This is a genomic window from Mesorhizobium sp. WSM4307 (assembly GCF_007003945.1).
Lineage (GTDB): Bacteria > Pseudomonadota > Alphaproteobacteria > Rhizobiales > Rhizobiaceae > Mesorhizobium.
On the sequence record NZ_VFTB01000019.1, the window covers coordinates 1 to 57671 of the forward strand.

Below are 57671 nucleotides of genomic sequence, written 5' to 3' on the forward strand. Positions count from 1 at the left end.
AAAAACAGGCCGCATGAGGCCAGAAATGAAGCCCCGGACTCTCCATTGAGCTGGAGGGAACAAGGGTCTCAGGTCAACAAGTCAGAAATTTGCCAAGGGTGTCCATTTGCAGGATTTGGCAGACTACCTTGATAAGCGCAGACAGGCGGCCCAGAGGGAGATGAGCGGTTGGAACTGAGTGCACTCGTTACCCATCAGGCACTCATGCAGGGCGGAAGCCTGGCAGTTCATGGATGGCGACAAGATCGTTGCGATTCAGCCGCAGGGCAGGTTCAAGGCCGATAACGCTACGGCGCTTGCCGCTGCCGCGGCGGCAGGACTCGGCATCGCTTGACTCGCCGATTGCATCACGTATGGCTATGTGACCTCCGGAGCGCTCTCGTTCCGATTGTAGCGGAGCCAGACTAACTCTGCGTCGCGAGCAGACGTGCAGCTGACTTCAGATCAGCAGTATCCAAACCCTCAACGAAGCGCTCGAACCGCGGCTGGAGATGCGCCCGGGCGGTTTCGTGTTGTCTGCGATCGATCAGAAGGGTAGCCAGGTCGATCGCGGCGCGCAGCTCCCATCCCCATGCGCCCCAACCCTGGCTCATTTCGAGTGACCGCGTGAAGCAGGTTTCAGCCTCGTCGGTGCCAGACTGCACTGACGCCAAAACAAGGCAGCCCTTCACGCGCAGTAACTCCGGCATATAGCAGAGATCTCCGTTTGCCTCGACCGACAGAATCGTGTCGTTGAGCAGTGGGAGGGCCTCCGCTAGCCGGCCCGTGGCGGCAAGGCCTTGAACGAGCGCGACGTTGAGCGGAGTGGTGAGCAGTTCGTAGGGCGCTGCGTGGAGCTCCGCGAGACTGCGTTGCAGGCTCTCGATTCCCTTCTCCGCATCGCCTCGACGAATGGCCAGTTCTCCCTTGAAGCCTCGTCCTAGCGCCAGATACGGTCCGAGCGAGTGGGGTTCCGCACGCAAGAAGAGACGGTCTATATGCTCGTCCGCGCGATCGAGATCGCCGACCCAAATGAACACGGAAACGGCCCAAACAAGAGCGATCGAAAGCGTCAGCGGATGGTTCAGGATCTCGGCGTCCTTGATCGTCAGCAGCGCACGTTCCACCGCCCGATCCGGATGGCCTTGCAGCCAAAGCGTCCTTGCCAGGATCGCGCCGGCGAGGATTCTTCCGTCGAAACCGAGATAGTTGGTCGTGGTCCGGCCGGAATTCGGCCCGTATCGCAATGCTGCCGCAAGCGAGGTCTGTGCGCGGCCTAGTTCTCCTTTGAGGTGAAGCGATATTCCCATCAACGAATGCGCCAATGTCGTGGAGACGGAGTCTTCCAGCGCGCCGGCAATAACGGCGCAACGCTCCGCGTAGCGGAGCGCGGTCTTGAAATCTCCCGTACGCAAATGGAACATCTGCAGTGGCCCGAGAACCTGAATCTGATCCAGCGCATCGCCGCGCTGCTCGGCAATGGAGAAGCTTCTGTTCAGCGCCACGCGTGCTGCATCCCTTCCCCCGTGCGTGAACATCAGGGAGATCCCGAGGGCCGCCTGAAGGTGCATCTCCTCGCGTCCGCTGCGCATGGAGTCGTGGAGAGCGAAAATTGCGAGGGAGGTCCAGCGATGGCACTCGGTGAGCAAGGACATCGATAGGAAAAGCGGAGCAGCGGCGGCGGCAAGACGAATGCCGAGCCTGGCATCCCCGTTGGATCCGAAACACCGATCCAGAGCACCACGCACATTGGCAAGGCCGGCGAGGTGCTGTGATCGTTGCGACGCGCTCGACAACGTAGGCCATTCATTCCCCGTATCCTCCAGCCATCGCAGACAGTAGGTCGCGTGCCGGGCGACCAGTTCCGTGAGTTCCGCATCCTGGACCTCGAACTGAAGGGCATAAGCCCGCGTCGTATCGAGCAGCCGGTAGCGCATCGTTGCACCGGCTGGCCTCGCCGCGACCATCGACTTCGCCACGAGGCTGTCGATGGCGCTGAATACGAGCGCATCGTCCACGGTCGGGCTTGTTACTATTGTCAGCGCGGCATCGATCGAAAAATGACCAACGAAAACGGCAAGCCGGCGAAGCACCAGGCGCTCGAATTCGGACAGAAGCCCGAAGCTCCAGTCCAAAGTGGCCTGAAGTGTCTTCTGGCGCGGCGGTGCGCTGCGCTGCCCCGGCCACACGAGGGCCAGGCGTTCGTCGAGAAGCATTGCGGTCTTCTGCAGGCCGTAGCTCGCAACCCGTCCTGCTGCCAGTTCGATGGCAAGCGGTACGCCATCAAGCTTCCGGCAGATGTGCGCCACGACCCCTGCTTCCGAATCGTCGAGGTCAAGACGAGCACCGCTCGCTGCTGCGCGCTCCAAGAACAGCTCGGTCGCAGGGAACGCTTGCGCGACTGCCGCGGTGGGTTCCAGATCGTCTGGCGGGTAAGCAAGCGGCGCGAGCTTATAGACATGCTCGCCTTCGACCTGGAGAGCCTCCCGGCTCGTCGCCAGGATGTGGGCCTGCGGCGCGGAAGCGAAGATACGGGCGGCCAGGTCCGCCGCCGCGACTATGACATGCTCGCAGGTGTCCAGGACCAGGAGGATTCTCTTGTCAGCCAGGTATGTGATGAGAGCGGACGCGGCGTCGTCAGACTGAAGCGACAGCCCCAGCATCGAGGCTACAGTCGGCGCAACCAGGTTGGGATCATTCAGCGCCCCAAGATCGACGAAATGCACGGCGCCCGCGAACGCATCGACCACGTGATGCCCGGTCGCCACCGCAACGGTGGTCTTGCCGACCCCACCCGTGCCGACGATCGTGACGAAGCGCGCGGCCGCCAGCTCCGCGGAAAGCGCGGCCGTGTCTTCGGTTCGCCCAACCATGCGGGCCAGTCGGCTCGGGAGGTTGGCCTGCGGGTAGCTGGCGGCGGCCTCGCTTCGCGCATCGTCGCGACCACCCGATCGCGAGATCGGTGCCACGAAGCAATAGCCCCGGCCCTTCAAGGTAGCGATGTAGCGCGCGCCGTCCTTGCCATCGCCCAACGCCTTTCTGAGATTAGCCATGTGAAACCGCAGACTACCCTCCTCGACGGTCACGTCGGGCCAGACGTTCGCCAATAAATCCTTCTTGCTGATCACCTCGTTGGAGCGGGCAGCCAAAGTAGCCAGGATATCGAACGCGCGCCCGCCCAGATCGACGGTGGTGCCTTGCCGCAAGAGCAGCCGTTCGCGGACGGCAAGCGTAAAGGGACCAAATGATATCGTGTCGCTTGCAGGTCCTATCATGACACTCCCTTGGCGGCCTGCTCATGCAGGCGACCACCTATGAGAAGAACAAAAGTGGGGGCTTCGCTGCAAGCCTGCATTCGCCGACGAGCGCTAACGTTGCATCATAATGCATAACGGGCGCTTCGGGCGATCTCCTTCTATGTGTCGAAAACAGCAAGAACCTCTCTGCCGACGGACCCAAGGAGAACGACCATGCCCGCATCATCGTCATCGCTCACGCGGCGAAGCCTGCTTGCCGCATCAGCGGTGGCAGGCGCCTTGAGCCTGCTTCCCGCGAGGGCGCGCGCGAGTGCCGACATCGAAGCCGTCCATCCCTTTCGCGCCGACATTCCGGAAGAGGCAATCGTCGATCTTCGTCGACGTCTGGCAACGACGCGCTGGCCCCTGCGGGAAACCGTCACGGATCAGTCGCAGGGCGTGCAACTCGCAAAGCTCCAGAATCTCCTTCGCTATTGGATGACCGATTACAACTGGCGGAAGGTCGAAGCGAAGCTCAACGCTCTGCCTATGTTCGTCACCGAAATCGATGGCGTTGCCATCCACTTCATCCACGTCCGGTCCCGCCATGAGAATGCTATGCCGATGATCATGACGCATGGTTGGCCCGGTTCGATCCTGGAATTCATGAAGGTCATCGGTCCCCTGACAGATCCCACCGCTCATGGCGGTGCTGCCGGAGACGCCTTCCATCTCGTGGTACCGTCAATCCCCGGCTTCGGCTTTTCCGGGAAGCCGACGGAGACCGGCTGGGGCTCAGACCATATCGGCCGTGCCTGGGGCGTGCTGATGGGGCGGCTGGGTTACGACCGCTATGTCTCACAGGGCGGCGACTGCGGTTCGGTCATCTCTCATCGCATGGCGCTGCAGAAGGTGCCTGGGCTCATTGGCATACACGTCAACATGCCAGGTACCGTTCCGAAAGAGATCGCGGCGATCCTCACTGCCGGCGGACCAGCGCCAAGTGATCTGACCGAGAAGGAAAGCGCGGCGTTCGATGCGCTCGACACCTTCTACAAGGACAGTTCCGGCTATGCCGCCATGATGGTCACACGGCCGCAGACCATCGGCTACTCCCTAGTGGATTCGCCGGTCGGCCTAGCCGCATGGATCTACGAGAAGCTCGCGCAGTGGACCTACAGCGGCGGGGAGCCCGAGCGGGTTCTGAGCAAGGACGAGATGCTCGATGACATCTCGCTCTACTGGCTCACTGAATCCGGAGCGTCGGCGGCGCAGATCTACTGGGAAGACCACTCCAACAATTTCAATGCCGTGGACATTGCCGATCTCCCCGTCGCCGTGACGGTGTTTCCAGGCGAAATCTACTGCGCGCCGCGAAGCTGGGCCGAGCGCTGCTACCACAACCTTATCTACTTCCAGGAAGCCGACAATGGAGGCCACTTTGCGGCATGGGAGCAGCCCCGGCTCTTCACGGAGGAAGTCCGCGCGGCCTTCAGATCATTGCGCTGATCGAACATCCGATTTCATAACGGGAATGCATACCATGACGACTCAAGCGAAACGACTCTACACGGGGAAAGTGCGTACCACAGGAGGTCGGGACGGTGCTTCACGCAGCTCCGACGGCCGCTTGGACATCAGGCTCTCGACGCCTGGCGGTGCGGGCAGCGGCACCAATCCCGAGCAGCTTTTTGCTGCAGGTTGGTCGGCATGCTTCGAAGGCGCGATGGCGATCGCCGCGCGCAAGATGAACATCGTGTTGCCTGCGGATCTTGCGATCGATGCGGAGGTCGATCTCAACAGCAACGACGGCGCCTTCTTTCTCAGCGCCCGGCTCAATGTGAGCCTGCCAGGGATGGATCCCAATGACGCCAGGGCGGTCGTCGATGCAGCGCATCAGTCATGTCCCTATTCAAAGGCCACGCGTGGCAACATCGAAGTCGAAATCAACCTGATCTAGTCCCTCGGTCTTGGCAATCGCGCTGCCGCGACTGCCCCGTAAGCAAAGGCAATACTCCCATGAACGCAATCAAGATTCCGGAAGTCATAGACCATCACCGCCGGCGCCTGTTCGGCATCGCTGCGGCTACCGTCGCCCTAGCTCAGCTAGGGGCGGTCCGAAGCTCGAATGCTCAGGACGGAGAGCAGACCGCTGTGGTCAGCGCAACAGGATCGCGCACCGCGTTCGCGGCGCTAAAGCAGATCGATGCTGGTCTGCTGAACGTCGGATATGCCGAGGATGGCCCAGCGGATGGGCCTCCCGTCATACTGCTGCATGGCTGGCCATACGACATCCACAGTTATGTCGATGTCGCGCCACTGCTTGCGGGAGCCGGCTATCGGGTAATCATCCCTTATCTGCGCGGCCACGGCACGACGCGGTTCCTGTCGGATGCCACGCTTCGCAACGGGCAGCAGGCCGCGCTGGCGGTCGATATCATCGACCTGATGGATGCCCTGGGCGTCGAAAAGGCGATCGTCGCCGGCTACGACTGGGGCGCACGGACGGCAAATATCCTTGCCGCGCTCTGGCCCGAGCGCTGCAAGGCCATGGTGTCAGTCAGCGGCTATCTGATCGGCAGCCAGGCGGCCAACAAGGCGCCGTTGCCGCCGCAGGCCGAACTGCAATGGTGGTATCAATTCTACTTCTCGACAGACCGCGGCCGCGCCGGCTATGCGAAATACACGGATGACTTCGCCAGGCTGATCTGGAAACTCGCCTCGCCGCACTGGAACTTCGACGACGCGACTTTCGCCAGAAGCGCCGCCGCGTTCCGGAATCCCGACCACGTCGATATCGTTATCCACAACTACCGTTGGCGGCTCGGCCTTGCAGAAGGCGAGCGCCGCTATGACGAGCTAGAGGAAAAGCTCGCCAAGGGCCCGGTGATCAATGTGCCAACGGTCACGCTCGAGGGCGACGCGAACGGCGCCCCACATCCCGTTCCCACGGCCTATGCGAAGAAATTCTCTGGCAAATACGAGCATCGGCTGATCACTGGCGGCATCGGGCACGACCTGCCGCAGGAAGCGCCCGAGGCGTTCGCAAAGGCCGTCATCGACGTCGACAAGTTCTGAGTGCGGACGGAGCGAGCGCATGAGACGCAATCTTGTAATTGCAGCCGTCATCACCGTGTCGATCGCTCTCGCTATCGGCTGCGTGGAGATCGACATCGTTCGAGCTCAGAACAACACGGAAGCCTCGCCGATCTATGGCGTGACGATCCCGGACGGTTACCGCAGGTGGGAGCTCATCGCGCCAGCCCTGGAAGGCGACCCGCTGAACGAGCTTCGCGCTGTCGTGGGAAATACAGTCGCAATGGATGCCTATCGAAATAGCACGCTGCCGTTCCCGGACGGTACCGTGCTGGTCAAGCTCGCTTGGAAGCGCATGCAGTCGGCCGAGTTCGAACCCGCTTCGGTTCCTGGCGCCGCCACAACGGTGCAGGTCATGGTCAAGGATTCGAAGAAATACGCGTCGAGCGGCGGCTGGGGTTTTGGGCGGTTCATTAATGGCAAGCCCGTCGACGAAGCGCAGCACGAAACATGCTTCGCCTGCCACGAGGCGCGCGTCCAGGGACACGACTACGTCTTTACCCGCGACGCGCCGTAACTCGGTTCCCACGCAGAGAAACGCAGAGCGAACACGAGGGCGAGTTTGCGGCATCCCCGCCCCTCACCTGCGCTCGACGCGGTGAAGACCGCACCCCACAACGAAAGGATGTTCCAATGAAAATCTTGCTCGCAGGCCTCGTAATTATCGCGGCCACGTTCGGTAACGCACAAGCGCAGCCCGACAAACCCACCATCGTCCTGGTTCACGGCGCCTTCGCCGACTCTTCGAGTTGGAACGGTGTCGTTGAGATTCTTGAAAAGGACGGCTTTTCCGTCGTGGCGGCAGCCAATCCGCTACGGGGCGTCAGAAGCGACGGAAACTATGTCGCCAGCGTGCTTTCCTCGATAAAAAGCCCGGTCGTTCTCGTCGGCCATTCCTATGGAGGGTCGGTGATCAGCGACGCTGCCGATGGTCATGCCAATGTGAAGGCGCTGGTCTATGTCGCCGCATTTGCGCCGGAGGCGGGTGAAACCGCTGCGCAACTTGCAGGAAAGTTTCCAGGCAGCACGCTGGGTCCGACACTCGCTCCTCCTGTCGCGCTGTCAGGCGGTGGAAAGGATCTCTACATTCAGCAGGACAAGTTCCACGATCAGTTTGCCGCCGACGCTCCCGAAGCGCAAGCCAGACTGATGGCCGCAACGCAGCGGCCGATCGCGGAAGCCGCCCTCAACGAAGCTCAGGCCAAGGCTGCTTGGAAGAGCATTCCAAGCTGGTTCATCTACGGCGACGCGGACAAGAACATCCCGCCGCGAGCATCTGCCTACATGGCTGAACGGGCTCACGCCCGCGAAACGATCGCGATTAAGGGTGCTTCGCATGTGGTGATGGTGTCGAATCCTGGGCCTGTAGCGCGGCTGATCGAGAATGCCGCCAGGGAGATATCGCGATGAAAGCCGTCGTCATGAACCGCACCGGGGGACCTGATGCGCTCGAAATCGTCGAGCGCCCCGAAACTGCTCCCGCGAGCGCACAAGTTCTGGTCGAGGTCGCCGCGGCGGGCGTGAACTTCATGGACATCGGCGTCCGCCAGGGCATGGCCTGGACGGAAACGCCCAATCCCAAGGTTCTGGGCGTAGAGGGTGCCGGGCGGGTACTCGCCGTGGGCGATGGAGTCGAACATTTCCGGCCCGGACAACGGGTTGCCTGGGTGTACGCGCCTGGAAGCTACACAGATCGAGCGATGGTACCGGCGGACGCGCTCGTGCCGATTCCGGACGGGATCGATGATCGTACGGCGGCGTCCGTGATGATGCAGGGGCTGACTGCCAGCCACTTCGCCACCGACTTCTATCCCGTTCAACCCGGCGACGTGGCGCTGGTCCATGCGGCGGCGGGCGGCGTCGGATTGCTGCTCACCCAGATCATAAAGCTGAGGGGCGGGCACGTGATCGGCCGCGTCTCGTCCGCAAACAAAACCGCCGTGGCAAGAGAGGCCGGAGCAGACCATGTGATCGTGGACACCGAGGGGCGATTCGCCGAGGAAGTCGTTCGCCTGTCCGGTGAAGGCGTGCACGTCGTCTACGACGGTTCCGGTCCGAAGACCTTTCAGGCTTCGCTCGACTCCTTGCGCCGCTCCGGCACCTTCTGCTGGTACGGCCCGGTGCTGGGCGGTCCCGGACCGCTCGACATCATGAGCCTGCCGAAAAGCATCAAGATCGGCTACGCAAGGTTCTTCGATCATATCCACACGCCGGCACTGCTTCGCGCCCGCACCGGACAACTATTCGACTGGATCGCCAGCGGCGACCTGAAGATCCGGATCGGCGGCGTTTACCCGCTCGCCGAAGCAGCATGCGCACATGCCGATTTGGAAAGCCGTGGCACGACGGGAAAGCTTCTGCTCATCCCCTGAGCCATCCGGTCTTCCTCACGATACGATATTCGCGAGGCGTCAATAGGCAAAGTTTCCGGGATCACTCCGCCGGTTGGCGCGCCGACATTCACAAGCAAACGTCTCGTCGTGGCTGACCAGCGATCAGCGCGTCATAGGCCGCGCCATGAACGATCCGAGCGCGGGAGAGCCCGCCTACGACCCGCAGCAGCTGGAGCCCATGCTGGTAGCGAGACAGCATGCGGGCGACATCGATGGCATGGTCGCGCTTTTCGAGGCGGATGCCGTGATCGACTGCGGCGGCGGACGTTCTCTGAGCGGTCATGAAGCCATTCGTGACTACTATGCGGAGATCGTTGCGTCTGGACGAAAGTTTGCGGTCGGAGGACAGCGGCCGGCGCTTATTTGCGGCGACCTTGCCCTCACCTCGACCCGACTTGCCGACGGCGACGTCACCAGCGAGGTTGCCCGGCGGCAGGCCGACGGCTCCTGGCTTTGGGTGATCGATCGCTATTCGGTCGCTTGGGATTAGGCCTTCCGGGAAACCGGCCGGCCACGTCGCCCCGGGCACGTCAACACACTGCGGCCGTCATGGCCGCAGTCCTTGCGTTCGGCAATCCGGGTGCGGCTAGCGCCGCAGCGCGTACACGCCCGCCATGGGTTCGCCGGGGACGGGCAGCGCCGTGTCGTCGTCCAGGAGTCGCGTGATCCGGGCAAAGCCGGTGAATGCCTTCCTGGCCTCCTCCGCCGACATCTGCCCCGCCAAAGCTGCCGCGCAGCAATTCAGCGCGCACTGATACACTGGCCCACGTCGTCCCGTCGGCCATTTACGCAAGAAAACCATCGCCTCGGCGACACTATCCACTTCTTCTACAGGGTACCCCTGCCCGCGCGATATCCGCACGGGCGCAAAGAAATGCAGGTAGTCCATCGTTTCCTCCCGGTCGATCGCGATGCCGCCCGATCGAACCTTATGAAACGCACAGTCTTGCGGTTGGTTCCATACAGAAAGCGGAACCTTTAAAAAATCTTTTGGTCGATGGTCGCCAGCTAAACCGTGGGGAAGTGGCAGGCCACTTTGCGGCCGGGTCGATACTCCCTCAGCTCCGGCCGCTCGGTGCGGCATCGCTCGACCGCGATCGGGCATCTTGGGTGGAAACGGCAGCCTGATGGCGGCTTGAGCGGGCTCGGCACGTCGCCGGTGAGGATGATGCGCTTGCGCGTCCCGCTGGGCATGGTCTCGACGACTGGAACCGCCGAGATCAGCGCCTGGCTGTAGGGATGGGCGGGCGTCGCGAACACGTCCTCCGCCGGCCCTTCCTCGATGATCGAGCCGAGATACATGACGGCGATGCGGGTCGACACCTGGCGTACCACGGACAGGTCATGCGCGATGAAGATGTAGGTGAGGTTCAGCTTCTCCTGCAGGTCGGCCAGCAGGTTGACGATCTGCGCCTGCACCGAGACGTCGAGCGCGGAGACCGGTTCATCCAGCACGACCAGATCGGGATTGAGCGCGATGGCCCGCGCGATGCCGACCCGCTGGCGCTGGCCGCCGGAGAATTCGTGTGGATAGCGGATGGCATGGTCCGGCAGCAGGCCGACGAGCTCGAACAATTCCGCGACGCGTGCGGTGATCTCGCGCGACGAAAGCTTGCCATGGATGCGCAGCGGCTCGGCCACCAGATCACCGACGCGCCGGCGCGGATTGAGCGAGGCCGACGGGTCCTGGAAGACCATTTGCAGGCGGCGGCGCAGCGGCCTCAACTCGGACAGCGATTTCGAGGTGATGTCCTCGCCTTCGAACAGCAGCTCTCCGTCGGATATGTCGTAGAGCCTCACCAGGCAGCGCGCCAGCGTCGACTTGCCGCAGCCGGATTCGCCGACCAGGCCGATCGTCTCGCCGCGCCGCACGGTCAGCGAAACATTGTCGACCGCATGGACGGTTCGCTTGCCGTCGGCGGAGAAACGGGTGCCGATCGAGAAGCGCTTGCCGAGTGAACGCGTTTCGAGGATAGGGCTGTCGATCATAGGTCCGCTCATGCCCGCGCCACCCGGAAGCACGCCGTGGCGTGGGTGCCGATGCCAAGCTCTGGCTTGCCGGCCACGCAGGGCTCGTAGTGCACCGGGCATCGCGGGCCGAAGGCGCAACCCTGCGGCAATCGCAGCAGCGATGGCGGCGAACCGGGAATGGCCGGCAGGCGGCGCGGCTTTTCGCCGGTCAGCGGCGGGATCGAACCCAGCAGCGCCCGCGTATAGGGATGCCGCGGGTCGGAAAACAGATCCGTGCGGCTGCCACGTTCCACCACGCGGCCGGCATACATGACCATCACCCGGTCAGCGAGTTCGGAGACCACGCCCATATCGTGCGTGATGAACACGACCGCCGACTTGTGCGTCGCGCGCAGTTTTCTCACGAGGTCGAGTATGCCGGCCTGCACCGTGACGTCGAGCGCGGTGGTCGGCTCGTCCGCCACCAGCAGCGCCGGATTGCAGGACAATGCCATCGCGATCACCGCGCGCTGCCGCATGCCGCCCGAAAGCTGATGCGGGTAGCGCGACATCGCCTCGTGCGGATTGGGAAAATTCACCTCGGCCAGCAGTTCTTCAACGCGCACCATCGCCTTGGCCTTGCTGATATTCTGGTGCGCGCGGATCTGTTCGGCGATCTGCCAGCCGATCGTGTAGACCGGCGTCAGCGCCGTCATCGGATCCTGGAAGATCATCGAGATCTCGTTGCCGCGTAAACGACGAAGCTCCCGCGCGGGCAGCCCGACCAATTCGCGGCCCTTGTAGCGGATCGAGCCTTCGATGCTGGCGTTCGGATCGGTGATGAGGCCCATCACCGCCAGCAGCGACACCGTCTTGCCGGACCCGGATTCGCCGACGACGCCGAGAATCTCGCTTTCATCGAGGTCGAACGAAACACCATCGATGGCCCGGACCAGACCGTCATTGGTGCGGAAGGATACTTTGAGGTCGCGCACCGACAGTATCATGATGTCCTCAGGCGCGGATCGAGAAGGATGTAGACGAAATCGACGACCGCATTGGCGATGACCACGAACATGGACGCATACATCACCGTTGCCATGATCATCGGCAGGTCGAGATTCTGCAGCGCGTCATAGGTGAGCTTGCCGATGCCGTGCAGCCCGAACACCACCTCGGTCAAAAGGGCCGAGCCGCCCACCAGCGCGCCGAAGTCCAGGCCGAACAAGGTGACGAACGCGATGAGCGATGTGCGCAAGGCGTGGCGCAGCAGGATGCGCGTCTCCGACAGGCCCTTGGCCCTGGCCGTGCGGATAAAGTCCTCCTGCAAGGATTCTATGATGGCGGCGCGCAGCACGCGCCCATAAATGCCGATGTAGAGAATGGCCAACGTGATCCACGGTATGATCAGCGTCAGGAACCAGCCTTTGGGATCGTCGGAGAAATTCTTGTAGCCAAGCGGCGGGACCCATGAGAATGCCCAGCTGTCGTGGTAGCGGCTCTGGGTGATCAGGTTCATCACCTCGCCCAGCCAGTAGACCGGCATGGAGATGCCGAGCAGGCCCAAAGCCATCAGCAGCTTGTCCAGCCAGCTGTCGCGAGTGGCGGCGGCAACGATGCCGATGATGATGGAGACAACCACCCAAAGGATCGCCGCCCCGAACACCAGTGAGAGCGTGACCGGGATCGAATCCATGACCGCCGGCACCACCTTCCAGCCGCGATTGACGAAGGAGGTCAGGTCGCCGGTGACGAAGATCTTCTCCATCATCTTCACATATTGCACGTAGAGTGGCCGGTCGAAGCCGAAATTGTGGCGCACCGCGTCCAGCACTTCGGGCGTTGCATTGCGCCCGGCGATGCGCGCCGCCGGGTCGGCGCCCGGCGTCGCGAAGAAGATCAGGAAGACGATGACCGAGATACCGAACATCACGAACAGCATCTGACCGAAACGGCGCAGGATGGCGTAGATCATCAGTCGCGCCCCAACCGAACCTTGGAGCGCGGGTCGAGCGCGTCGCGCAGGCCGTCGCCGAAGACATTGAGCGCCATGACGGACACCGCGATGGCCAGGCCCGGCACCAGCGCCACCAGCGGCCTGGTGTAGAGCAGCGCCTGCCCGTCCTGGATGATGGTGCCCCAGCTGGCGGCGGGCGGCTGCACGCCGATCGACAGGAAGGAAAGTGCGGATTCCGTCAGCATGTTCAGCGCCATCATCAACGGTACGAAGACGATGAGCGTGGTGGTGATGTTGGGCAGGATATCGCGCCACAGGATGCGCCATCCCGGCACGCCGAGATTGATCGCGGCCAGCACGAATTCGCTGTGGCGCAGCGACAGCACCTGCCCGCGTATCGGGCGCGCCACATAAGGCACATAGACGATTCCGATGATGATGACCGGCAACCATAGGCTGCCGGACTCGATATCGATCGGCCCGATCCTGATGCCTTGCGCGATGGTGACGATGGAAAGCGAAATCGCCAGCAGATAGATCGGGAACGCCCACAGGACATCCAGCAGGCGCGACAGCACCGTATCGGTGATGCCGCCGAAATAGCCTGCGATCAATCCCGCCGCCGTGCCGATAATCAGGGTGAAGATGGTGGCCGCCCCGGAGATCAGCAGGGAGCTCAGCCCGCCATAGAGCATTCGGGCCATGACGTCGCGCCCCTGGCTGTCGGCGCCGAGGAAATAATTGCCGAGCCGCCAGGTCGGACCGAGCGGCGTGTAGCCGAGCCCCAGCCCCTCGGTCGATTGTTCCATCACCGGAACGTCGGCGCCGTCGATCTGGATGACGGCGTCGAGCGTCGAGGCGAAGGGGTCCACGCCGGCCCACTTCGCATAGAGAGGCGCGCTGAGGCAGGCCAGCACGATGAGGAGGAACACGGTCAGGGATGCCATGGCAGCCCTGTCCCTTGCCAGCTTCGCAAACGCGACGGCCCAGGGCCCTCGCGTCTTGCGTGGCATGGCGACGGCTTGGTTCGACACGGACGTGCCCCTCCGCAGTTCGTTACTGCACCCAGGACTGGGTGATCATCCAGTTGAACTGCCGGTTGAACTTGAAATTGCCAACCCGTTTGCTGACGAAGTCAAGCCGCTTCGGCGTGAAGAGGCCGACTGCCGGTGCCTTGTCGGTGACCTGCTTGTCGATTTCGGCCCACATTTTGTCCGCGGCCTTCTGGTCGGTCACGCCGAGGTCCAGCGCCCTTTGCATCTTGGCGTCGATGTCCTTGTCGCAGAAGCCGGCGATGTTGATCGAGGCATCCGAACCCTCACGGAAGGAGGCGCAGCTGAACAGGATGTTCAGGAAGTCGGAAGCCGCAGGATAGTCCTTGTACCATTGGGTGACCGACATCTGCACCTTGTTGTTGGTGTTCTGGATGTAGGTGAACTGGATGTTGGACGAGATCGGCTTGACGTCGGCGACATAGCCGATGGTGGTCAGCACGCTCTGCAGGTAGACGCCGATCGACCGCGAAATGGCGGTGTCCTCGACGATAATGGTCACCTTCTGGCCCTTGGTGCCCGATTCCTCGACGAGTTGCTTTGCCTTGTCGATATCTGGCGCCGACCATTTGGCACCGGGGTTCTTGGTGAAGGGGCAATAGTCCTCATGGCCGGGGAAGTCCGGCGGCAGGACCTGACAGACCGGCGAGGCCAGCACCTTGCCGCCGAACAGCTTGACCAGCGTGTTGCGGTCGATCGCATAGGCAACGGCCTGGCGCGCCTTTTCGTTGTCGAATGGCGCGAGACGGTTGTTGAGGGGTGCATACCACCACGCCGAAAGCGGCGAGATGTGCAGCTGGTCCATGGACTTGCTGCCAAGTTCGCCCAGGCGGTCGCTCGGCAGCGCGTCGAACATCCAGTCCGCTTCGCCGTTCTGGATCGCCGTCACGGCCGCTTCCTCGGAGAGGCCGAAATCATACTGGACGACATCCGGGTAGCCGTCCGGTTGCGCTTCCTCGCTCCACTGCTTGAAGTTCGGGTTGCGCGACACCGTCATGCCCTTGTTGGGGTCGAAGGCGGAGATCATGTAGGCGCCGGTGCTGGGAATCGGCTTGGAGCCCATGTCTTCGGCGGGCGTATCCGCCGGCAGCACCACGGCATGCGGCAAGGCAAGCTTGTAGAGGATCTCTGCGTCCGGCTTGGTGAGATTGAGGGTGATGGTACCGGCCGCTTCATCACCGACGACGCCGCCTTCCAGCGTGCAGTTCTTGGTATCGGCCAGGCATTTGTCGGCGCCGACAATGCCGGCATAGAAGGTGCCGGAAGTCGGCCCGGAAACCTTGAAGATGCGCTGGAAGGAGGCGACGACGTCCTTGACGCCCATATCCTGGCCGTTGGAGAACTTGATGCCCTTGCGCAGCTTGAAGGTGAAGGTCTTGCCGTCATCGCTGACCTGCGGCAGCGCCTCGGCCAGATCGGGGACGATGGTGAAGCCGTCCATGCCCTCGGCCTTGCGGAAGGCCACCAGGCCGTCATAGATCGGCTGGTACATCTGCCAGCCCTGGTCGGTATAGTTGATGTGCGGATCGAGCGTTCCCGCCGCGGAGCGGGCCAGAAGGCGGATGGTGCCACCTCGGTGCTCCTTGAGATATTCAGCCTGTGCCGGAGCGAGCCACGTGCCGGCCAGCAGTGCCGCGGCTGATGCGGCCAAAAGCAGTTCCTTCATGTCTTGGTTCCCCTTTTCTCAGTTGTCGTTGTCGTCCAGGAAGTCGCCCACCACCCGCATGCACGCGTCCTGCTCTTCGACATGCGGCATGTGGCTGGAATGCTCGAATATCTCCCAGCGCGATCCCTTGATGCCGTCCTTGAAGGGCTGCACGGTCGCGGGCGTGGCCTCGTCGTAGCGTCCGGAGATGATCAGCGTGGGAACATCGACAGCCTGCAGGCGATCGACGATGCTCCAGTTCTTCAGCGTTCCGATGACATGGAACTCGTTCGGCCCGTTCATCAGATGATAGACAGTCGGGTTGCGCACGACCTGGTCGAAGGTCTCCGTCACCTCCGGTGGGAAAGGCACGACCCGGCAGACATGCCGCTCGTAGAACACCATCGTCGCAGCCTGGTAGGCCGGATCTTCCGTCGTGCCGGCCTGCTCGTGCCGGGTCAGTGTCTCCTGCACGTCCCCAGGCAGGTCGGCGCGCAACCGGTTGGCCTCTTCGACCCAAAGCCTCATGGAAGCCGGCGAGTTGGCGATGGTCAGCGACTTCAGGCCTTTCGGCCGCGTCACCCCATACTCGGCGCCCAGCATGCCGCCCCAGCTCTGACCCAGCACATGGAAACCCGCGCGGATGCCGAGATGATCGATCAGGTTTTCAAGCTCGTCGATGAAAAGCCGTGGCGTCCAGAAATCGGCGCCTTTCTCCGGCAGCAAGGTGGAATTGCCGCAGCCCAACTGGTCGTAGTGGATGACGGCGCGGTCCCGTCGGGCGAGATGCTTGTAGGCATCGACGTAGTTGTGGGCGGCGCCCGGCCCGCCATGCAGGATCACCACCGGGGCCTTGTCGGCATCGAGATCGCCAGAAATACGATACCAGGTCTCGTAACTGCCGAACGCGGCTCGTCCCTCTTTGCTGGCGACTTCTGACGACATCCCGGTTCCCACCACGTTTGAACGCATTTCGTTTCCGTCCCCGACAGCAGGCGCCTAGTTCAGCCTGGTCTGCACCCACTCTTCCAGCATCTGCACGCCGAACGCCGTCGCGCCTTCGCGGCCGAGCGGACGATCCGCGTCGGCCATTTCCTTGCCGGCGATGTCGAGATGCACCCAGGGACGATCCTCGGTGAAATGGCGCAGGAACGCCGCCGCGTAAGGCGCGTCACCGTCTTCCATGTCCTTGGCGTGGTGCCGGATGTCAGCGAAGGGCGATTGCAGGCCCTCGTCATAGGCCTTGTCGAGCGGCAGTTGCCAGAACCGCTCGCCAACCGTTTCTCCGGCAGCGATCATCTGCGACGCCATGGCATCGTCGGTGCTGAAAAGACCGGCAAAGACCGATCCCAGGCCGCGCATCACCGAATAGGTCAGCGTCGCCAGATCGACGATCACCGACGGGTTGAAGCGCGAGGCGGCATAATAGAGGCAATCGGCCAGGATTAGGCGCCCTTCCGCGTCCGTGTCGAACACCTCGACCGTTTGTCCTGACGCCGTGGTGATGATGTCGCGCGGCTTGAGCGCGGTGCCGGACGGCATGTTCTCGGCAATGCCCAGAACACCGACGGCATGCACAGGGCTGCCTTGCCGGGCAAGCGCGATCAGCAGGCCGACCACGGCAGCCGCGCCGCCCATATCGGCCTTCATGTCGAACATCTGCTCGCCGCGCTTGATGCAGATGCCGCCGGAGTCAAAGCACACGCCCTTGCCGACGAAAGCCATCGGTTGGGAAGGAGCCCCCTTGCCGCGATAGCGCAGCACCGCGACGCGCGGCGGCCGCACCGACCCTGAGCCTACGGCCAGGATCGCGTTCATGCCGAGTTCCTTCAGCCGCGCCGGATCGAGTATCTCAACATCGATGCCGGCTTCGCGCAGCGGCTCCAGATGATCGTGGAAATTGTCGGGATGGAGATGGTTCGGTGGCAGGTTGACCAGCGTGCGCGCATATTCGACACCGTCCGCTATGGCATTGATCCGCGCCAGTGCCGGGGTCAGCTCCGCGCTGCTTGGTCCGACCAGCTGTACCCGCAAGGTCCGGTCCGCTCCCGCCCCCTGGCGCCGGTTGCGCATGTCGAAACGATAGCGCCGCAGCCGCATGCCCAGCGCGACGCGCGCCATGATCTCGGCTGCGGGCAGGTCGATGCCATCAATGGGGTCGAGGACAAGCGTCGCGGCGCACTCGCACTTGCCTTCCAGATGCGCGGCAAGCAAACCGCCGGCGCGCGCCAGTGACAGGGCGGTTACGGCCTCGGCCTTGCCAAGAGCCAGGACGATCACCCGCCGGGCCGATAGGCCCTGGGGGGCGATGAGATCGATACAGGCGCCGGATTCGGCCAGGGTGGCCGGATCGGAGCAGGCACGCGACAGGATCCCGCTCATCTCGGCGTCCAGTGCCGCTGCCCGCGGGCCAAAGCCTGCCTGGGCAGTTCGCAAGATCACGACGACTGCGGTTTCCGCGGAAATCCCGTCCGCCGTTTCAAAGACCGGCACTGGCGATTGAGGCATAGACTGGCATTCTCCCATTCGCTGACGACTCCGGCCTCGGCTCAGCGTGCATCGCTTCGCCCGCCAATGGCGAAAACCTGTTGCCAGTCTCTGCCGTTGGTGAATGGTGCCGGAGGCCCCAAAAAATCGTTTTCCGATGGCGACTTAGCCGCTCTTGCCTTTTGGGTAGCGCCGAACAGGCCAGGCGATCAAACGCCAATTTTGCCCAAGTCGATTGACAAAAACTCAACTGACAATTCATGATCGGCCAATGGCCCTACCTTCACTCAATGGCATGCGCGCTTTCGAAGCCGCCGCACGTCTCGGCAGCATCAAGGATGCAGCGGAAGAGTTGCACCTGACACCCTCGGCCATCAGCCGCCATATCCGTGCGCTCGAAAGAAATCTCGGCCAGGATCTGTTCGAACGCGGCTTCCGCCAGATAACGCCGACCATCAGGGGCTCCTACTATGCACGCGGCCTCTCCGAAGCGTTCGAGGCCATCTGGCGCGCCACCGACGACGTCAGCCTCGCCGATGGCCCAAGCCACGGCAGGACCCAGCGCGTCCGGGTCTTGTGCGTCCCGGCGGTCCTGAACCTTTGGCTGGCGGACCGTTTGCCGAATTTTCGCCGGCTGCATCCGGCCGTGGAGCTGGAGATCTCGACATCAGGCAAGCGCGCCAACTTCGATTTGGCCATTGTCGACGAGTTCGTCTACAAGGCCGGCCCGGCCTTGACGCTCTTGATCCCGCTGGTTCTGACGCCGGTCTGTGCACCCTCATTGCTCGATGGGCCTGTGCCGCTGCGATCGCCCGCCGATCTGGTCAACCATCATCTTATCCACGAATGCGAGAGCATGAGATGGAAGCGTTGGCTGGAGCAGGAAGGCGTCCTGGACACGACGCCGAAATCCAGCACGACGCTGGATGACTGCACGCTGATCATGCGCGAGGCGATCAATGGCGCCGGAATTGCGCTCGCCGATACGATGATGGCGCAGGATCTTCTGCAGCAAGGCAAACTTGTCGCGCCGTTTCAGGCCCGCCATACCTATCCGGCCGGCATCTACCTGCATCAGCGCCGCAGCATCGGCAACAAGCCCGGCACCGGCCTGTTTCAGGACTGGTTGTTGTCCGAAGTCGAGGACCACAAGCGGGTCATGGCCATCGCCTAGGCGGAGAAGCGGCACCCGAATTCGAATCACCAGAACTGTTGGTATTCAACTGCGGCCCACCATTGCGCCCCCTCGATAATCGCGGTTCGCATTGAATATCTTTAAGGCCAAAGCCGGCAAATGGATCGGTTGCCGGTTCCCCAACGTCAGGCTTAACCTGCACGGCTATCGCGTGGAGGCGCGTGGCCAATCAAGGGGAGGACATTGCAGTGACCATACAAGGCGCATCGCCTGACCTGTACAACGAGGATCTCGCTCCGGCCAAAGTTCGAAACTGGGGACCATTCTCGATCTTCAACGTCTGGACATCGGACGTCCACAGCCTGTGGGGCTACTATCTCGCCGCCAGCCTGTTCCTGTTCTGCGGCGGCTTCGTCAATTTCATCATCGCCATCGGCATCGGCTCGCTGATCATCTACGCGCTGATGAACATGGTCGGTTATGCCGGCGTCAAGACCGGCGTGCCCTACCCCGTGCTTGCTCGCGCGTCCTTCGGCATCTGGGGCGCCAACATCCCGGCATTGGTGCGCGCCATCGTCGCCTGCTTCTGGTACGGCGCGCAAACGGCCGCCGCCTCCGGCGCCATCGTGGCATTGTTGACCCGCCTGCAATGGTTCGACGAATTCAACAAGACCTCGCATCTTCTCGGCCATTCCACCCTGGAGGTGATCTGCTTCGTCATCATCTGGGCGCTGCAGCTGCTGATCATCCAGAAAGGCATGGAGACAGTGCGCCGCTTCCAGGATTGGGCGGGGCCTGCCGTCTGGGTGATGATGCTGCTCCTGGCCATCTATCTCTGCGTCAAATCGGGGAGCTTCGCCTTTACCAGCGATATTCCGATGGACGTGCTGCGCGAAAAGACCGCCGATGCCGGCATTCCGGGCGATCCCGGATCGTGGACGGCGCTCTTCGGGGTCGCGGCGATCTGGGTGACCTATTTCTCGGCGCTCTATCTCAATTTCTGCGACTTCGCCCGCTACGCGCCGGACAAGGCCGCACTGCGCAAAGGCAACATCTGGGGGCTGCCGGTCAATCTGATCCTGTTCTCACTGGTCGCCGGCGTCACCACCATTGCCGCCTACGACGTCTACCACGAAGTGCTGCTGCATCCCGACCAGATCTCGGCCAAATTCGACAGCTGGTTCCTGGCGGCGCTCGCCGCCCTGACCTTCGCGGTTGCCACGCTCGGCATCAACGTCGTCGCCAATTTCGTCTCGCCAGCCTTCGACTTCTCCAACGTCTTCCCGCGTCAGATCGACTTCAAGAAGGGCGGCTACATTGCGGCACTTATCGCACTTGTGCTCTATCCCTTCGCGCCGTGGGAAGGCAGTGCCGCGCATTTCGTCGGCATCATCGGAGCGACGATGGGGCCGATCTTCGGCGTCATGATGGTCGACTATTACCTGATCCGCAAAGGCGAGGTCGAGGTCGAGGCGCTGTATCGCGAGGACGGCGAGTTCCGCTTCCAGGGCGGCTGGCACGTCAATGCCTTCATCGCCGCCGGCATCGGTGCTGTCTTCTCGTCGATATTGCCGAACTTCACCAACTGGCTGCCGTCCTGGTGGGGCGTCTATGGCTGGTTCTTCGGCGTCGCGATTGCCGGCATCATCTACTACGTGCTGCGCACCGCCGCCGTGGGTGCGGGCGCCAAGATAGCGAAGGCCTAAACAAGGGAATAAGGCAATAGGGCAGTAGGTGAGTAGGGAAATACTGCCCTACTGCCCTACCATCTCAGCCAATTTGCGCACCGTGTTCCAGTTGCGCGACGTGCCTTTGCCAAGGCGCTTGTGATTGGCGGCCGCAAGCAGCCGCGAGCTTGGCCGTTCGCGCGAAAACACAAGCCATATGTCGCCGCCGATCAGGAGCACCTTCTCGTCCTCGGCGGCATAGGCCTGAAGCCCCGACAGGACATCTTCGGCCACAGGCTTGCGCATCACACGCACCGCGACCTGATCGCCGGCTTCCTCCGATTCGGTTGGGAACGGATTGCGCGAAGCGAGTTTTCGCCAATCTCCAGCGCCACGGACAATGATGTCGACGTGGCGGCCAAAGGCCGTTTCGAAGGCGGCCTCCAGCCGCTTCTCAAGCGCAGCAGTCGCGGTCCTCTCAGCCTCGAAGACCAGGTTGCCCGTCGCCACCAGCGTGCGAACATTCCTCAAGCCGAGGCCTTCCGCCATCGCCTTGAGGTCTGCCATGACGACCCGGCGCCCCTCGCCCAGGATGATGCTGTAGAGGAGCGCGACATAGGTCTGCATGACAGGCTCCGCCCTGGCGGGCGCCTACACCAGGCGAGACTGTTCCACAGCCGCCTCGATGAAGCTGGCGAACAGCGGATGCGGATCGAGCGGCCGGCTCTTAAGCTCGGGGTGATACTGCACGCCGATGAACCAGGGATGGTCGGGATATTCGACCGTCTCCGGCAGCACGCCGTCCGGTGACATGCCGGCAAACACCAGGCCGCAATCCTCCAGCCGCTCCTTGTAGTCGATATTGACCTCGTAGCGGTGGCGGTGGCGTTCGGAAATCTGCGTGTCGCCATAGATCTCTGCGATCTTGGAGCCCTTGGCGAGGTCGGCCTGATAGGCGCCCAGACGCATTGTGCCACCGAGATCGCCGGTTTCCCGCCGCTTCTCCAGCATGTTGCCCTTCAGCCATTCGGTCATCAGGCCGACGACGGGCTCGTTGGTCGGACCGAACTCGGTCGAGGAGGCATGCTCGACACCCGCCAGCGACCGCGCCGCCTCGATGCAAGCCATCTGCATACCGAAGCAGATGCCGAAATACGGCACCTTGCGCTCACGCGCGAATTTCGCCGCAAGGATCTTGCCTTCGGAGCCGCGTTCGCCAAAGCCGCCGGGAACCAATATGCCATGCACCTTTTCCAGCCACGGCGCTGGATCCTCCTTTTCGAAGATCTCCGATTCGATCCAGTCGAATTTGACCTTGACGTGGTTGGCCAGGCCGCCATGCGAAAGCGCTTCGATCAGCGATTTGTAGGCATCCTTGAGGCCGGTGTATTTGCCGACGATGGCGATGGTCACCTCGCCTTCGGGGCTGTGGATGCGGTCCGACACCTTCTGCCAGGGCTCCATGCGCGGCTTAGGCGCCGGGTCGATGCCAAAGGCGGCCAGGACTTCCGAATCGAGCCCTTCCTTGTGGTAGGCCATCGGCACGTCGTAGATGTGCGGCACGTCGAGCGCCTGGATGACGGCACTTTCCCGGACATTGCAGAACAGCGACAGCTTTCTGCGCTCTTCCTTGGGAATGGCGCGGTCGGCGCGGACCAGCAGGATGTCGGGCGCTATGCCGATGCCGCGCAGTTCCTTGACCGAATGCTGGGTCGGCTTGGTCTTCAGCTCACCCGCCGTCGGGATGTAGGGCATCAAGGTCAGATGCACGTAGACGGCATTGTTGCGCGGCAGGTCGTTGCCGAGTTGCCGGATCGCCTCGAGGAACGGCATCGCCTCGATGTCGCCGACCGTGCCGCCGATCTCGCACAGCACGAAATCATAGTCGTCATTGCCGTTGAGGACGAAATTCTTGATCTCGTCGGTGACGTGCGGAATGACCTGCACAGTGGCACCGAGATAGTCGCCGCGCCGCTCGCGCTCGATGATGTTCTTGTAGATGCGGCCGGTGGTGATGTTGTCCTGCTGATTGGCCGAGCGGCCGGTGAAGCGCTCGTAGTGGCCAAGGTCAAGATCGGTCTCCGCACCGTCATCGGTGACGAACACCTCGCCATGCTGGTACGGCGACATCGTGCCGGGATCGACATTGAGGTAGGGGTCAAGTTTTTTGATGCGTGCGCGATAGCCTCGCGCCTGCAGGAGAGCCCCAAGGGCCGCTGCGGCTATGCCTTTTCCAAGTGAGGAAACCACGCCGCCTGTGATGAATACATATCGCGCCATGGGAGTCATCGCTTAACGCGGCTGGATTGATTCCGCCAGAGAAAAAACCACCGCGAAGGTTTTTTCCCAAGAAGGCGTCGGACCATGATCCCGAAGAGTGGAACCCGGTTTCTCGGACAAACGGTTTCCGTTTGTCCAGGGATCACGACCGGACAGGCTTGGTCGTGAACGAGGCAAAACAAAAGGGCCGGCTGAGCCGGCCCTTTCGGCAGGATGATGGAACCGTCAGATGATGACGACTTTGGTGCCGACCCGGACGCGGCTGTAGAGATCCATGACGTGCTCGTTGATCATGCGGAAGCAGCCATTGGAAGCGCTGGTTCCGATCGACTGCGGCGCGATGGTGCCGTGGATGCGCAGATGCGTGTCCTTCTTACCGTCATAGAGGTAGATGGCGCGGGCGCCGAGCGGGTTCTGGCCGCCGCCGGGCATGCCGTCCTTGTACTGCCCGTAATGCTTGGGTTCGCGCTTCTGCATGTCGAGCGTCGGGATCCAGCGCGGCCATTCCTGCTTGTCGCCGACCGCGACCGTGCCCTTGAACTGCAGGCCTTCACGGCCGACCGCGATCGCGTAGCGACGCGCGGTCGAAAACGATTCGACGAGATAGAGCCGGCGCGCGCTGGTGTCGATGACGATGGTGCCCGGCTCATAGCCGGTGAATTCCACATCCTGCGGCACGAATTCCGGCTTCACCTTGAACGGCTTCTTGGCGTCCTTCTGGGCGAGAGCCTGGTCGAGAGCCCGCGTCTCGGGCAGATAGCTGATCGACGAGCCGGACGAGGTGCCGCCGAACAGGCCGGCGAACAGGCCGCGGCTCGGCTGCTTTTGGCCGATGACCTCGCTTCGAAGCTCACCATTGTTGCCGCTCAGAGCGACATTCATCGCCTCTGCCGGAAGCGGCTCGGCTGACTGGATTGGTGTGATCGGTTCGATCGGCTCGATGACCTTTGTGGTCTTCTTGGCCGGCTTGGCGTCAGTCACTTCGGCGGTTGCAGAAGCGCTCTTCCCCCTCTTAGCAAGGAAGGCCTGCCGTTCGGCGTCGGCCTTGGCCTTGGCAGCCTCGCGCATCGCCAGCTTCCTGGCTTCGAGCGCCTTGGCCTTGGCGTCTTCCTTGTCGGCGGCGATCTTGGCCTCGATTTTCTTGATCTGGGCGAGATCGTCCGGTGTCGGGCTTTTCTTCTTCTTGAGAGCCTTCAACTGCGCCGCATCGCTCTTGACTGCGACGTTGATTGCGTCGGTTTTGTCGACCGACTGATTGGCGGCCAAATTGGCCGGTACGCCGGCGAAAGCCGGGGAACTCAAGCCGAGTACGGCGCAAAGTCCCAGGAAAATGAAGCTGCGAAGCTGCATGGCGAAGATCCGATCGTTCAATGCTTGTTGCCCACGGCGTCGCCCGGCGTCCCCCAAGGACACCGAAAATGCCGCGCGCAATCTATAGTCGAATAAGCGCGGATGCCTCAAGCACGAGACCACGCTGCTGCCCGTTGAATCTTCGTGATCGCGCAGCATTTGCCGCGACTGTGTTCAAACGATCACAGGTCGCGGTTTGGACCAGATGGAGGTTACTGGTTCGGGACCTGCGGTGCCGCGGGCGCCGTGTTGTTGGTGCCGTTGTTTGCCGGCGGCGTCGCACCAGAGGCGGGCGCGGTGGCCGGAGCTGCCGGCGCAGGCGTCGTCGCCGCGCCATTGCCCGGCGGCGGCGTCGGGGTCGTGCTGCCGGCCGGTGCCGGGGTCGTCGTGCCAGGCAACTGGTTGAGCACGCCCTTGCCGGCGGGGACGCGATCGAGAATGTCGGTCGGCTTTTCGCCGTAGCGGGCAATGATCGACAAGGTCAGCGACGTGACGAAGAAAGCCGCCGCCAGGATCGCCGTTGCCCGGGTCAACGCGTTGGCGGCGCCGCGCGCCGTCATGAAGCCCGATCCGCCACCAATGCCAAGGCCGCCGCCTTCGGAGCGTTGCAGCAGCACCACGCCGACCAGGGCGAGCACGACCATGAGATGGATGACGATCAGTACGGTTTGCATAGTTTATCCTGGCAAGGCCTTGCCCGGCCGCGGACACGACCGGTGAATTGGAGGCGGCTCAATACAATGCTTTCACGGCATTTCCAAGCCCGTGGCCGGAATATGGGAAGCAACGCGCCCTTTGCAACGAATTTGGACGGGATCAGCCCCGTCCTTCGTCGTGAATCTTAGCCTGAAATGCTGCGATAGGCCTCGGCGATACCGAGGAAATCGGCTGCTTTCAGGCTGGCGCCGCCGACCAGGGCGCCATCGACATTCCTGACGCCCAGCAGTTCAACCGCGTTGGACGGCTTGACCGAGCCGCCGTAGAGTATGCGCATCTTGGCGGCAGCGGCACCAAGTTTCTCCGAGAGCTTTTCGCGGATATGCGCATGCGCTTCGGTCACATCGGCCGCGGTCGGCGTCAGGCCGGTGCCGATCGCCCATACCGGCTCATAGGCAATGACGGTGTTGGATGGCGTGGCACTCGGCGGCACCGAGCCGGCGACCTGGCGCGACAGCACGTCGAGCGTGGCGCCCGCTTCACGCTGTTGCTGCGTCTCGCCGATGCAAATGATGGCCACGAGCCCGGCGCGCCATGCGGCGGCGGCCTTGGCCTGGACCGTCGCATCGTCCTCGGCGCGTTGTTCGCGGCATTCGGAATGGCCGACAATGACATGGCTCGCGCCGGCATCCTTCAGCATCTCCGCCGAGATGCAGCCGGTGTAGGCGCCGCTTTCCTTGGCGTGGCAATCCTCGCCGCCGGCATGGACCGGCGTGCGCGACAGAATCTCCGCTGCATGAGAGAGCAGCGTCGCGGGAACGCAGACCAGGGCCTCGGTCTCCGCGTCGAGCCCGCTCATGAACCCGTTGCCGATAATCCTGAGTTCGTTCAGCGAAGCGCTGGTGCCGTTCATTTTCCAGTTGCCGGCGACAAGCGGGCGAATTCCTGGCGTCATGGTCTGCTTCTCCGGGCAATATCAGGCTCTGGCCCTCACTACCAAAATCAGGCCACAAAGCAATCGACAGTGGGCCGGAAGGGCGCTATTGCGCTTGTTTCAGACTCGGCGCATGCGAAAATGCGCATAAATCGGAAGTAACGATGCTTGGTATATTGAGAAGCGCGGCGGGTACATGGGTCGCGAAGACATTGCTTTCGCTGCTGGTGGTCAGTTTCGCCGCCTGGGGCATCTCCGGGCGGCTGATGGGCGGCTTTGCCGGCCACGATTCGGTGATAACAGCGGGTGGCACCAAGGTATCGATCAACGAATACCGCCTCGCCTATGATCGCCAGCTCGCCGTCATGTCGCAGCAGTTCGGTCAGCGCCTCACCCACGAACAGGCAAAGGCGCTCGGCATCGATAACCAGGTCCTGGCTCAGCTTGTCTCCGGCGCCGTTCTCGACGAACAGGCCCGCAAGCTTGGCCTCGGCCTGTCCAAGGACCGGTTGGCCGAACTGACGCGCGAGGACCCGGCGTTCAAGGGCCCAAGCGGCGAGTTCGACAGGAGAACATTCGAGTACATGCTGCGCCAGGTCGGCATGCGGCCCGAGGATTACCTGAAGAACCGCGCCCAAGTGGCGGTGCGCCAGCAGATCGTCGAGGCGGTCTCGGACGGCCTCAAGGCGCCGGACGCTTTCTTCAAGGCGGTCGCGCTCTATCGCGGCGAGGACCGCACCGTTGACTATCTGGTGTTGCCGAAGAAGCTCGTCGAGCCGATCGAGGCACCGAGCGACAGCGTGCTTAAGGCCTATTTCGAGGCCAACAAGAAGAGCTACGCCGCACCCGAGTACCGCAAATTCTCCTATGTCCGCCTCGAGCCGGTGGACATCATGGATCCGAATGCCGTCACCGATCAACAGGTCAATGACGATTACAACAAGAACAAGGCGCGCTACACGACGCCCGAAATGCGCACGATCGAGCAGCTTGTGTTCAAGACACCGGATGCGGCCAAGGCCGCGCTCGATTCGCTCAAGGCCGGCGCCACTTTCGAAAAGCTGGTGACAGCCGAAGGCAAGACCCCGGCCGACACGCTGCTTGGCACGCTGGCCAAGGACAAGATCGCCGACAAGGCGGTTGCCGATGCCGCCTTTGCGCTCAACGCCAATGAAGTCAGCCAGGTCGTTCAGGGGGCCTTCGGTCCGGTGCTGCTGCGCGTTACCGAGATCAAGCCCGAGGTGGTGAAGCCGCTCGCCGAAGTGTCCGACCAGATCCGCAAGGACCTGGCGCTGGGCGAGGCAAGCCGTATCCTTTTGGATGTGCACGACAATTACGAAGACACCCGCGCCTCCGGCAGTTCGCTGGCCGAGGCGGCCGCCAAGCTGAAGCTGAAGGACGTCACCATCGACGCCATCGATCGCAGCGGCCTCAGGCCGGACGGCTCCATCGTCAAGGACCTGCCGGAATCGCCGGCGCTGATCAAGGCGGTCTTTGACGCCGAACCCAAAACCGAAAACGAAGCGCTGACCACGGCCGACAACGGCTTTATCTTCTATGAGGTCGCTTCGATCACGCCGGCTCGCGACCGCACACTTGACGAGGTCCGCCAGAAAGTCATTGCCGACTGGACGGCGGCTGAGACCACCAAGCGGCTTGCCGCCAAGGCGAGCGAGCTCGACAAGCGGCTCAAGGCGGGCGCCACGCTCGACGTCATCGCCGGCGATCTCAAGCTGGAGAAGCAGACCAAGCGCGGCCTGAAGCGCGAAGCCGACGATGCCGATTTCGGCAAGGAAGGCGCTGCCGTGATGTTCGGCGTCGGCGAAGGCGGCACCGGCTTGATCCCCTCGCCCACCGGCGACGGGCAGATCCTGTTCAAGGTCGCCGAAGTGTTCGAGCCCGCCGGAGCCGATGCCAGCTCGGTGCCGGAGGATGCGCAAAAATCCTTCACTTCCGGCATGTCGGACGATCTGCTCGACCAATTGGTGGCGCAGTTGCAGACGCAGTATGACGTCCGCATCGACCAGGCCGCCGTTGCCCAAGCCTCGACAAGATGAGCGCGCTGAAAACCCATATCGCCAAGGTGGCGGCCGGCACCGCGCTTTCCTTCGAGGAAGCGCGCGAGGCCTTCGACATCATCATGTCGGGCGACGCGACCCCCGGGCAGATCGGCGGCTTCCTGATGGCGCTGCGCGTACGCGGTGAGACGGTCAGCGAGATTTCGGGCGCTGTCGCCACGATGCGGGCCAAGATGCTGCGCGTCGAGGCGCCCGCGGGCGCCATTGATATCGTCGGCACGGGCGGCGACAATTCCCATAGCGTCAATATTTCGACGGGCTCGGCCTTCGTCATCGCCGCCGCCGGCGTGCCGGTCGCCAAGCACGGCAATCGCGGCCTGTCCTCGCTGACCGGCGCTGCCGATGTCCTGATCGCGCTTGGGGTCAAGATAGACATTCCGCCGGAGACGATCGGCCGTTGCATCCATGAAGCCGGCGTCGGCTTCATGTTCGCGCCGGCGCACCATCCGGCCATGAAACATGTCGGCCCGACCCGCGTTGAGCTCGGAACCCGCACCATCTTCAATCTGCTCGGGCCTCTCTCCAATCCGGCTGGCGTCGTCAGGCAGATGGTCGGTGTGTTTCTGCCGGAATGGATCATGCCGGTGGCCGAGACATTGAAGGCGCTGGGCACCGAGCATGCCTGGGTCGTTCATGGCGACGGCTATGACGAAATCACCACCACCGGCGAGACGCAGGTGGCGGAACTGATCGGCGGTGAGATCCGCAGCTTCACACTGACCCCGGAAGAGGTTGGATTGAAGCGCCACACCAAGGACGAGCTGCGCGGCGGTGACGCCGCCTACAATGCCAAGGCCTTGCGCGACATGCTGGGTGGTGCTGCCGGCGCCTATCGCGACACCGTGCTGATGAATGCCGGCGCCGGGCTGGTGATCGCGGGCAAGGCGACGACGCTCGGCGATGGCATCGCGCTCGCAGCGCAAGCCATAGACAGCGGCCGGGCGCTGCAGGTGCTCGACCGGCTGGTCGAAATTTCGAACGGGTGAACCGTGTCTGACATTTTGCGCAAGATCGAGGCCTACAAGCGCGACGAGATCGCCGCCGCCAAGGCACGCGTGCCGCTGGCCGAGATCAAGGCGCGGGCGAAGGACGCCGACGCACCACGCGGCTTTCTTGCAGCCCTCGTGGCGAAGCGCAGATCGGGTCGCTTCGCCCTCATCGCGGAAATCAAGAAGGCAAGTCCTTCCAAGGGGCTGATCCGTGCCGATTTCGATCCGCCGGCACTGGCGCAGGCCTATGAGAAGGGCGGCGCCGCCTGTCTTTCGGTGTTGACCGATGCACCGTCCTTCCAGGGCGCGCCGGAATTCCTCACCAGGGCCCGCGCAGCCGTCGCCTTGCCCGCGCTGCGCAAGGATTTCCTGTTCGACCCCTACCAGGTCTACGAGGCGCGCGCCTGGGGCGCGGATGCCATCCTGATCATCATGGCCAGCGTCGACGATGCCTTGGCGAGCGAATTGGAAGCGACCGCATTCGAACTCGGCATGGATGCGCTGATCGAGGTGCATGATGAGGCCGAGACGATGCGCGCGCTAAAACTGTCGTCGCGGCTGATCGGCATCAACAACCGCAATCTGAGAACGTTCGAGACCAGCCTCGAAACCTCCGAGCGGCTGGCAACGATGGTGCCGGCCGACCGCTTGCTGGTCAGTGAGAGCGGCATCTTCACACATGACGATTGCCTCAGGCTGCAGAAGAAGGATATCGGCACCTTCCTTGTCGGCGAGAGCCTGATGCGGCAACACGATGTCACCGCGGCGACCCGCATTCTGCTGACCGGCAAGGCGTTGGCCGAGGCCGTCTGACGATGAAGGCCGCCCTCACCCATCTCGGCGCGCAGGGCGAGGCCAATATGGTCGATGTCGGCGACAAGCAAGAGACGACCCGCACCGCGATCGCCGAAGGGTTCGTCTCTATGCAGCCCGAGACGCTGAAGACCATCCTCGCCGGAAACGCCAAGAAGGGCGATGTGCTCGGCACTGCCCGCATCGCCGGCATCATGGCGGCGAAGAAGACGCATGAGCTGATCCCGCTCTGCCATCCCCTGCTCTTGACCAAGGTTTCCGTCGACATCGAGCCCGACCATGCGCTGCCGGGCCTGAAAGTCACCGCGCTGGCGCGCGTCACCGGCAAGACGGGCGTCGAGATGGAAGCGCTGACCGCTGCCTCCGTTGCCTGCCTGACCATTTACGACATGGCAAAGGCGGTCGACCGCGCCATGGTCATTTCCGGTGTCCGCCTGGTGGAAAAGACCGGCGGCAAGTCCGGCGACTACAAGGCTGGCGCCTGATGGCGCTGGTTCCGGTGGCCGAGGCGCTTGAGCGCCTGCTGGATGGCGCAGCCCCCCTGGCCGGCGAAAGCGTGCCTCTGTTCGAGGCAGTCGATCGGGTGCTGGCGGAACCGCTCGTCGCACTTCGCACACAACCGCCCTTCAACGCTTCGGCCATGGATGGTTACGCGGTCCGCGCTGCCGATGTGGCGTCCGTGCCGTCGAAACTCTCGGTGATCGGCATGGCGCCGGCCGGACGTGGCTTTGACGGCCCCGTCGGCGAGCGCCAGGCGGTGCGCATCTTCACCGGCGCGCCGCTGCCCGAGGGCGCCGACACCATCGTCATCCAGGAAAACGTCCGCGACCTCGGCGGCGGGCGCATCGAAGTGATCGAACCAACGGCGGAGTGGCGCAACATCCGCCGCATCGGCCTCGATTTTTCGAAAGGCGATGTCCTGCTTGAAAGAGGTCGGCTACTCGATGCGGCGGCGCTCTCGCTGACGGCATCGGCCAACCATCCCAGAGTGAACGTGGTCAAACGGCCGCTGGTCGCCATCATCGCTACGGGCGACGAGCTGCTGCCGCCCGGCAGCGAACTCGGACCGGACCAGATCATCTCGTCCAACGCCTATGGCGTCGTCGCTGCCGCGCAATCGGTCGGCGCCCGCGCGCTCGATCTTGGCATTGCCGCCGACCGTAAGGAAGCCATCGCAGCGCTGGTCAAAAAGGCGGTCGCGGCCGGTGCGGATGTCATCGTCACGCTTGGAGGCGCCTCGGTCGGCGACCATGACCTGATCCATGACGTGCTGACCGGCGAAGGCATGACGCTCGGCTTCTGGAAGATCGCGATGCGCCCCGGCAAGCCGCTGATGTTCGGACGCCTCGGCGCTATCAGATGTATCGGCCTGCCCGGCAACCCGGTGGCCAGCCTGGTCTGCTCGCAATTGTTCCTGAAGCCACTTCTGGCGAGGCTCGGCGGCCGCAATCATCGCCAGGACATCCGTCCGGCGCGGCTGGGCGCCGCAATGCTGGCCAATGATCTGCGCCAGGACTATGTGCGCGCGGTGGTCAGGGAAGACGAAGGCGAACTGGTGGCGACGCCGTTCAGCATCCAGGACTCGTCCATGCTGAGGATGCTGGCCGACGCCAATGGGCTGATCGTACGGGCGCCATTTGCCCCCGCATCCGCCGCCGGGGATTCGTGCAGTGTTCTAATGCTGCGCTGAAGAATTATCCCATAACTGACTGATAACAGGAAAAAAACGATCTCACCTATTCCGAGATCAAGGTTCGCGTCAGCGCATGCGCCGGATCGGCAAGGCCATCGACAATGTCGTAATGATGCCGGTCGGGCTCGACCACGCAGCTGGTGGCGGCGCCAAGGCCGGTCCAGATATTGGCCAGCAGCGCATTCTGCCGCCGGAACTCCGAGCGCTCGCCGCCGCCGGCCCAGCAGGTGATGCGAGCACCATCGAGGGGCCGCAGCAGCGCGGGGCTCTCGGCCTGGGCTTCGGCCTCGTCGATTGCCAAAGCGGTGTTCATAGCGGTGCGCATGAGCGGCCGCAGGTCGTGCAGGCCCGAGATCGAAACGACATGACGTATTCGCTTTGCCACATCCGCCGCTAGCGGCGTTAATGTGGTCACCATGCGGCTGGCGAGATGTCCGCCGGCCGAATGTCCGGTCAAAATCAGCGGTCCGTCGACCAGCGCCGCCACTTTCTCGATCGCTGCGCCGATTTCGCGGACGATGCCGGCGATACGTATGTCCGGGCACTGCGTGTAGGACGGCATCGCCACGGCAAAGCCACTGCCGACAGCGCCCTTGGCCAGATGCGACCAGTCGCTCTTGTCGGACTCCAGCCAGTAACCGCCATGGACGAACACGACGAGCCCCTTGGGCGCGGCCTCGGGAAGGAAAAGATCGAAGCGATTGCGCGGTCGCTGGCCATAGGCGATGTCCAGCCGTGCCCGTCCCGCCGCCGAAAGCGCGTCGCGAAACGCTTGCGCCGGCTCCGCCCAGGCGGCCGGCCAGCGGTCGCTGCCGGCGATATTCGCGCCATTGGCGTAGGCGTTGTTCCAATCGGCAATGCGATGTTCGAGCATCCGTACCCTCCCCCAAAAGCGCATCCGTTTGGCGCTAGCAATGGCCGCCACCGTGCCATGCGTCAATGCTCCAGGGCAAAAACATTTTAGGCTTGAAACAAATTTCGACTGGTGCGATCCTGCCCGAAGAACAGCCGACAATGGGAGGTCTGCTGTGCTGTCCAAACCTGCGGATCCCACCCTTCCGGTGGCGTCGACAAACAGGTGTAGTTGGCTGCACGAAGCCTCTCGCGAACGATGGGAACTTCATATCCACCACCTCGGCCAGATGCCTCGCGCGCTGGCCAGGCAGCAAATGGGATGGCGGCGACATGCTTGGGCCTTCAGCGCATATCGACACGTTCACGCGCGATCATCTGCCGCCGCCGGATCAATGGCCGGATTTCCTGCTCGACGGCTTCGATTACCCTGAGCATCTCAACGCCGGCGTCGAATTGACCGACAGGTTGGTCGAGAAGGGCCTCGGCGACCACACCGCCTTGATCGGCAATGGCCGCCGCCGCACCTACAAGGAACTGTCGGACTGGACCAACAGGCTGGCGCACGCGCTGGTCGAGAATTACGGCGTGAAGCCGGGCAACCGGGTCCTGATCCGCTCCGCCAACAATCCCGCAATGGTCGCCTGCTGGCTGGCCGCCACCAAGGTCGGCGCCGTCATCGTCAACACCATGCCGATGCTGCGCGCCGGCGAACTCACCAAGATCGTCGACAAGGCGGAGATCACGACCGCGCTCTGCGACACCAGGCTGATGGACGAGATGACCGCCTGCGCCAAGGACAGCGCCTTCCTGAAGCAGGTGATCGGCTTCGACGGCACCGCCAACCATGATGCCGAACTCGACCGCGCCGCCCTCGACAAGCCGGTCACCTTCACCGCCGTCAACACCGGCCGCGACGATGTCGCGCTGCTCGGCTTCACCTCGGGCACGACGGGCGTGCCGAAGGCGACGATGCATTTCCACCGCGATCTCCTGATCATCGCCGATGCCTATGCCCGCGAGATTCTCCAGGTGACGCCGGACGACATCTTCGTCGGCTCGCCGCCGCTCGCCTTCACCTTCGGCCTTGGTGGCCTCGCGATTTTCCCCTTGCGCTTCGGTGCCGCGGCGACGTTGCTGGAACAGGCGACGCCACCCAACATGGTCCACATCATCGAGACCTACAAAGCGACCATTTCCTTCACGGCGCCGACCGCGTACCGCGCCATGCTGAAAGCCATGGATGAAGGCGCCGATTTGTCGTCGCTGCGCGTCGCCGTATCGGCCGGCGAGACCTTGCCGGCTCCGGTCTTCGAAGAATGGACCGAGAAGACCGGCAAGCCGATCCTCGACGGCATCGGCGCCACCGAAATGCTGCACATCTTCATCTCCAACCGTTTTGGCGACATGAAGCCTGCATCGACCGGCAAGCCGGTGGGCGGCTATGAGGCGCGCATCGTCGACGACACGATGCGCGAGGTGCCGCGCGGCGAGACCGGGCGGCTGGCGGTGCGCGGCCCGACCGGCTGCCGCTACATGGCCGACGACAGGCAGAAGGATTATGTGCGCGACGGCTGGAACCTCACCGGCGACACTTTTACCCAGGACGAGGACGGTTTCTTCCATTTCGCCGCGCGTTCCGACGACATGATCGTCAGCGCCGGCTACAACATTGCCGGGCCCGAGGTCGAGGCGGCACTTCTGTCGCATCCCGATGTCGCCGAATGCGCCGTGATAGGCGCCGAGGATGGCGAACGCGGCCAGATCGTCGAGGCGCATGTCGTGCTGGTGCAAGGCGTGGCGGCGGACGCGCTAACCGTCAAGCGCCTGCAGGACCACGTCAAGGCAACGATCGCGCCCTACAAATACCCGCGCTCGGTCAAATTCATCGCCGCCCTGCCCAAGACCCAGACCGGCAAGATCCAGCGCTTCCGGCTGCGCACGGAGAAAATCAATTGAGCGAGCCCTACGATCCGGCGTCCGAAGGCGCACAGATGTCGTTCAAGGAGCGCATGTCCTACAGCGACTATCTGCATCTGGAAAAAGTGCTGGACGCACAGACGCCGCTGTCGTCGGCGCATGACGAGATGCTGTTCATCATCCAGCACCAGACCTCGGAACTCTGGATGAAGCTCGCTCTGCATGAGATCGGCGCCGCCATCCGCTCCATTCGCGCCGACCGGCTCGAGCCGAGCTTCAAGATGCTGTCGCGCGTCGCCCGGATTTTCGAGCAGTTGAACAATGCCTGGGACGTGCTGCGCACGATGACGCCCAGCGAATACACCGAATTCCGCGATGCGCTCGGCCAGTCCTCGGGCTTCCAGTCCTGGCAGTACCGCGCCATCGAATTCATGGCGGGCAACCGCAACCTCGCAATGCTCGGACCCCACAAGCACCGGCCGGACCTCGCCGGCAAGCTGGAGGCAATCCTGGCCGAGCCGTCGCTCTATGATGAAGCATTGCTGCTTCTGGCGCGCAATGGGTTCGACATCGGCGCCGACGCCAGACGCACGGACTGGCGCGAGACGCGCAGCGAAAACGAAGAAGTCCTGGTCGCCTGGCAGACCGTTTACCGCGATCCGCAGCGCTACTGGATGTTCTATGAGCTGGCCGAGAAACTGGTCGACTTCGAGGACTATTTCCGCCGCTGGCGCTTCAACCATGTCACCACGGTCGAGCGCATCATCGGCCTGAAGCGCGGCACCGGCGGCACCTCAGGCGCTTCCTACCTGAAGAAGATGCTCGAGGTTGTGCTGTTTCCCGAACTGTGGACGGTTCGCACCCGACTTTGACTTTTTGCTTTGGCGCATTTCCTGTGGGAAAACCGCCAACACTTTTCCTGGAATGCGCTGACCTCTCAGGTCACCGCTGTCTTGACCGCGAAACGCGCTTCCTGCCATGCGCCGGTGCGCAGGATGTCCTCCAGCACCTCGACCGCCCGCCAGACGTCCTTGTAGCTGACATAGAGCGGCGTGAAGCCGAAGCGGATGGTCGACGGCGCACGGAAATCGCCGATCACGCCGCGCTCGATCAAGGCCCGCATCACCTGGTAGCCGTGCGGGTGGAGGAACGACACCTGGCTGCCGCGCGCATTGCCGTTGCGCGGGCCTTCGAGTTCGAGGCCGTAGGCGCCGCATCTGGCTTCGACGAGCTGGATGAACAGGTCGGTGAGCGCGATGCTCTTCTTGCGCACCGCCGCCATGTCGACATCATCCCAGATATCGAGTGCCCCTTTCAGCGCCCGCATCGACAGCACCGGCTGCGTGCCGCACAGGAACCGGCGGATACCGCTGCCGGCCGTGTAGCCTTGTTCAAAAGCGAAGGGCCGCGCATGGCCCCACCAGCCGCTCAGCGGCTGGTGGACATCATCATGATGGCGTTTCGCGGCATAGATGAAGGCGGGCGCACCCGGACCGCCATTGAGATATTTGTAGGTGCAGCCGATGGCGAAATCGGCGTTCGCGGCATCGAGCTCGACCGGCAAGGCGCCGGCCGTGTGGCAGAGATCCCAGACGATCAGCGCGCCGACCTGATGGGCCTTGCATGTCAGGGCGGCCATGTCGCGCAATTGTCCGGTTTTGTAGTTGACGTGGTTGACCAGGATGACGGCGACGCGCTCGTCGATCAGTTCCTCGATGGTGGGCGCATCGACGCCTTCGAGCCGCAGCACCGTGCCCGGCCGCGTCGAGGCCACGCCTTCGGCCATGTAGAGGTCGGTTGGAAAACTGTCGCCCTCGGCGACGATGACCGAGCGATTCGGCCGCATGCCGAGTGCCGCATGCAGCACCTTGTAGATGTTGATCGAGGTCGTGTCGCAGACCACCGTCTGGCCGGAAGCGGCGCCGATCAGCCGTCCGAGCTGGTCGCCGAGCGCGACCGGCATGTCGAACCAGCCGGCGGTGTTCCAGGCGCGGATGAGGTCTTGCGCCCATTCCTGCGTCGCCGCCTTCTGCAGCTCGTTGAAGACGGCGGGCGCCGCCGCACCCAGCGAGTTGCCGTCGAGGTAGATCACGCCTTCCGGCAAAATGAAGCGGTCGCGCATGGCGCGCAGCGGATCGGCCGCATCCATGGCTTCGACTGCTGCGAGATCGAGCGGTGCGCGCATGATTTGTGACATTCCCTGGTTGTTTAGGTCCTGATTATTCACGGATGGCTTCGCGGGCCGGCGCGGATCCCCGGCCGCGCTTGAGGCTCGGCAGGGCAAGCATGGCGAGCACGAACAGGCCCGTGGCAAGCTTCAGGTCGGGAGGCGGCATGCCGGCGGCGAGGCAGAACGACACCAGCTGGTAATAGATGATCGCGCCGGCAAAGGGCGCCAGCAGCTGGCGCCAGACCGTCTGCTTGCCGACGACCGCCTCGCCGATCATCAGCGCGGCCAGGCCGTTGATGAGGATACCCAGCCCCATATTGACGTCGGCAAATCCCTGCGACTGCACCATCAGTGCGCCGCTCGACGCCGAAAACGCGCTCGCCAGCCCGACACCGCCGATGGTCGCCGCCCAGACATTGATGCCTTGCGCCTCGGCCATGTCGGGATTGGCGCCGACGGCGCGCACGGCAGTCCCCTTCTCGGTCCTGAAGAACATGTAGAGCGCCGCGAAGACGATGAGCGCGAGAAGGCCGGCGACAACGATCTTGCTGGCCGGAAAACCCGGCCGTGCGAACGGGACCCAGTCGAACACGGTCGGCGAGCCGAAAACCGAGAGGTTGGACTTGCCCATGATGCGCAGGTTGATGCTGTAAAGCATCGTCATCATCAGGATGCCCGCCAGCAGCGTGTGGATGCGGAAGCGCAGATGGATGAAGGCGGTGCAGCAGCCCGCCGCGAAGCCCGCCGCGAATGCGACGACGATGCAGGTCAGCGGCGATACGCCGGCGGCAAGAAGCACGCCGCAGACGCAGCCGCCCAGCGGAAAGGCGCCTTCGCTGGTCAGATCGGGAAAATTCAGCATGCGGAACGGGATCATGATGCCGAGCACGACAAAGGCCAGGATCAGGCTCTGCGCCAGGGTCACCGGCATGATCGCGACAAAGCTGGTGAGAACGTCCTGAATAAAGCCCATGGTGATCAGCTCGCCAGCAACATGCGGTCGGTCTTGATGGAAAAATGGCCGATCAGATCGATAACCGTGACCCTGGCCTTCTCCTCGCCAGTGACCTCCAGCAGGACCCGGCCCGCATCGAGCATGATCACCCGGCTGCCATAGTCGACGGCGTGCTGCATGTTGTGGGTCACCATCAGCGTGGTCAGTTTCAGCGCGTTGACGGCGCGCACCGTCGCCTGCATGACGATCTCGGCCGTGCGCGGGTCGAGTGCCGCGGTATGCTCGTCGAGCAGCAGCAGGTCCGGCGATCCGCCGACAGCCATGATCAGCGACAGCGACTGACGCTGCCCGCCCGAGAGTAGGTCGACACGGGTGTCGAGACGATTTTCAAGGCCGAGGCCCAATATCGACAGGCGCTCCTTGTAGGACGCGAGCCTCGCGGCGTTCAGCCCTTGTCGCAGCGTGCGTTTTCGGCTGCGCAGATCGGCCAGCAGCATGTTCTCCGCCACGGTCATGCTGGCGGCGGTGCCGCGCATCGGATCCTGGAAGACGCGCGCCAATCGCGTGGCGCGCTTGTGCACCGGCATGGCCGTCACGTCCGCGCCGTTGATCAGGATCTTGCCGGAATCCAGGACAAGAGCTCCGGAAATGGCGTTGAGCATGCTGCTCTTGCCGGCCCCGTTGGAGCCGATGACGATGCCGAAATCGCCGGTGGCCAATGACAGGCTGAGGCCGTCCAGCGCGACCTTCTCGTCGGCCTGCCCCTTGTAGAATACTTTGCGCGCGGATCGGATATCGAGCATCGTTCCTCCCTGGCCTGATGGGCGACGGCGACGGCGCCGTCGCCCGTCCAGCCCGATATCAGTCGACGATGCAGCCGCAATCGGCCATCGAAGCCGGTATCTCGATGCCGAACGCGGCCATCGCCTTGCGGGAAATCGTTGCCATATGGTCCTTATAGGCCGGGCGCGACGGCGCGATCGTCTTGGGATCCTTGCCCTTGAGGATCTCGGCCGCGATGTTGCCGGCGTTCATGCCGACCTGCGTGTAATTGACCGCGAAGCTTGCCGGCACGGTACCGTTGCGGACCGCGCTGTCATCGGAGTTGACGACCGGGATTCCCGCCTGGCGCGCGGCTGCAGAGACGGCGGCGATCGCCGGCTGGATCAGGTTCGAGGCCGGACCGTAGATCACGTCGGCCTTGCCTGCGAGCGAAGCGATGCGTTGCTGGATGTCATTGACGTTGTCGATGCCGACTTCGACGACTTCAAAGCCGGCGGCGGGTGCCGCCGCCTTGATCTTTTCGATCAGGGCAACGTCATTGGCCTCGCCCGGATTGTAGGGCACGCCGAAGCGCTTGGCGTTCGGCAGCAGCTTCTTGGTGAAGGCCATTACCGCGGCGACATCCTGCAGATCGCTGGCGCCGGTCATGCCTTCGTCTCCGGCGTCCCACGACGGCACCAGCTTGGCCGCCACCGGATCGGTGACCGCGGCAAAGACGATCGGAATCCCGGAACCGGCGAGCGCCTTCTTGGCGATCTGCGAGACCGGCGTGGTGATGGTATAGATCAGCTTGGGCTGCTCCGCCTGCAGCTTGGCGATCATCTGCGGCACCAGAGATGCATCGAAATTGGTGTGGCTTTCGGTGTAGACGACGTCCTTGCCCTCGACAAAGCCTTTGTCCGTCAGTGCCTTCTTGAAGCCCGCTATGGCGGCATTGAGCTGCGGATGCTCACCGAAATTGGCGATGCCGATGCGTATCTGATCGGCCGCGGCGCTGCCGGCGCTGACCATCAATGCGGCTGCCAGGGCCAATCCCGACAGCCAAGCGGATTTCGACTTCAACATCATTTCCTCCCAGATTTGATCAGCGCCGCTCTCAAGGACGGCAACTGCGGCGATCATGGTCAGTCCCTCGCCGCGTGTCAAACATTATATATAATTCTTGCCATACTCCCCCTTCATATATAATTTTCATAAGCCGATGATGGACGGATCGCGATGCAGGATCAGAACAATTCCACGAAGACCGAGGCGGCCTATCAGCTGCTGCGGCGCGATATCCTGACCACTCGCCTCATGCCGGGGGCGCCGCTCAAGCTGAGCGCGCTGCGCGGCACATACGGCGTCGGCTGGACGCCGCTGCGTGAAGCCTTGTCTCGACTTGAAGCCGAACGCCTGGTCACCGCCATCAGCAATCGCGGCTTTGCCGTCGCTCCCGTGTCACGCGCCGAGCTCGAGGACCTGGCGCGCGCCAGGATGGTTGTCGAAATGCCGCTGTTCCTGGAATCGATCGCGAACGGCGGCAGGGAATGGGAGGACGCGGTCGTTACCGCTCATTACCGGCTCTCCCGCTGCAAGACCGCGGTCGATGACCCTTCCGATGCCGCCGTCGACAAATGGGACGAGAGCCACGAGGCCTTCCATGCGGCGCTGCTGAGCGCGGCGACGTCAAACTGGCTGTTGCGCTTCCGCTCGACGATCGCCGATCAGCTGCGCCGGCATCATCGGTTTCTCGGCCTGGCGCCGACTTTGCGAGCGGCGGCCGGCCTGAAGGACGGCTATGGCGAGGCAATGGACGCGCTGCGCGAGGCGATCGCCATCGAGCATCACACCGCGATCATGGAAGCGGCGCTCGATCGGGATGTAGAGCGGGCAAAGGCGCTGATGACGGCGCATATCGGCTACACGCTGCATGTCTATGTCCACAGCGAAGACAACGGCGCCAACACTTACACCGCGCGCGCCGGCAGCCTGAAAGCGGTTTCCGGATGATGCTTCCGCGGCGTCCGGATCCACGTGGCCGTGCCGGCCTGAACTCACGATCGTTGGCGTTTTGGTTTCGTTTCGTTCTGCCGGAATGGATCGATACGCCGCTCAAATCCGCCCCGCAGACGCCTCCCAAACACCTGATGCCAAACCGCGTTCAGGGCTAGGCCACAGACCATTAACCGAAACGATTTCAATGCGCGTACCGGCAGGGAAATCATTGATCGCGACCCTCTGCCCCGGTCAAAAAATTTCAGACGCGTTAACAAATTCATTAAACTTTAAACAGTTGCGGAACACAACTGGAACAGATAGTGTTTGTTCTGGGTTTGTTTTTCGATTCTGATTCAAATCCGTCGTTCAACGCCTCGGGGGCCGCCATGCTGACACGCAAGCAACATGAACTGCTGATGTTCATTCATGAACGGCTCAAGGAAAGCGGCATTCCGCCGTCCTTCGACGAAATGAAGGAAGCGCTCGATCTCGCCTCCAAGTCGGGCATCCATCGCCTGATCACGGCACTGGAGGAACGCGGCTTCATCCGCCGGCTGCCCAACCGGGCGCGGGCACTGGAAGTGCTGCGGCTGCCGGATTCGATCGCGCCCGGCCTTAACGCGGCAAAGAAATTCTCGCCAAGCGTCATCCAGGGCAGCCTCGGCCAGGGCGGTCTTGGCCGCCAGATCAAACCGGCGCAGTCGCGTTTGCCTGCGGCCGGCAATGATGACGATGCGGTTTCCGCCGTGTCGATCCCAGTGATGGGCCGCATCGCCGCCGGTGTGCCGATCGATGCCATCCAGCACCAGACGCATTCGATCTCGGTGCCGCCGGACATGATCATGGGTGGCGAGCACTATGCGCTGGAGGTCAAGGGCGACTCGATGATCGACGCCGGCATCTTCGACGGCGACACGGTCATCATCCGCAACGCCGACACGGCGAGCCCGGGCGAGATCGTCGTGGCGCTGGTCGACGAGGAGGAAGCAACCCTGAAACGGTTCCGCCGCAAGGGCGCCTCGATCGCCCTTGAAGCCGCCAACCCGGCCTACGAGACGCGCATTTTCGGGCCAGACAGGGTCAAGGTGCAGGGCAAGCTTGTCGGGCTGATCCGGCGTTACTGAGCAGGAGCGGCCGTCTTTTCGGGTTTTTGATAGGGCGCCAGCCCCCTCGCCTCACGCGAAAATTTTCGCTGCTCGTGCCAAGGCCGATACGGCCCGTCCACCGCGAAGCTGACGGTTGGCGGGCCAGTTGCCGATTGGCGGTCGAAGAACACGGCGGCACTGCCTTTGCGGGCAAGTTGCCGTTTGGTGACGACAAGAACCAGCGGATTGTGGCAGGCATCATAGCCCGTCGCGTCATTGACGACGATCAGGTCGGCGAAACCGCAGGCTTTCCAGGTATCCTTGCGGTCTTCGACATGCGCGATGATCGCACCCGACGGGTGCCGTGCAAGACAGACGCCATCCGTGCAGTAGAACGGTGCTCCCGGCGGCAGATTGACGGCATCGGCAATGTCGAATTGCCCGTCCGCCCTGTCGAACATCTCCGGCACGACGATGGTTTCGGACACCAGCGCGCGTTTCCAATTGTCGACGGTGAACTCGTTCGGGCGAGCCCGGCTGACCGCGAGTTCTCCACCGCCGATCGGCAGCGCCACCAACCGCGCATCTTCGGAAATCAGCACATCCGGGGTGCGCGTATCCGATACTGTCAGCAGGCCGGCAAGCGCGAATGGCACTGCCGCGAGCCGCAGCCAGGTCGTCGCCATCGTCGCGATGACCAGGGCGATGGTCACCAGCAGCACGGATCGCTGCGAAATCAGCCCGACCGCATCGACCGGGGAGCGTTCCGATATCCACGCCGATATGGCGATCATTGCGGTCAGGCCCTTGCCCATCACGTAAAGGAAGGGGCCGTCGGCACCAAAGGGCATCGCAAGAGAACTGAGAACAGCGAAAGGCATGACTATCAGTGACACGATCGGCATGACGGCCAGATTGGCGAACAGGCTGAGCGGCGACACACGCTGGAAATGCCAGATGGCAAACAGCGCCGTGGCGCAGCCGGCGATGATGGAGGTCATCGCCAGCCCGCCCGTCGCCAGCAGGAATTTTCGCGTGAGAAAACCCGGCAGAGTTCGCTTTGGCGGTGGCGGTCTTGCTTTTCCCGCATGGTGATCCGCCCAGCCGGCATAGGCGCCGACCAGCGCGGCGGTCGCAGCGAACGACATCTGGAAGCTTGGGCCGACGACCTCATGCGGCGACACCACAATGACGGCGATCGCCGAGATGGCGAGGTTGCGCATGGTCAGTGCCGCGCGATCGAACAGGACGGCAACAAGCATCACCGCCAGCATGATGAAGCTGCGTTCGGCGGCAACGACGACACCGGAAATGACGAGATAGGCGGCGATCGAGAACAGTGCGGCGGCGGCCGCATATTTCTTCACCGGCCGACGCGCGGAAAAGTCCGGAAACAGCGCAAAGGCACCGCGCAGCAGCCCCATAATGGTGCCGGCGACCAGCGCCATATGCAGCCCGGAAATGGAGATGATGTGATAGATGCCGGTGCGCCGCATCGCCTCGTTGATTTCATCGGGAATGCCGGCCCGCACACCGACGATCAGCGCCGCCGCGATCTCACCCTCGGCACCGCCAACCCTGGCCCTGATGTGGTCGGCAATGGCTTCACGAGCATTTTCTATCCCGGAGAAAAGGCGGGCCGTGAGCGGCACCTCGTCGTCCGTGGCTGAGACAAGCTTTGGATTGCCGAGAAAGAAGCCGCTGCCGCCAATACCGGCGAAATAGCTGTCGAAGGAGAAATCGTAGCTGTCCGGCCGCACCGGGCCGGTCGGCGGCAACAGTTTAGCGTAGCCGGTGACCATGGAGCCGGCGGTCATTTCCGCCGGGATATCTCGCGCCGAAAGCCTGACCCTTTCCGGCGCATAACGCAGTTTCGGCCGTGCGGTCGACGTCACGTCGATGGTCAGCCGGATGCGGCCGGTCTCCATCCGGTCGAGCGAAACGACGCGGCCGGTCACTTGCGTCGAGATTTCCGAACCCAGCATCTGGGTGCCCGCCCGCCATGTCTCGACCTTGGCGACAAGCAGGCCAAGCGCGCACAACAATGCCGCCATGAAGCCCAGATGGGTTTTCGGCCAGGAGCGCGAAACAAGCGCACAGACCGCCATCAGCACGACGACCGCGACAGGCTTTGCAAAATCAGGCTCCGCCGCGAGCGAATAATAGCCGATCGCTCCAGCGGCCAGACAAACCGGCACCAGCAGGAAGGCGATGCCCCGGTCAAGCTCGAGCTCCGCTGCCGTCGCCGCACCATGGCGCAGGCGAGGCCAGGAAACCCGGGCGAGTCGCCGCCGGACACGCACAATCCGGCCTGAAGCAGGCGGCGGAAGTGTCGCCGGCATATCCGCCTGCGGCGGTTGACGATCGGAGCCCGGCACCAGAGGCGATAGCGGCTGCGAGACTGGCGGCGGAATCGCAAACAGGGACCGTTCGCTGACGCCAACACCAGCGTCCTCGCCCTGTTCCGAGCCCCGGCCTCGTCCAGCCATCGGGTCTGCCCCTTGCACCGCTGACGCCCTATGCTACATGAACGCGCGACGCGCGAAAGTCCGCGCAGCCGCACCCCGCTTCAGATGGTTTCCGAGAGTTTCATGTCCGACAAGGTCGTCACCCGTTTTGCCCCCTCGCCCACCGGCTATCTGCACATCGGCGGCGCGCGCACGGCGCTGTTCAACTGGCTCTATGCCAAACACACCGGCGGCACGATGCTGCTGCGCATCGAGGACACCGATCGCGAGCGTTCGACCGCCGCCGCGACGGCCGCCATCCTCGACGGCCTCACCTGGCTCGGCTTGACCTGGGACGGCGACGCGGTCTCGCAATTCGAGCGCGCGCCGCGCCACCGCGAGGTCGCCGAAGAACTCGTTCGCATGGGCAAGGCCTATTACAGCTACGAAACGCCGGCCGAGCTCGAAGCCATGCGCGAGGCAGCACGGGCCAAGGGCCTGCCGCCGCGCTACAACGGCCAGTGGCGCGACCGCAGCCCCTCGGAGGCGCCTGCGGGCGTCAAGGGCGCCATCCGCATCAAGGCGCCGACCGAAGGCGAGACGATCGTCCATGACCGCGTCCAGGGCGAGGTGCGCTTCCCCAACAAGGATCTCGACGACTTCATCATCCTGCGTTCGGACGGCAACCCGACCTATATGCATGCCGTCGTCGTCGACGATCATGACATGGGTGTCACGCACATCATCCGCGGCGACGACCACCTGACCAATGCCGCCCGCCAGACCGTGATCTACAACGCCATGGGCTGGGACGTGCCGTCTATGTCGCACATCCCGCTGATCCATGGCGCCGATGGCGCCAAGCTGTCGAAGCGCCATGGCGCGCTCGGCGTCGAAGCCTATCGGGCCATGGGCTACCTGCCGGAGGCACTGCTCAACTATCTGGCGCGACTGGGCTGGAGTCATGGCGATGACGAGATCATGTCGATCAAGGACATGATCTCCTGGTTCGATATCGGCGACGTCAACAAGGGCGCTGCCCGCTTCGATTTCGCCAAGCTGGAAGCCATCAACGGCGCGCATATGCGGCGCATGGCCGACGCGGAGCTGTTGGACATCTTCATCGCCACCCTGCCCTATCTCGAGGGCGGCCCGGCGATGGCCGCGCGCCTCAACGAACACAACAAGGCGCAGTTGCTGGCGGCGCTTCCGGGCCTGAAGGAGCGCGCCAAGACGCTGGTCGAACTCGTCGATGGCGCGGCCTATCTGTTCGCTACGCGCCCGCTGCCGGTCGACGAGAAGGCGGCCCTCCTGCTCAATGACGGTGCCCGCAAAATCCTGCGCGGCGCTCACGAAGCTTTGAATGGGCTGTCGAGCGACTGGACGGCGGCCGCGGCGGAAGCCGCGATCCGCGACTATGCGCTGGCCGGTGGCCACAAGCTTGGCGCCGTGGCCCAACCGTTGCGGGCCGCGCTGACCGGCAAAAGCACCTCGCCCGGCGTGTTCGACGTGCTTGCCGTGCTTGGGCGCGAGGAAAGCCTGGCGCGCATAGCGGATCAAATCGATTAGGAGCGAACTGGCCCAAGAAGATTGGCATTGAAAGGGGCGTTTCGCAGTGCAACATTAGGCCTTGGCCCAATCTGGCACGCACCTCCTAAAATGCGGTGGCGAATACGCGCATTGCGGTGATTTCGACGTGTCGCTCTGCAGAATTTGCCTTTGCCGGCATGAGGAAACAACAAGGAGTTTGCAATGACCGAAGCTGCGAAAAAACTGGATGTGGGCGGCGCGAACCAAGAGGCTATCGCAACGCTTCAATTCGCCGGCAAGACCCATGAATTCAAGGTGCGAAGCGGCTCCGTCGGACCCGACGTCATCGACATCGCCTCGCTCTACAGCACGACCGGCGCCTTCACCTACGACCCCGGCTTCACTTCGACGGCAAGTTGTGAGTCCGAGATCACCTTCATCGACGGCGATGCCGGTATTCTCCTGCACCGCGGCTATCCGATCGACCAGCTGGCCGAACACGGTGACTTCCTCGAAGTCTGCTACCTCCTGCTCTACGGTGAACTGCCGACAAAGGCGCAGAAGGACGATTTCGACTACCGCGTGACGCGCCACACCATGGTGCACGAGCAGATGTCGCGCTTCTTCACCGGCTTCCGCCGCGACGCTCACCCGATGGCCGTCATGTGCGGCGTGGTCGGCGCGCTGTCGGCCTTCTATCACGACTCCACCGACATCTCGGACCCATACCAGCGCATGGTGGCGTCGATGCGTCTGATCGCCAAGATGCCGACGATCGCGGCCATGGCCTACAAGTATCACATCGGCCAGCCCTTCATTTACCCGAAGAACGATCTCGGTTTCGCGGCAAACTTCCTGCATATGTGCTTTGCCGTGCCGTGCGAGGAGTACAAGATCAACCCGGTGCTGGCGCGCGCCATGGAGCGCATATTCATCCTGCACGCCGATCACGAGCAGAATGCCTCGACCTCGACGGTTCGCCTCGCCGGCTCTTCGGGCGCCAACCCGTTCGCCTGCATCGCCGCCGGCATTGCATGCCTGTGGGGCCCGGCCCATGGTGGCGCCAATGAAGCGGCGCTGAACATGCTGGGCGAGATCGGCCATGTTGATCACATCCCGGAGTTCATCGCCCGCGCCAAGGACAAGGACGACCCGTTCCGGCTGATGGGCTTTGGCCACCGCGTCTACAAGAACTACGATCCTCGAGCGAAAATCATGCAGAAGACGGCGCACGAGGTGCTGGGCGAACTCGGCATCAAGGACGATCCGCTGCTCGACATCGCCATGGAACTGGAAAAGATCGCGCTGACCGATCCCTATTTCATCGAGAAGAAGCTCTATCCGAATGTCGACTTCTATTCCGGCATCACGCTGAAGGCCCTGGGCTTCCCCACCACGATGTTCACCGTGCTGTTCGCGGTCGCCCGCACCGTCGGCTGGATCGCGCAGTGGAAGGAGATGATCGAGGATCCGCGCCAGAAGATCGGCCGCCCGCGCCAGCTCTACACCGGTGCGCCGGAGCGCGACTACGTGCCGATCGCCAAGCGCTGACCGAATCTGTCTAGATCATAAAAAAGGCGCCTCTCAGGGCGCCTTTTTTAGATGGCGCAGCACCACGCCCGCCGCGATCTCACCCGATGGCTTGTCCGTCGCCATGCGCCGCGCGATCTCGGCAAAGCCGTCCTTCTGCCAGGCGCGCATGCCGCTGTCGGCGAACAACGCTTCCAGTTGGCGAGCCAGATTGTTCGGCTTGACGTACTCGTTGTAGAACTCCGGGATAAGGGCGCGATCCGAGATGAGATTGGGCAGCAGCGCCGACCAGACCGAAACAAGATACGGCGCAACGGCACGGGCGACCGGATCGAGCCTGTAGGACGACACCATCGGCACACCAGCCAAAGCCAATTCCAGCGATACGGTTCCCGATGCGATCAGCGCGGCGTCGGCCTTGCCGAAAGCCTGCCATTTGCGTTGCGGATCAACGATGATTTCGGGTTTTTCGTCCCAACGGTTGACCGAGGATTTGACGAGATCGGCGACATGCGGAACCGTCGGTAGCAGCAGTCGCAGCCGATGCCCGCGCGCGCGCAGCATCGACACGGTCTCGCCGAATGGTTCGATCAGCCGCAGTACCTCGCCGCGCCGCGAGCCCGGCAGGACGAGCAATGTCTTGATTCGGTCCTGGGCAAGATCGCGCGGCAAGGCCTGCGCCTTCTGGGCGGCAAGAACGCCCGCATCATGCGTCAGGCGATGCCCGACATAGGTGCCCGGCGGGCCGCCCAGCCGGTCGAGTTCCTTCACCTCGAAAGGCAGGATGCAGAGGATGTGGTCGACATAGGGCTTCATCGCCACCGCCCTGCCCGGCCGCCACGCCCAGACGCTCGGGCAGACATAGTGGATGATCGGTATCGACGGATTGGCCGCCCGCACCTTCCTGGCGACGCGCAAGGAAAAGTCCGGACTGTCGATGGTGACCAGGCAGTCCGGCTTTTCCTCGGCGATGGTTTTGGCCAGTTGACCGATCCGCCTGATGAGACGCGGCAGATCGCGCAGGACGGCACTGAAACCCATCAGCGCGATCTCACCGGCATCAAAGGGGGACACCAGGCCCAATTCGCCGAGATGCCGGCCGCCGAGGCCAACAAGCTGCACCTCGCGACCTGTTATCTGGCGGAGCGAGCGCACGATGTCGGCGCCAAGCAGGTCACCCGATTCCTCGCCGGCGACGATCGCGATCTTCAGCCCCTTGTCAGCCATGCGTGGGCTCCGCTGCGGCCAGGCCGACGATGAACAGGCCAAGTTCATTGGCGCACGACAGAGTCGCGGGGCCTTCGAGGATCAGCGAGCGCCCCGCTTCGACGGCAATGCCGGCAAGCCCCGCCGCATGGGCGGCTTCGACCGTCTGCGGCCCGATGGACGGAAGGTCCGCGCGCAGTTCCTGGCCAGGCTTGGCGCATTTGACCAGGACGCCGCGGGTCTTGCCGGCGATGCGGCCGTGGCCACGCAGCAGTTTGGCGCGGTCGAGCAATCCGGCCGTACCCTCGATACCCTCGAGCGCGATGGCCCGGCCGCCGACCGCGATCGCCGCCTGGCCGATATCCAGCGCCCCGATGGCCTTCGCCGCCGCAAAGCCTGCCTCGATGTCGCGCCAATCCGATTTCTGCGGCGCCGCTTTGGTCAAGACGCCTTCGGCGGCGACCAGGCTCGGCACGATCTCGTGGGCGCCCATGACCTTAATCCCTCGCGCCTCAAGACCGCGCGCCACCACCTTCAGCAAGCCATCATCGCCACGCGCCAGCGCCATGACAACAATTGGTATCACCGCCAGCAGGCTAAGGCTTGGGCGCAGATGCGTCAGCCTTGGCCGGCGCTTGATCTCGCCGGCAAGCACCAGATGGGTAATCCGGTGGCGTTTGAGCAAAGGAATAAGCGAGCCTATCGCCTCCAGGGCAAGGGTCTCATGCTCGTACCGGCACAATTCCGGCAGACGGTCGGCTTCGCCCTCCATGAGGACGATGAAGGGCGGATAACCTTGCCCGGCCGAGCCGGCCGCGACTTCGACCGGAAGACTGCCGCCGCCTGCGATGATGCCGACCCTGGCATCTGGCGGGAGATCAAGACCGGCGGAAGCGGCCTCAGTCTTCATCGTCGGTATCGTCGCCATCGCTGCCTTTTAGCGATGGCACTGCATAGTGCCGCTTGCCGCGACTGCTGATGAAGTCGACGATCTTCATGGCGGTCGGCGAAGAGGCGAACTCGGCCTTGGCGAATTCGATGTTCTCGCCGACGGTGCGGGCGCGGTCGAAAATTGTCTTGTAGGCTTTGCGCAACAGATGGATTTCGGAACGCGGTAGACCGGCGCGCTTGAGGCCGATGATGTTCAAACCGCGCAAGCTGGCGCGGTTGCCGACGGCAATGGCATAGGGAATGACGTCACCAACGAAGGCCGAGCACCCGCCAAGAAAGGCATTGTCGCCGACGCGCACGAATTGATGAACGGCACTGAGGCCGCCTATGTAGACGTTGTCGCCAATCTCGCAGTGGCCGCCCAGCGTCGCGCCATTGGCGAAGGTAGCGTTCTTGCCGACAACGCAATCATGGGCGATGTGGGCGTAGGCAAGGAAATTGCCGTTGTCGCCCACTGTCGTTTCGCCGCGGCTGGTGTCGGTGCCGACATGCATCGTGACGCCTTCGCGGATGGTGCAGTTGGCGCCGATGACCAGCGTCGTGCGGCCGCCCTTGTGTTTGGTGTTCTGCGGCGGTGCGCCCAATGTCGCCATCGGATAGACCTTGGTCGAGGCGCCGATGGTGGTCGCGCCTATGACGGAGACATGGCTGACCAGTTCGACACCATCGCCGATCACGGCCTCGGCGCTGATATGGCAGAACGGCCCTATGCGCACGCCCTGACCGATTTGAGCGCCCTCTTCCACGACGGAGGAAGGATGGATTGAAGTCTTGATTTTCATAAGCACTCGATCGTCAGTCGCCGGTGACCATCATGGCTGAAATCTCGGCCTCGGCCGCCTTGGTGCCATCGACCAGGGCTTCGCAGGCGAATTTGAGCAGGTTGCCGCGCTTCTTGATTTTCTTGACGTGAATCTTCAACTGGTCGCCGGGAACGACCGGTTTGCGGAATTTGGCGTTGTCGATGGTCAGGAAATAGACCAGCGACGGCTTCGACGCCCCAAGGCTGCGGATGCAGATGGCGCCTGCCGTCTGCGCCATGGCCTCGACGATCAGCACGCCCGGCATCACCGGCTGCTCCGGGAAATGCCCCTGAAAATGCGGCTCGTTGATGGTGACGTTCTTGATGCCGACGGCGGAATCGTCGCCATCGATGTCGACGATGCGGTCGATCATCAGGAAAGGATAGCGGTGCGGCAGGAGCTTCATCAGCCCCAGTATGTCGACCGCTTCCAGCGTCGTCGCCGCCACCATATCAGCCATTGTCCTTGCCCTGCTTGCGTGCCCTGGCCATCGTGCGCAACATGGCTATCTCCCGCATGGCTTCCGCCATCGGCTGTGCCGGATAACCGCCCCAGATCTCGCCGGCGGGAACATTGCTCATAAATCCACTTCTGGCGGCAAGCTTGGCCCCCGAGCCGATGGTCAAGTGATCCGCGAGCCCGACGCCACCGCCCATCGTAACGTTGTCACCCACGACCACGGAACCGGAAATACCTGAAAGCCCCGCCACTATGCAATTGCGGCCGATGCGGACGTTATGGGCGATCTGCACGAGATTGTCGATCTTGGTGCCCTGACCGATGATCGTATCGGACATGGCGCCGCGGTCGACGGTGGAATTGGAGCCGATCTCGACATCATCCTGGATGACGACCCGTCCGATCTGGGGAACGCGTTCCGGGCCCTTGGCACCGCCGACAAAGCCGAAGCCGTCCTGGCCGATCCTGGCGCCACCATGGATGATGACCCGGTTGCCGATCAGCGCATACTGGATGCTGGCGCCCGGGCCGACATAGCCGTCACGGCCGATCTGGCAGGATTGTCCAATGACCGCGTTTGGCGCGATGACGGTGCCCTTGCCGATCGAGACGCCTGGCCCGATGACCACACCGGCCTCGACTATGGCGCCGGCTTCGACATGCGCGGTCGGATCGATATGGGCATGCGCTGAAACACCGGTTTCACCGGTCATTGGGCCTGGCGTGGCGGCTGTCGGAAACAGCAGCCGACCGACCAGCGCGAATGCCTGTTGCGGACGCGGATGGATCAATACGGCGACGCCGGACGGCGCCTTGTTGGCGAATTCCGCCGGACACAGCACCGCGGCCGCCCGCAATGATGGCATCAGCGCGGAATTGCGCCTGCCGTCGACGAAGACGAGCGCATTTGCGCCGCCTTCGTGGGCCGGCGCCAGCGCCTCGATCGAAACGTCGGATTGGCCGGAATCGACAAGCACCGAGCCAGTCAGATTCGCGACTTCGGCCGCCGTATACCGGCGTGATGGCGCGAAGAACACCGGTTCGGTCATTCCAGAAGCAATATCCAGCTAGGTCGGAACATTTCTCCCGGATCCAAAAATCCGGGAGCATCGTTGGCCGCCGATCAGAAGCGGGTCGATATGCCGAAGTTGAATTCCTGCACGTCGTCGCTCGCTTCCTTCTTGACCGGGATCGCATAGTCGATACGGATCGGACCGAACGGCGAGGCCCACATTAGGCCGACGCCGACCGAAGCGCGCAATTTCATGCCGGTCGAGTCCTGATCGACCAGTGTCTGATCAGCAATCTTGTTGCCGTAGAGCGTTGCAGCGTCGGCGAAGACCGCGCCACGCAGGCCGAAGCTCTCGGGAACGACCGGCAGCGGGAACTGGGCCTCGGCAGAGGCGTTGAAATAGGTCGTGCCGCCCAGATGGTCGCCAACACCGGAGGAGTCGACCGGACCGATGCCGCCATAGGCAAAGCCGCGGATCATGCGGTCGGTACTCTGGAACTGATCGAAGATGCGCAGACCACCTTCGTTGCCGTAACCCTCGACGTGGCCAGCGCCACCTGAAATGAGGCCGACAAGGTCGAGCTGTTCGGACAGAGTCTGATAGACGCTGCCGCGACCGGTGATCTTCACGAACTTGGCATCGCCGCCGAGACCCGCGACCTCCACCGTCGTGTTGGCATAGATACCCTCATGCGGGTTCTTCATGTCGTCGATGGTGTTGTAGACCAATCCCAGGCTGACCGAAGACTTGATCCAGGGGCTTTCTGCGATGCCATCCAGGATGGCTGGCGAAATCGTACAGGCGCCGTCTGGGTCTCCGACACTGGTAGGACCGCAACTGTCGTCGACCTTATACTTCTCCTGAGAGATATTATACGCCAGCTGGGTCGTGATGCTGTTGGTGATCGGCAGCCCGAAGCGAACCGTCGCACCTACGGTATCGCTGTCATAGTTGTCGTTGTATTGCCTCGTCGACTTGTAGATGTCGAAGCCGGCGGCGATGCGCCGTCCGAGGAAATACGGCTCGGTAAATGACACGCTGTAGTCGCGCGAATTCTTGCCGCCGCCCGCCGACAGCTTGATGAACTGGCCGCGGCCGAGGAAGTTGCGCTCGGTGATCGATCCTTCGACGGACGGGCCTGCCGAGTCACCGCCGGTCGAATAGCCGGCGCCAACGGAGAATTCACCCGTCGACTTTTCGACCACGTCGACCACAAGCACGACCTGATCGGGCTGCGAGCCGGGCACCGTCGAGATTTCGACTTTGTCAAAATAATTCAGGTCTTCCAGGCGTTTCTTCGCGCGCTGGATGAGCACCTGGTTAAACGCATCGCCTTCGCTGACATCGAATTCGCGGCGGATGACATAGTCACGCGTGCGGTCATTGCCGCGGATCTCGATGCGCTCGATATAGGCCTTGGTGCCCTGGTCGACCGTATAGACCACCGAAATCGTATGGTTCTCGAAATTGCGATCGCCGCGCGGCGTTACCTGCGCGAAGGCATAGCCTGAACCGGCCACCTTCTCGGTGAGAGCGATGATGGAGTCCTCGACATCCTTGGCGTTGTAGACATCGCCCTTGTGGGTCTCGACCACCGATTCTAGCGACTTGGAGTCGACTTCCGGGATCGTGCTTTCGACGCTGATATCGCCGAAATTGTAGCGCTCGCCTTCCTGGACGGTGATGGTGACCGTGTATTTGTTCGTCGCATTGTCGAGTTCGCCGACGGCCGACACGACCTGGAAATCGGCGTAGCCGTGGTTGTAATAGAAGCGGCGCAGCAGCTCCTGGTCGGCGCGCAGCTTGTCCTCGTCATAGACGTCGTCGCGCAGGATGAACGACACCCAGGACGAACGCTTGGTGTTGATCACGTCCGACAGACGGCGGCTCGAATAGGCGCTGTTGCCGACGAAATTGATCGCCGCGATCTGCGTACGGTCGCCTTCGGTGATGTGGAACACCACGTTCACGCGGTTGTCGCCGAGTTCCATGATCTGCGTGGTCACGCCTGCATCATCGCGGCCAATGCGCCTATAAGCGGCTTTCACGGCCTCGACGTCGGAATCGAGCGTCGCCTGGGAGAATGTGCCACGCGGCTTCAGCTGGACCGCCGCCTGGAGCGCGTTGTCCTTGAGCTTCTTGTTGCCCTGGAACAGCACCTGGTTGACGACCTTGTATTCGGCAACCTTGACCACCAGCGTCGAGCCGACCTGATTGATCTGCACGTCCGAGAACAGGCCAGTGCCAAACAGCGCCTTGACGGCCGCGTCCACATCGGAACTGGAGAAGGCCTTGCCGGGCTTGATGGTGATGTAGTTGCGGATGGTATCGGCGTCGACACGCTGGTTGCCGCTCACCTCGACCCTGCTGACGACAGCGGCTTCAGCCGCCGATGTGGCAACGAATTGTACTGCGAGCGCACCTGGCACGACCAGAGCGGCGGACAGTGCCGCCGCTGACGCGGCGCTCAGAAACTTGGATGCTGCCTTCATCGGGCTTAATAACCTTTTCTCGTAGTCCCCACGGCGAGAAAACCGGACGTGCGGTAATTTCCCCTACCGTATTAACCGGATTTTCCCTACACGCAAGGCTTCTGGTTAATTTGTATTTACTTAACCCTGGTGCGTGGCTTTCGCGTCACTCATATCCCCGTGCATGGTAAACGGCGTCTCAACATCGACCATGCCAAAGCCAAATTTCTTCATGATTTCAGCACCCAAACAGATCGTTCCAGAATACGAAACCCATGAAGCACAAGACCAGGAGCAGACCGGCCCGATAGGCCATTTCCATCATCCGTTCCGACACCGGCCGGCGAATGACGGCCTCCACCCCGTAGAACAACAGATGGCCGCCGTCGAGGGGGGGAATCGGCAAAAGGTTTAGAATACCTATGCCAACGGAGAGCAGCGCGACGAGCTGCACGAGCCATTCGAAACCGAGTTTCGCCGCCTTGCCGGCCATGTCCGCGATCTTGACGGGACCGCCCAATTGGCACTTGTCCTCGCGCCCGACGGCGAAACGCTGCAAGAACTGGCCGGTGCGTTCGATGACGTGGCCCGTTTCCTCAACTGCCGCCGCAACCGCCCCGACCGGTGTGTAGGTGATGAGACGCGGCTGACCGAGTTCCTTGTTGTTGACAACGCCGATCACTGCGACCTTGACCTTGTTGCCGAGCGCGTCTTGCTGCTCCATCAATTGCGGCGTCGCGGTCACCGTGATTTCCTTGCCGCCGCGCAGCATGACAAAGGTGATGGTATCGCCGGCGCGGCCCGAGACCAGCCGCTGCACATCGCCAAAGGTTTCGACCTTGCTGCCGTCGACACTGACGAATCGATCGCCAGGCTGGATGCCGGCCTTTGCCGCCGGACTGTCCGCTGTGACTTCCGCCACCATGGGCTCTGCGACATAACGCCCATAGGACGCAAACAGCACGGAGAAGACGACGATCGCCAGCAGGAAATTGAACAGGGGTCCAGCCACCACGGTCGCCGCACGCTTCCAGATGGCCTGGGTGTGGAAGGCAACCTTGCGCTCCTCGTCGGTCAGCGTTTCGAGCTCTTGCGAGGTGGGCTGGCTGGAGGTGGCGTTCATGTCGCCGACAAATTTGACATAGCCGCCAAGCGGTATGGCGCAAAGCTTCCAGCGCGTGCCATGCCGGTCGTTGAAGCCGATGAGTTCGGGACCGAAGCCGATCGAGAAGGCCCTGACTCCGATGCCGCACCAGCGACCGACGAGGTAGTGGCCCATCTCGTGGACGAACACGACCACGGTCAGCACGAAGAGAAACGGCACGAGCGTGCCGAGAAAAAAGCCTTCGGTGCTGAAAATCGCGTGAAGAATCCCGTTCAACTCATGCCCTCAAATTCTTCCGCTGTCGCGGTGACTGTGACATCAATCCAGGCGAATCCAAGGCACGCCCGCACCAGATCGTGAAACGACACCGTTCAAATCGGAAATAGCCCCTGCGCCGGATGATCGGCGCCCGCCGAAATCCAGCCAATGACGTATAGGGCAAGAGCCGCCGCGACAAGCCCGTCGACACGGTCCATGACACCGCCATGGCCTGGAATGAGCACGCCCGAATCCTTGCGGCCATGCCGCCGCTTGACCCAGGATTCGAACAGGTCTCCAGCCTGAGCGATAATCGAAAGCACAAGCGCCACGAGGCCAAGCAAGGCCAGATTGCCGGCACCGGCGGCGGCTGCCAGCACGACCCCGGCGACAACGCCGCCAACCGCGCCGCCGACCGCGCCGCTGCGCGTCTTGCCGGGCGAAATCGACGGCGCCAGCTTGGGACCACCGACGGCGCGCCCGACGAAATAGGCAAAAATGTCGGTCGCCCAGACGACCGCGAACAGGAACAGGATGGCGACGAGGCCCGGAAGGTCGCCATCACGCAACAACGCAAGCGACAGGCCGGACACGCTGGCATAGGCAAGACCGCTTGCCTCCCACTGCCCGGCCTTGCGAACCAGGGCGGCAGTCGCCGTAACGGCGATCAGAATCGCGACGAGCAGCAGCAGCCACCATGCGGCAAGCCCGGCAATCAAGGCACCGATGAAAACGACGGCCAGCGCCTCGGGCAGGAAGCCCAGCCCATGGGCCGCGGCTGGCCGCGACATGCGTGTCCACTCGTAGAAGATCATCGCCGACATGGCCGCGCACAGCAGTCGGAATGGCAGGCCACCAAGCCAGGTCAGGCCGAGGGCGATGACGGCAAGCACGACCGCTGAAATGACGCGGAGCTGAAGGTTGCTCATCCCGCGGCCGGTCGCGAAGCGACGTCTTGCGGGCCCACTCCGCCGAAACGGCGCTCGCGGCCGGCAAATTCGCGCAACGCCTCGGCAAGGTGTTCGCGGCTGAAGTCAGGCCAATAGCAAGGCAGGAAGACGAGCTCGCTGTAAGCGGCCTGCCACAAGAGGAAGTTGGACAGGCGAAGCTCGCCGCTGGTGCGTATGACCAGTTCCGGATCGGGAATGCCTTGCGTGTCGAGACAGCCGGCAAAGCTTTCTGCTGTGATCGATTCGGCGTCGATTTCGCCGCGCGCCGCGGCCAAGGCAAGCTTGCGCGCCGTGCGGACGATCTCGTCGCGCCCGCCATAGTTGAAGGCGATCACCAGCGTCAGGGACTCGTTACGCGCGGTCAGCGATTCGGCCTCTTCGAGCAACCCTCGGATGTCGGCCTGCAGCCCTGCCCTGTCGCCGATGATCCTGACCCGCACGCCGCTCTGGTGCAGTTCGGCGAGATCACGGCGGATGAACAGCTTCAACAGTCCCATCAGGTCGCTGACCTCGGCCTTCGGCCGCGACCAGTTTTCCGACGAGAACGCATAGACGGTCAGGTAGGAGATGCCGAGATCGGGCGCCGCGCGCACCGTTTTGCGCAATGCCTCGACGCCGGCGCGATGACCGGCAAGCCTCGGCATGCCGCGCGCCTTGGCCCAGCGTCCATTTCCATCCATGATGATCGCGACATGCGCGGGCGTTGTCATGATCTCGCTTTCGGGTCAGCCGGCCGCCAACCCTAAACCTGCATGATTTCAGCTTCCTTGTCGGAAAGCAGATGATCGATGGTGCTGATCGTTTCGTCTGTAAGCTTCTGGACCTGATCCGAACGCTTGCGCTGATCATCCTCGCTGATAACGCCGTCCTTCTCGGCCTTCTTCAGGAAGTCCATGCCGTCGCGGCGCACATGGCGCGCGGCGACACGCGCATTCTCGGCATAGCCGTGCGAGATCTTGACCAGTTCCTTGCGGCGCTGCTCGTTGAGCTCCGGCAGCGGAATCCTCAGATTGGTGCCGTCGACGATGGGATTGAAGCCCAGGTTGGATTCGCGGATGGCGCGGTCGACGGCGCCGACCATCGACTTGTCCCAGATCGACACCGAGATCATGCGCGGCTCCGGCACCGTGACGTTGGCCACCTGGTTGATCGGCATGGTGGTGCCATAGGCCTGCACCTGGATGGCATCGAGCAGATTGCTGGAGGCGCGGCCGGTCCGCAGCGAAGCCAAATCATGCTTGAACGCGGCGATTGCCCCATCCATGCGCCGCTTGAGATCGTCGTACTCACCACTCATCTTAGTCTCCTCGACCCGTCTGCCGCGGGTTCACTGCCTCGGGGCAAGGCCCCGTTCGAGCCTGATTTTCGAAAAGCCGGTCTCCCTTTCCAGGGATCAGGCTCCGGATCAACCGTCCGCGACGACCGTGCAGCGGCCGCCGCCCCTCAGAATATCGCCGAAACCACCTTTTTCGTGGATCGAATAGACGATTATCGGAATGTTGTTTTCGCGCGCAAGTGCAATCGCAGCCGTATCCATGATGGAAAGGCCTCGATTTATGACTTCGGCATGGCTGATGCGCTCGAAACGCGTCGCATTCGGATCCTTTTTTGGGTCGGCCGAATAGACGCCATCGACCTGCGTGCCCTTGAACAGCGCATCGGCGCCGATTTCGGCCGCGCGCAGCGCCGCCGCCGAATCAGTGGTGAAGAACGGATTGCCGGTGCCGCCGGCAAAGATCACCACCTTGCCCTGGTTCATGTAGGCGGTGGCCTGGCGCTGCGAAAAGCTTTCGCACAACTCCGGCATGGCGA

General features: G+C 63.0%; 51 protein-coding genes and 2 pseudogenes (1 of these 53 running past the window's edge). 22 read left to right on the forward strand and 31 right to left on the reverse strand.

The window, feature by feature from the left end:
• Positions 1-76 precede the first annotated feature (76 nt).
• Positions 77-178, forward strand: a pseudogene (locus FJV83_RS33205) (pyocin activator PrtN family protein); the annotation flags it as partial.
• Positions 179-183: 5 nt separating this feature from the next.
• Positions 184-331 (forward strand): annotated as a pseudogene (locus FJV83_RS33210) (LysR family transcriptional regulator); the annotation flags it as partial.
• A 73-nt stretch (positions 332-404) separates the two neighbouring features.
• On the opposite strand, the gene FJV83_RS33215 reads toward FJV83_RS33210, so the two are convergent.
• Positions 405-3254: a winged helix-turn-helix domain-containing protein gene (locus tag FJV83_RS33215; RefSeq protein WP_142887014.1), complete on the reverse strand. Its 2850-nt coding sequence runs from the start codon at positions 3252-3254 to the stop codon at positions 405-407.
• Positions 3255-3449: 195 nt separating this feature from the next.
• Between FJV83_RS33215 and FJV83_RS33220 the strand changes: the two genes are divergently transcribed.
• The 7 genes from FJV83_RS33220 to FJV83_RS33250 all read left to right on the forward strand — a co-directional run bounded on the left by FJV83_RS33220 (position 3450) and on the right by FJV83_RS33250 (position 9194).
• On the forward strand, positions 3450-4724 hold the full coding sequence (locus FJV83_RS33220; protein ID WP_142887015.1) for an epoxide hydrolase: 1275 nt from the start codon (positions 3450-3452) through the stop codon (positions 4722-4724).
• A gap of 34 nt (positions 4725-4758) precedes the next feature.
• Positions 4759-5175, forward strand: coding sequence for an organic hydroperoxide resistance protein (locus FJV83_RS33225; RefSeq protein WP_095774477.1), 417 nt, complete (start codon positions 4759-4761; stop codon positions 5173-5175).
• 74 nt (positions 5176-5249) lie between these two features.
• Positions 5250-6293, forward strand: coding sequence for an alpha/beta hydrolase (locus FJV83_RS33230; RefSeq protein WP_095774476.1), 1044 nt, complete (start codon positions 5250-5252; stop codon positions 6291-6293).
• 19 nt (positions 6294-6312) lie between these two features.
• A complete protein-coding gene (locus FJV83_RS33235; RefSeq protein WP_095774373.1) occupies positions 6313-6828 on the forward strand; it encodes a cytochrome P460 family protein in 516 nt (171 codons plus the stop codon).
• Positions 6829-6944: 116 nt separating this feature from the next.
• Entirely contained in the window at positions 6945-7721 is a 777-nt protein-coding gene (locus FJV83_RS33240) for an alpha/beta hydrolase (protein ID WP_095774372.1), read from the forward strand.
• Positions 7718-8683, forward strand: a complete 966-nt coding sequence (locus tag FJV83_RS33245) for a quinone oxidoreductase (RefSeq protein ID WP_095788796.1) — start codon at positions 7718-7720, stop codon at positions 8681-8683. Before FJV83_RS33240 ends, FJV83_RS33245 begins: the two co-directional genes overlap by 4 nt.
• Positions 8684-8828: 145 nt before the next feature.
• Positions 8829-9194 (forward strand): nuclear transport factor 2 family protein, encoded by a 366-nt coding sequence (locus FJV83_RS33250; RefSeq protein ID WP_142887016.1) that lies wholly within the window; start codon positions 8829-8831, stop codon positions 9192-9194.
• 96 nt (positions 9195-9290) lie between these two features.
• Here FJV83_RS33250 and FJV83_RS33255 read toward each other — a convergent pair whose 3' ends face one another.
• The 8 genes from FJV83_RS33255 to FJV83_RS33290 all read right to left on the reverse strand — a co-directional run bounded on the left by FJV83_RS33255 (position 9291) and on the right by FJV83_RS33290 (position 17834).
• A complete protein-coding gene (locus FJV83_RS33255) occupies positions 9291-9593 on the reverse strand; it encodes a DUF982 domain-containing protein (protein WP_095774370.1) in 303 nt (100 codons plus the stop codon).
• A 119-nt stretch (positions 9594-9712) separates the two neighbouring features.
• Positions 9713-10705, reverse strand: coding sequence for a dipeptide ABC transporter ATP-binding protein (locus FJV83_RS33260; protein ID WP_281408860.1), 993 nt, complete (start codon positions 10703-10705; stop codon positions 9713-9715).
• A complete protein-coding gene (locus tag FJV83_RS33265; RefSeq protein WP_142887017.1) occupies positions 10702-11661 on the reverse strand; it encodes an ABC transporter ATP-binding protein in 960 nt (319 codons plus the stop codon). Before FJV83_RS33265 ends, FJV83_RS33260 begins: the two co-directional genes overlap by 4 nt.
• Complete coding sequence (locus FJV83_RS33270; protein ID WP_095788799.1) at positions 11658-12629, reverse strand: ABC transporter permease; 972 nt, start codon at positions 12627-12629, stop codon at positions 11658-11660. Before FJV83_RS33270 ends, FJV83_RS33265 begins: the two co-directional genes overlap by 4 nt.
• Positions 12629-13645 (reverse strand): ABC transporter permease, encoded by a 1017-nt coding sequence (locus FJV83_RS33275; RefSeq protein ID WP_095788800.1) that lies wholly within the window; start codon positions 13643-13645, stop codon positions 12629-12631. The genes FJV83_RS33270 and FJV83_RS33275 overlap by 1 nt, the downstream gene beginning before the upstream one ends.
• A gap of 22 nt (positions 13646-13667) precedes the next feature.
• A complete protein-coding gene (locus FJV83_RS33280) occupies positions 13668-15329 on the reverse strand; it encodes an ABC transporter substrate-binding protein (protein ID WP_142887018.1) in 1662 nt (553 codons plus the stop codon).
• An 18-nt stretch (positions 15330-15347) separates the two neighbouring features.
• Entirely contained in the window at positions 15348-16253 is a 906-nt protein-coding gene (locus tag FJV83_RS33285; RefSeq protein WP_142887019.1) for a proline iminopeptidase-family hydrolase, read from the reverse strand.
• 54 nt (positions 16254-16307) lie between these two features.
• Positions 16308-17834 (reverse strand): leucyl aminopeptidase, encoded by a 1527-nt coding sequence (locus tag FJV83_RS33290; RefSeq protein ID WP_348645172.1) that lies wholly within the window; start codon positions 17832-17834, stop codon positions 16308-16310.
• 232 nt (positions 17835-18066) lie between these two features.
• On the opposite strand from FJV83_RS33290, the gene FJV83_RS33295 reads away from it, so the two are divergent.
• The gene (locus FJV83_RS33295) at positions 18067-18969 is read left to right on the forward strand and encodes a LysR substrate-binding domain-containing protein (RefSeq protein WP_142887020.1); all 903 of its coding nucleotides are present in this window, start codon (positions 18067-18069) and stop codon (positions 18967-18969) included.
• Positions 18970-19178: 209 nt separating this feature from the next.
• Complete coding sequence (locus FJV83_RS33300; protein ID WP_142887021.1) at positions 19179-20636, forward strand: NCS1 family nucleobase:cation symporter-1; 1458 nt, start codon at positions 19179-19181, stop codon at positions 20634-20636.
• 48 nt (positions 20637-20684) lie between these two features.
• Here FJV83_RS33300 and FJV83_RS33305 read toward each other — a convergent pair whose 3' ends face one another.
• The 5 genes from FJV83_RS33305 to tpiA form a co-directional block, all read right to left on the reverse strand.
• The gene (locus tag FJV83_RS33305) at positions 20685-21224 is read right to left on the reverse strand and encodes a DUF1697 domain-containing protein (protein ID WP_142887022.1); all 540 of its coding nucleotides are present in this window, start codon (positions 21222-21224) and stop codon (positions 20685-20687) included.
• Positions 21225-21248: 24 nt separating this feature from the next.
• The gene (locus tag FJV83_RS33310) at positions 21249-22886 is read right to left on the reverse strand and encodes a CTP synthase (protein ID WP_095774362.1); all 1638 of its coding nucleotides are present in this window, start codon (positions 22884-22886) and stop codon (positions 21249-21251) included.
• A gap of 216 nt (positions 22887-23102) precedes the next feature.
• Positions 23103-24227: a L,D-transpeptidase gene (locus FJV83_RS33315; RefSeq protein ID WP_095774474.1), complete on the reverse strand. Its 1125-nt coding sequence runs from the start codon at positions 24225-24227 to the stop codon at positions 23103-23105.
• A gap of 212 nt (positions 24228-24439) precedes the next feature.
• Positions 24440-24901 carry a preprotein translocase subunit SecG gene (gene secG, locus FJV83_RS33320; protein ID WP_142876007.1) on the reverse strand — a complete coding sequence of 154 codons (462 nt, stop codon included), beginning with the start codon at positions 24899-24901 and terminating at the stop codon, positions 24440-24442.
• Positions 24902-25068: 167 nt separating this feature from the next.
• Positions 25069-25839: a triose-phosphate isomerase gene (gene tpiA / locus FJV83_RS33325; protein WP_142887023.1), complete on the reverse strand. Its 771-nt coding sequence runs from the start codon at positions 25837-25839 to the stop codon at positions 25069-25071.
• Positions 25840-25982: 143 nt separating this feature from the next.
• On the opposite strand from tpiA, the gene FJV83_RS33330 reads away from it, so the two are divergent.
• From FJV83_RS33330 to glp, 5 genes are read left to right on the forward strand one after another with little or no spacing between them, the layout of a single operon-like run.
• Positions 25983-27875, forward strand: a complete 1893-nt coding sequence (locus FJV83_RS33330) for a SurA N-terminal domain-containing protein (RefSeq protein WP_142887024.1) — start codon at positions 25983-25985, stop codon at positions 27873-27875.
• Positions 27872-28882 carry an anthranilate phosphoribosyltransferase gene (gene trpD, locus FJV83_RS33335; protein WP_095774358.1) on the forward strand — a complete coding sequence of 337 codons (1011 nt, stop codon included), beginning with the start codon at positions 27872-27874 and terminating at the stop codon, positions 28880-28882. The genes FJV83_RS33330 and trpD overlap by 4 nt, the downstream gene beginning before the upstream one ends.
• Before the next feature lie 3 nt (positions 28883-28885).
• Positions 28886-29698, forward strand: a complete 813-nt coding sequence (trpC, locus tag FJV83_RS33340) for an indole-3-glycerol phosphate synthase TrpC (protein ID WP_142887025.1) — start codon at positions 28886-28888, stop codon at positions 29696-29698.
• Positions 29699-29700: 2 nt separating this feature from the next.
• Positions 29701-30183 carry a cyclic pyranopterin monophosphate synthase MoaC gene (gene moaC / locus FJV83_RS33345; RefSeq protein ID WP_142887026.1) on the forward strand — a complete coding sequence of 161 codons (483 nt, stop codon included), beginning with the start codon at positions 29701-29703 and terminating at the stop codon, positions 30181-30183.
• Positions 30183-31388 carry a gephyrin-like molybdotransferase Glp gene (gene glp / locus FJV83_RS33350; protein WP_142887027.1) on the forward strand — a complete coding sequence of 402 codons (1206 nt, stop codon included), beginning with the start codon at positions 30183-30185 and terminating at the stop codon, positions 31386-31388. Before moaC ends, glp begins: the two co-directional genes overlap by 1 nt.
• A 46-nt stretch (positions 31389-31434) precedes the next feature.
• On the opposite strand, the gene FJV83_RS33355 is transcribed toward glp, so the two are convergent.
• Positions 31435-32265, reverse strand: coding sequence for an alpha/beta hydrolase (locus FJV83_RS33355; RefSeq protein WP_142887028.1), 831 nt, complete (start codon positions 32263-32265; stop codon positions 31435-31437).
• 311 nt (positions 32266-32576) lie between these two features.
• Here FJV83_RS33355 and FJV83_RS33360 point away from each other — a divergent pair, with 311 nt between their 5' ends.
• Together FJV83_RS33360 and kynA are read left to right on the forward strand one after the other, a co-directional pair.
• Positions 32577-34202: an AMP-binding protein gene (locus FJV83_RS33360; RefSeq protein ID WP_142887029.1), complete on the forward strand. Its 1626-nt coding sequence runs from the start codon at positions 32577-32579 to the stop codon at positions 34200-34202.
• Positions 34199-35035, forward strand: a complete 837-nt coding sequence (gene kynA / locus FJV83_RS33365; protein ID WP_142887030.1) for a tryptophan 2,3-dioxygenase — start codon at positions 34199-34201, stop codon at positions 35033-35035. Before FJV83_RS33360 ends, kynA begins: the two co-directional genes overlap by 4 nt.
• 65 nt (positions 35036-35100) lie before the next feature.
• Here kynA and kynU read toward each other — a convergent pair whose 3' ends face one another.
• Genes kynU through FJV83_RS33385 form a run of 4 tightly spaced genes read right to left on the reverse strand, consistent with a single transcriptional unit; the run spans position 35101 to position 39136 of the window.
• Entirely contained in the window at positions 35101-36348 is a 1248-nt protein-coding gene (kynU, locus tag FJV83_RS33370) for a kynureninase (RefSeq protein ID WP_142887031.1), read from the reverse strand.
• Between the two features lie 34 nt (positions 36349-36382).
• Positions 36383-37306: an ABC transporter permease gene (locus tag FJV83_RS33375; protein WP_095774351.1), complete on the reverse strand. Its 924-nt coding sequence runs from the start codon at positions 37304-37306 to the stop codon at positions 36383-36385.
• 5 nt (positions 37307-37311) lie between these two features.
• Complete coding sequence (locus tag FJV83_RS33380; RefSeq protein WP_095774350.1) at positions 37312-38091, reverse strand: ABC transporter ATP-binding protein; 780 nt, start codon at positions 38089-38091, stop codon at positions 37312-37314.
• Positions 38092-38149: 58 nt separating this feature from the next.
• Positions 38150-39136 carry an ABC transporter substrate-binding protein gene (locus FJV83_RS33385; RefSeq protein ID WP_142887061.1) on the reverse strand — a complete coding sequence of 329 codons (987 nt, stop codon included), beginning with the start codon at positions 39134-39136 and terminating at the stop codon, positions 38150-38152.
• Positions 39137-39289: 153 nt separating this feature from the next.
• On the opposite strand from FJV83_RS33385, the gene FJV83_RS33390 reads away from it, so the two are divergent.
• The gene (locus FJV83_RS33390; RefSeq protein WP_095793024.1) at positions 39290-40063 is read left to right on the forward strand and encodes a GntR family transcriptional regulator; all 774 of its coding nucleotides are present in this window, start codon (positions 39290-39292) and stop codon (positions 40061-40063) included.
• Positions 40064-40437: 374 nt separating this feature from the next.
• Positions 40438-41175 (forward strand): transcriptional repressor LexA, encoded by a 738-nt coding sequence (lexA, locus tag FJV83_RS33395; RefSeq protein WP_095774348.1) that lies wholly within the window; start codon positions 40438-40440, stop codon positions 41173-41175.
• Here lexA and FJV83_RS33400 read toward each other — a convergent pair.
• Positions 41169-43625 (reverse strand): ComEC/Rec2 family competence protein, encoded by a 2457-nt coding sequence (locus FJV83_RS33400; RefSeq protein ID WP_095788811.1) that lies wholly within the window; start codon positions 43623-43625, stop codon positions 41169-41171. The genes lexA and FJV83_RS33400 overlap by 7 nt on opposite strands.
• A gap of 102 nt (positions 43626-43727) precedes the next feature.
• Between FJV83_RS33400 and gltX the strand changes: the two genes are divergently transcribed.
• Both gltX and gltA read left to right on the forward strand, forming a co-directional pair.
• Entirely contained in the window at positions 43728-45152 is a 1425-nt protein-coding gene (gltX, locus tag FJV83_RS33405) for a glutamate--tRNA ligase (RefSeq protein WP_095774471.1), read from the forward strand.
• Positions 45153-45335: 183 nt separating this feature from the next.
• The gene (gene gltA / locus FJV83_RS33410; RefSeq protein ID WP_095774346.1) at positions 45336-46664 is read left to right on the forward strand and encodes a citrate synthase; all 1329 of its coding nucleotides are present in this window, start codon (positions 45336-45338) and stop codon (positions 46662-46664) included.
• Positions 46665-46697: 33 nt separating this feature from the next.
• On the opposite strand, the gene lpxB is transcribed toward gltA, so the two are convergent.
• The 11 genes from lpxB to pyrH form a co-directional block, all read right to left on the reverse strand.
• Entirely contained in the window at positions 46698-47870 is a 1173-nt protein-coding gene (gene lpxB / locus FJV83_RS33415; RefSeq protein ID WP_142887032.1) for a lipid-A-disaccharide synthase, read from the reverse strand.
• On the reverse strand, positions 47863-48777 hold the full coding sequence (locus FJV83_RS33420) for an LpxI family protein (RefSeq protein WP_142876018.1): 915 nt from the start codon (positions 48775-48777) through the stop codon (positions 47863-47865). The genes lpxB and FJV83_RS33420 overlap by 8 nt, the downstream gene beginning before the upstream one ends.
• Complete coding sequence (gene lpxA / locus FJV83_RS33425) at positions 48749-49582, reverse strand: acyl-ACP--UDP-N-acetylglucosamine O-acyltransferase (RefSeq protein ID WP_142887033.1); 834 nt, start codon at positions 49580-49582, stop codon at positions 48749-48751. Before lpxA ends, FJV83_RS33420 begins: the two co-directional genes overlap by 29 nt.
• Before the next feature lie 13 nt (positions 49583-49595).
• Positions 49596-50063, reverse strand: coding sequence for a 3-hydroxyacyl-ACP dehydratase FabZ (gene fabZ, locus FJV83_RS33430; protein ID WP_020628878.1), 468 nt, complete (start codon positions 50061-50063; stop codon positions 49596-49598).
• Complete coding sequence (gene lpxD / locus FJV83_RS33435) at positions 50056-51111, reverse strand: UDP-3-O-(3-hydroxymyristoyl)glucosamine N-acyltransferase (protein ID WP_142887034.1); 1056 nt, start codon at positions 51109-51111, stop codon at positions 50056-50058. Before lpxD ends, fabZ begins: the two co-directional genes overlap by 8 nt.
• 74 nt (positions 51112-51185) lie before the next feature.
• The gene (gene bamA, locus FJV83_RS33440; protein ID WP_095774340.1) at positions 51186-53567 is read right to left on the reverse strand and encodes an outer membrane protein assembly factor BamA; all 2382 of its coding nucleotides are present in this window, start codon (positions 53565-53567) and stop codon (positions 51186-51188) included.
• 217 nt (positions 53568-53784) lie between these two features.
• Complete coding sequence (gene rseP / locus FJV83_RS33445; protein WP_095774339.1) at positions 53785-54927, reverse strand: RIP metalloprotease RseP; 1143 nt, start codon at positions 54925-54927, stop codon at positions 53785-53787.
• 95 nt (positions 54928-55022) lie between these two features.
• Positions 55023-55838, reverse strand: coding sequence for a phosphatidate cytidylyltransferase (locus tag FJV83_RS33450; RefSeq protein ID WP_142887035.1), 816 nt, complete (start codon positions 55836-55838; stop codon positions 55023-55025).
• Entirely contained in the window at positions 55835-56569 is a 735-nt protein-coding gene (locus tag FJV83_RS33455; RefSeq protein WP_095774337.1) for an isoprenyl transferase, read from the reverse strand. The genes FJV83_RS33450 and FJV83_RS33455 overlap by 4 nt, the downstream gene beginning before the upstream one ends.
• 32 nt (positions 56570-56601) lie before the next feature.
• The gene (gene frr / locus FJV83_RS33460) at positions 56602-57156 is read right to left on the reverse strand and encodes a ribosome recycling factor (protein WP_010909550.1); all 555 of its coding nucleotides are present in this window, start codon (positions 57154-57156) and stop codon (positions 56602-56604) included.
• A gap of 108 nt (positions 57157-57264) precedes the next feature.
• Positions 57265-57671, reverse strand: partial view of a UMP kinase gene (gene pyrH, locus FJV83_RS33465; RefSeq protein WP_095774470.1) — the 3' portion only. Its footprint extends 316 nt past the window's final position; only the last 407 of its 723 coding nucleotides appear in the window; the start codon falls outside the window, past its right edge — the gene reads right to left on this strand; it ends in the stop codon at positions 57265-57267.

What these genes read in the sequence shown, in the direction of transcription:
- gltX (WP_095774471.1), top strand. Translation starts at nt 43,728, where the DNA reads ATGTCCGACAAGGTCGTCACCCGTTTTGCCCCCTCGCCCACCGGCTAT.
- FJV83_RS33245 (WP_095788796.1), top strand. Translation starts at nt 7,718, where the DNA reads ATGAAAGCCGTCGTCATGAACCGCACCGGGGGACCTGATGCGCTCGAA.
- FJV83_RS33360 (WP_142887029.1), top strand. Translation starts at nt 32,577, where the DNA reads ATGCTTGGGCCTTCAGCGCATATCGACACGTTCACGCGCGATCATCTG.
- FJV83_RS33265 (WP_142887017.1), bottom strand. Translation starts at nt 11,661, where the DNA reads ATGATACTGTCGGTGCGCGACCTCAAAGTATCCTTCCGCACCAATGAC.
- tpiA (WP_142887023.1), bottom strand. Translation starts at nt 25,839, where the DNA reads ATGACGCCAGGAATTCGCCCGCTTGTCGCCGGCAACTGGAAAATGAAC.
- FJV83_RS33380 (WP_095774350.1), bottom strand. Translation starts at nt 38,091, where the DNA reads ATGCTCGATATCCGATCCGCGCGCAAAGTATTCTACAAGGGGCAGGCC.
- FJV83_RS33215 (WP_142887014.1), bottom strand. Translation starts at nt 3,254, where the DNA reads ATGATAGGACCTGCAAGCGACACGATATCATTTGGTCCCTTTACGCTT.
- lpxD (WP_142887034.1), bottom strand. Translation starts at nt 51,111, where the DNA reads ATGACCGAACCGGTGTTCTTCGCGCCATCACGCCGGTATACGGCGGCC.
- trpD (WP_095774358.1), top strand. Translation starts at nt 27,872, where the DNA reads ATGAGCGCGCTGAAAACCCATATCGCCAAGGTGGCGGCCGGCACCGCG.
- gltA (WP_095774346.1), top strand. Translation starts at nt 45,336, where the DNA reads ATGACCGAAGCTGCGAAAAAACTGGATGTGGGCGGCGCGAACCAAGAG.
- FJV83_RS33455 (WP_095774337.1), bottom strand. Translation starts at nt 56,569, where the DNA reads ATGACAACGCCCGCGCATGTCGCGATCATCATGGATGGAAATGGACGC.
- FJV83_RS33290 (WP_348645172.1), bottom strand. Translation starts at nt 17,834, where the DNA reads ATGGGAGAATGCCAGTCTATGCCTCAATCGCCAGTGCCGGTCTTTGAA.
- FJV83_RS33305 (WP_142887022.1), bottom strand. Translation starts at nt 21,224, where the DNA reads ATGCAGACCTATGTCGCGCTCCTCTACAGCATCATCCTGGGCGAGGGG.
- lpxA (WP_142887033.1), bottom strand. Translation starts at nt 49,582, where the DNA reads ATGAAAATCAAGACTTCAATCCATCCTTCCTCCGTCGTGGAAGAGGGC.
- FJV83_RS33295 (WP_142887020.1), top strand. Translation starts at nt 18,067, where the DNA reads ATGGCCCTACCTTCACTCAATGGCATGCGCGCTTTCGAAGCCGCCGCA.
- kynU (WP_142887031.1), bottom strand. Translation starts at nt 36,348, where the DNA reads ATGCGCGCACCGCTCGATCTCGCAGCAGTCGAAGCCATGGATGCGGCC.
- FJV83_RS33385 (WP_142887061.1), bottom strand. Translation starts at nt 39,136, where the DNA reads ATGTTGAAGTCGAAATCCGCTTGGCTGTCGGGATTGGCCCTGGCAGCC.
- lpxB (WP_142887032.1), bottom strand. Translation starts at nt 47,870, where the DNA reads ATGGCTGACAAGGGGCTGAAGATCGCGATCGTCGCCGGCGAGGAATCG.
- FJV83_RS33285 (WP_142887019.1), bottom strand. Translation starts at nt 16,253, where the DNA reads ATGTCGTCAGAAGTCGCCAGCAAAGAGGGACGAGCCGCGTTCGGCAGT.
- FJV83_RS33220 (WP_142887015.1), top strand. Translation starts at nt 3,450, where the DNA reads ATGCCCGCATCATCGTCATCGCTCACGCGGCGAAGCCTGCTTGCCGCA.
- bamA (WP_095774340.1), bottom strand. Translation starts at nt 53,567, where the DNA reads ATGAAGGCAGCATCCAAGTTTCTGAGCGCCGCGTCAGCGGCGGCACTG.
- moaC (WP_142887026.1), top strand. Translation starts at nt 29,701, where the DNA reads ATGAAGGCCGCCCTCACCCATCTCGGCGCGCAGGGCGAGGCCAATATG.
- glp (WP_142887027.1), top strand. Translation starts at nt 30,183, where the DNA reads ATGGCGCTGGTTCCGGTGGCCGAGGCGCTTGAGCGCCTGCTGGATGGC.
- FJV83_RS33235 (WP_095774373.1), top strand. Translation starts at nt 6,313, where the DNA reads ATGAGACGCAATCTTGTAATTGCAGCCGTCATCACCGTGTCGATCGCT.
- FJV83_RS33260 (WP_281408860.1), bottom strand. Translation starts at nt 10,705, where the DNA reads ATGAGCGGACCTATGATCGACAGCCCTATCCTCGAAACGCGTTCACTC.
- lexA (WP_095774348.1), top strand. Translation starts at nt 40,438, where the DNA reads ATGCTGACACGCAAGCAACATGAACTGCTGATGTTCATTCATGAACGG.
- FJV83_RS33310 (WP_095774362.1), bottom strand. Translation starts at nt 22,886, where the DNA reads ATGACTCCCATGGCGCGATATGTATTCATCACAGGCGGCGTGGTTTCC.
- FJV83_RS33315 (WP_095774474.1), bottom strand. Translation starts at nt 24,227, where the DNA reads ATGCAGCTTCGCAGCTTCATTTTCCTGGGACTTTGCGCCGTACTCGGC.
- fabZ (WP_020628878.1), bottom strand. Translation starts at nt 50,063, where the DNA reads ATGGCTGATATGGTGGCGGCGACGACGCTGGAAGCGGTCGACATACTG.
- FJV83_RS33250 (WP_142887016.1), top strand. Translation starts at nt 8,829, where the DNA reads ATGAACGATCCGAGCGCGGGAGAGCCCGCCTACGACCCGCAGCAGCTG.
- FJV83_RS33355 (WP_142887028.1), bottom strand. Translation starts at nt 32,265, where the DNA reads ATGCTCGAACATCGCATTGCCGATTGGAACAACGCCTACGCCAATGGC.
- FJV83_RS33240 (WP_095774372.1), top strand. Translation starts at nt 6,945, where the DNA reads ATGAAAATCTTGCTCGCAGGCCTCGTAATTATCGCGGCCACGTTCGGT.
- FJV83_RS33450 (WP_142887035.1), bottom strand. Translation starts at nt 55,838, where the DNA reads ATGAGCAACCTTCAGCTCCGCGTCATTTCAGCGGTCGTGCTTGCCGTC.
- FJV83_RS33280 (WP_142887018.1), bottom strand. Translation starts at nt 15,329, where the DNA reads ATGAAGGAACTGCTTTTGGCCGCATCAGCCGCGGCACTGCTGGCCGGC.
- FJV83_RS33270 (WP_095788799.1), bottom strand. Translation starts at nt 12,629, where the DNA reads ATGATCTACGCCATCCTGCGCCGTTTCGGTCAGATGCTGTTCGTGATG.
- FJV83_RS33390 (WP_095793024.1), top strand. Translation starts at nt 39,290, where the DNA reads ATGCAGGATCAGAACAATTCCACGAAGACCGAGGCGGCCTATCAGCTG.
- secG (WP_142876007.1), bottom strand. Translation starts at nt 24,901, where the DNA reads ATGCAAACCGTACTGATCGTCATCCATCTCATGGTCGTGCTCGCCCTG.
- FJV83_RS33255 (WP_095774370.1), bottom strand. Translation starts at nt 9,593, where the DNA reads ATGGACTACCTGCATTTCTTTGCGCCCGTGCGGATATCGCGCGGGCAG.
- FJV83_RS33375 (WP_095774351.1), bottom strand. Translation starts at nt 37,306, where the DNA reads ATGGGCTTTATTCAGGACGTTCTCACCAGCTTTGTCGCGATCATGCCG.
- FJV83_RS33330 (WP_142887024.1), top strand. Translation starts at nt 25,983, where the DNA reads ATGCTTGGTATATTGAGAAGCGCGGCGGGTACATGGGTCGCGAAGACA.
- frr (WP_010909550.1), bottom strand. Translation starts at nt 57,156, where the DNA reads ATGAGTGGTGAGTACGACGATCTCAAGCGGCGCATGGATGGGGCAATC.
- FJV83_RS33400 (WP_095788811.1), bottom strand. Translation starts at nt 43,625, where the DNA reads ATGGCTGGACGAGGCCGGGGCTCGGAACAGGGCGAGGACGCTGGTGTT.
- FJV83_RS33420 (WP_142876018.1), bottom strand. Translation starts at nt 48,777, where the DNA reads ATGGCGACGATACCGACGATGAAGACTGAGGCCGCTTCCGCCGGTCTT.
- FJV83_RS33225 (WP_095774477.1), top strand. Translation starts at nt 4,759, where the DNA reads ATGACGACTCAAGCGAAACGACTCTACACGGGGAAAGTGCGTACCACA.